52 protein-coding genes (1 of these 52 running past the window's edge) are annotated in these 56378 nt (G+C 69.8%); 23 read left to right on the top strand and 29 right to left on the bottom strand.

The genetic code is table 11. The features are described from left to right. Positions 1-75: 75 nt before the first annotated feature. Entirely contained in the window at positions 76-2169 is a 2094-nt protein-coding gene (locus ACQP0P_RS45430; RefSeq protein ID WP_433368725.1) for an MMPL family transporter, read from the bottom strand. A gap of 75 nt (positions 2170-2244) precedes the next feature. On the opposite strand from ACQP0P_RS45430, the gene ACQP0P_RS45425 reads away from it, so the two are divergent. Further along, on the top strand, positions 2245-2715 hold the full coding sequence (locus tag ACQP0P_RS45425; RefSeq protein WP_433368722.1) for a MarR family winged helix-turn-helix transcriptional regulator: 471 nt from the start codon (positions 2245-2247) through the stop codon (positions 2713-2715). Positions 2716-2915: 200 nt separating this feature from the next. Here the strand turns inward: ACQP0P_RS45425 and ACQP0P_RS45420 are convergent, their stop codons facing one another. From ACQP0P_RS45420 to ACQP0P_RS45395, 6 genes are all read right to left on the bottom strand, one after another. Continuing rightward, positions 2916-3281 (bottom strand): GntR family transcriptional regulator, encoded by a 366-nt coding sequence (locus tag ACQP0P_RS45420; RefSeq protein WP_355630729.1) that lies wholly within the window; start codon positions 3279-3281, stop codon positions 2916-2918. Continuing rightward, entirely contained in the window at positions 3281-4291 is a 1011-nt protein-coding gene (locus ACQP0P_RS45415) for a hypothetical protein (RefSeq protein ID WP_433368719.1), read from the bottom strand. The genes ACQP0P_RS45420 and ACQP0P_RS45415 overlap by 1 nt, the downstream gene beginning before the upstream one ends. 335 nt (positions 4292-4626) lie before the next feature. Further along, positions 4627-5517 carry a MurR/RpiR family transcriptional regulator gene (locus ACQP0P_RS45410; protein ID WP_433368716.1) on the bottom strand — a complete coding sequence of 297 codons (891 nt, stop codon included), beginning with the start codon at positions 5515-5517 and terminating at the stop codon, positions 4627-4629. 160 nt (positions 5518-5677) lie between these two features. After that, complete coding sequence (locus ACQP0P_RS45405) at positions 5678-7081, bottom strand: M14 family zinc carboxypeptidase (RefSeq protein WP_433368713.1); 1404 nt, start codon at positions 7079-7081, stop codon at positions 5678-5680. Between the two features lie 505 nt (positions 7082-7586). Continuing rightward, positions 7587-8795, bottom strand: coding sequence for an ROK family transcriptional regulator (locus ACQP0P_RS45400; RefSeq protein WP_433368710.1), 1209 nt, complete (start codon positions 8793-8795; stop codon positions 7587-7589). Between the two features lie 216 nt (positions 8796-9011). Further along, positions 9012-9896 (bottom strand): ricin-type beta-trefoil lectin domain protein, encoded by an 885-nt coding sequence (locus ACQP0P_RS45395; protein WP_433368707.1) that lies wholly within the window; start codon positions 9894-9896, stop codon positions 9012-9014. Between the two features lie 45 nt (positions 9897-9941). On the opposite strand from ACQP0P_RS45395, the gene recD2 reads away from it, so the two are divergent. The 5 genes from recD2 to ACQP0P_RS45370 all read left to right on the top strand — a co-directional run bounded on the left by recD2 (position 9942) and on the right by ACQP0P_RS45370 (position 15590). Next, complete coding sequence (gene recD2 / locus ACQP0P_RS45390) at positions 9942-12089, top strand: SF1B family DNA helicase RecD2 (RefSeq protein WP_433368704.1); 2148 nt, start codon at positions 9942-9944, stop codon at positions 12087-12089. A 248-nt stretch (positions 12090-12337) separates the two neighbouring features. Continuing rightward, positions 12338-12745: a TOBE domain-containing protein gene (locus tag ACQP0P_RS45385; protein WP_364212906.1), complete on the top strand. Its 408-nt coding sequence runs from the start codon at positions 12338-12340 to the stop codon at positions 12743-12745. A 125-nt stretch (positions 12746-12870) separates the two neighbouring features. Then, a complete protein-coding gene (modB, locus tag ACQP0P_RS45380) occupies positions 12871-13605 on the top strand; it encodes a molybdate ABC transporter permease subunit (RefSeq protein WP_433382431.1) in 735 nt (244 codons plus the stop codon). After that, positions 13602-14633 carry an ABC transporter ATP-binding protein gene (locus ACQP0P_RS45375; protein ID WP_433368701.1) on the top strand — a complete coding sequence of 344 codons (1032 nt, stop codon included), beginning with the start codon at positions 13602-13604 and terminating at the stop codon, positions 14631-14633. Before modB ends, ACQP0P_RS45375 begins: the two co-directional genes overlap by 4 nt. A gap of 90 nt (positions 14634-14723) precedes the next feature. Beyond that, complete coding sequence (locus tag ACQP0P_RS45370) at positions 14724-15590, top strand: NAD(P)-dependent oxidoreductase (protein WP_433368698.1); 867 nt, start codon at positions 14724-14726, stop codon at positions 15588-15590. A gap of 28 nt (positions 15591-15618) precedes the next feature. On the opposite strand, the gene ACQP0P_RS45365 is transcribed toward ACQP0P_RS45370, so the two are convergent. Together ACQP0P_RS45365 and ACQP0P_RS45360 are read right to left on the bottom strand one after the other, a co-directional pair. Then, positions 15619-16746 (bottom strand): serine hydrolase domain-containing protein, encoded by a 1128-nt coding sequence (locus ACQP0P_RS45365; RefSeq protein ID WP_433368695.1) that lies wholly within the window; start codon positions 16744-16746, stop codon positions 15619-15621. A 190-nt stretch (positions 16747-16936) separates the two neighbouring features. Then, positions 16937-17452 carry a DUF1772 domain-containing protein gene (locus ACQP0P_RS45360; protein WP_433368692.1) on the bottom strand — a complete coding sequence of 172 codons (516 nt, stop codon included), beginning with the start codon at positions 17450-17452 and terminating at the stop codon, positions 16937-16939. Between the two features lie 186 nt (positions 17453-17638). Here ACQP0P_RS45360 and ACQP0P_RS45355 point away from each other — a divergent pair, with 186 nt between their 5' ends. From ACQP0P_RS45355 to ACQP0P_RS45345, 3 genes are all read left to right on the top strand, one after another. Then, positions 17639-18574: an AraC family transcriptional regulator gene (locus tag ACQP0P_RS45355; protein WP_433368689.1), complete on the top strand. Its 936-nt coding sequence runs from the start codon at positions 17639-17641 to the stop codon at positions 18572-18574. 94 nt (positions 18575-18668) lie between these two features. Beyond that, positions 18669-19043 (top strand): DUF2267 domain-containing protein, encoded by a 375-nt coding sequence (locus ACQP0P_RS45350; protein WP_433368686.1) that lies wholly within the window; start codon positions 18669-18671, stop codon positions 19041-19043. Between the two features lie 132 nt (positions 19044-19175). After that, a complete protein-coding gene (locus ACQP0P_RS45345) occupies positions 19176-21077 on the top strand; it encodes a glycoside hydrolase family 15 protein (protein ID WP_433368683.1) in 1902 nt (633 codons plus the stop codon). A gap of 237 nt (positions 21078-21314) precedes the next feature. On the opposite strand, the gene ACQP0P_RS45340 is transcribed toward ACQP0P_RS45345, so the two are convergent. From ACQP0P_RS45340 to ACQP0P_RS45315, 6 genes are all read right to left on the bottom strand, one after another. Then, on the bottom strand, positions 21315-21542 hold the full coding sequence (locus tag ACQP0P_RS45340) for a hypothetical protein (protein ID WP_433368680.1): 228 nt from the start codon (positions 21540-21542) through the stop codon (positions 21315-21317). A gap of 223 nt (positions 21543-21765) precedes the next feature. Next, positions 21766-22467, bottom strand: a complete 702-nt coding sequence (locus ACQP0P_RS45335; RefSeq protein ID WP_433368677.1) for a phosphatase PAP2 family protein — start codon at positions 22465-22467, stop codon at positions 21766-21768. Positions 22468-22522: 55 nt separating this feature from the next. Then, on the bottom strand, positions 22523-23287 hold the full coding sequence (locus ACQP0P_RS45330; RefSeq protein ID WP_433368674.1) for a phosphatase PAP2 family protein: 765 nt from the start codon (positions 23285-23287) through the stop codon (positions 22523-22525). Positions 23288-23340: 53 nt separating this feature from the next. Then, a complete protein-coding gene (locus ACQP0P_RS45325) occupies positions 23341-23724 on the bottom strand; it encodes a hypothetical protein (protein WP_433368671.1) in 384 nt (127 codons plus the stop codon). Between the two features lie 294 nt (positions 23725-24018). Continuing rightward, positions 24019-24708 carry an ABC transporter ATP-binding protein gene (locus ACQP0P_RS45320; protein ID WP_433368668.1) on the bottom strand — a complete coding sequence of 230 codons (690 nt, stop codon included), beginning with the start codon at positions 24706-24708 and terminating at the stop codon, positions 24019-24021. Beyond that, positions 24705-25727, bottom strand: coding sequence for an ABC transporter permease (locus ACQP0P_RS45315; protein WP_433368665.1), 1023 nt, complete (start codon positions 25725-25727; stop codon positions 24705-24707). Before ACQP0P_RS45315 ends, ACQP0P_RS45320 begins: the two co-directional genes overlap by 4 nt. Before the next feature lie 224 nt (positions 25728-25951). Here ACQP0P_RS45315 and ACQP0P_RS45310 point away from each other — a divergent pair, with 224 nt between their 5' ends. The 7 genes from ACQP0P_RS45310 (at position 25952) to ACQP0P_RS45280 (ending at position 32091) form a co-directional block, all read left to right on the top strand. Then, positions 25952-27154 carry a histidine kinase gene (locus ACQP0P_RS45310; protein ID WP_433368662.1) on the top strand — a complete coding sequence of 401 codons (1203 nt, stop codon included), beginning with the start codon at positions 25952-25954 and terminating at the stop codon, positions 27152-27154. Beyond that, positions 27151-27783 (top strand): response regulator, encoded by a 633-nt coding sequence (locus tag ACQP0P_RS45305; protein WP_433368659.1) that lies wholly within the window; start codon positions 27151-27153, stop codon positions 27781-27783. The genes ACQP0P_RS45310 and ACQP0P_RS45305 overlap by 4 nt, the downstream gene beginning before the upstream one ends. 741 nt (positions 27784-28524) lie before the next feature. Then, positions 28525-29082 (top strand): RNA polymerase sigma factor, encoded by a 558-nt coding sequence (locus ACQP0P_RS45300; protein WP_433368656.1) that lies wholly within the window; start codon positions 28525-28527, stop codon positions 29080-29082. Further along, the gene (locus ACQP0P_RS45295; RefSeq protein ID WP_433368653.1) at positions 29079-29900 is read left to right on the top strand and encodes a hypothetical protein; all 822 of its coding nucleotides are present in this window, start codon (positions 29079-29081) and stop codon (positions 29898-29900) included. Before ACQP0P_RS45300 ends, ACQP0P_RS45295 begins: the two co-directional genes overlap by 4 nt. Before the next feature lie 389 nt (positions 29901-30289). Then, positions 30290-30640: a GAF domain-containing protein gene (locus ACQP0P_RS45290; RefSeq protein WP_433368650.1), complete on the top strand. Its 351-nt coding sequence runs from the start codon at positions 30290-30292 to the stop codon at positions 30638-30640. A 12-nt stretch (positions 30641-30652) separates the two neighbouring features. Next, a complete protein-coding gene (locus ACQP0P_RS45285; protein WP_433368647.1) occupies positions 30653-30898 on the top strand; it encodes an ANTAR domain-containing protein in 246 nt (81 codons plus the stop codon). Between the two features lie 107 nt (positions 30899-31005). Then, complete coding sequence (locus tag ACQP0P_RS45280; protein ID WP_350929744.1) at positions 31006-32091, top strand: quinone-dependent dihydroorotate dehydrogenase; 1086 nt, start codon at positions 31006-31008, stop codon at positions 32089-32091. A 388-nt stretch (positions 32092-32479) separates the two neighbouring features. On the opposite strand, the gene ACQP0P_RS45275 is transcribed toward ACQP0P_RS45280, so the two are convergent. Beyond that, a complete protein-coding gene (locus ACQP0P_RS45275) occupies positions 32480-34117 on the bottom strand; it encodes a beta-N-acetylhexosaminidase (RefSeq protein ID WP_433368643.1) in 1638 nt (545 codons plus the stop codon). Positions 34118-34236: 119 nt separating this feature from the next. On the opposite strand from ACQP0P_RS45275, the gene ACQP0P_RS45270 reads away from it, so the two are divergent. Next, complete coding sequence (locus ACQP0P_RS45270) at positions 34237-35775, top strand: N,N-dimethylformamidase beta subunit family domain-containing protein (RefSeq protein WP_433382428.1); 1539 nt, start codon at positions 34237-34239, stop codon at positions 35773-35775. Positions 35776-35782: 7 nt separating this feature from the next. Here the strand turns inward: ACQP0P_RS45270 and ACQP0P_RS45265 are convergent, their stop codons facing one another. The 3 genes from ACQP0P_RS45265 to ACQP0P_RS45255 form a co-directional block, all read right to left on the bottom strand. Next, positions 35783-36655 carry an N-acetylmuramoyl-L-alanine amidase gene (locus tag ACQP0P_RS45265; RefSeq protein ID WP_433368640.1) on the bottom strand — a complete coding sequence of 291 codons (873 nt, stop codon included), beginning with the start codon at positions 36653-36655 and terminating at the stop codon, positions 35783-35785. Between the two features lie 92 nt (positions 36656-36747). Beyond that, a complete protein-coding gene (locus ACQP0P_RS45260) occupies positions 36748-36996 on the bottom strand; it encodes a hypothetical protein (RefSeq protein ID WP_030917491.1) in 249 nt (82 codons plus the stop codon). Between the two features lie 123 nt (positions 36997-37119). Beyond that, the gene (locus tag ACQP0P_RS45255; protein ID WP_030917489.1) at positions 37120-38205 is read right to left on the bottom strand and encodes a LacI family DNA-binding transcriptional regulator; all 1086 of its coding nucleotides are present in this window, start codon (positions 38203-38205) and stop codon (positions 37120-37122) included. A gap of 135 nt (positions 38206-38340) precedes the next feature. On the opposite strand from ACQP0P_RS45255, the gene ACQP0P_RS45250 reads away from it, so the two are divergent. After that, positions 38341-39030, top strand: coding sequence for a TetR/AcrR family transcriptional regulator (locus tag ACQP0P_RS45250; protein ID WP_433368636.1), 690 nt, complete (start codon positions 38341-38343; stop codon positions 39028-39030). Positions 39031-39193: 163 nt separating this feature from the next. Here the strand turns inward: ACQP0P_RS45250 and bldC are convergent, their stop codons facing one another. After that, positions 39194-39397, bottom strand: coding sequence for a developmental transcriptional regulator BldC (gene bldC / locus ACQP0P_RS45245; protein ID WP_013133571.1), 204 nt, complete (start codon positions 39395-39397; stop codon positions 39194-39196). Positions 39398-39715: 318 nt separating this feature from the next. After that, positions 39716-40573, bottom strand: coding sequence for a hypothetical protein (locus ACQP0P_RS45240; RefSeq protein WP_433368633.1), 858 nt, complete (start codon positions 40571-40573; stop codon positions 39716-39718). Between the two features lie 254 nt (positions 40574-40827). Here ACQP0P_RS45240 and ACQP0P_RS45235 point away from each other — a divergent pair, with 254 nt between their 5' ends. Continuing rightward, complete coding sequence (locus ACQP0P_RS45235; RefSeq protein ID WP_433368630.1) at positions 40828-41931, top strand: Glu/Leu/Phe/Val family dehydrogenase; 1104 nt, start codon at positions 40828-40830, stop codon at positions 41929-41931. A 150-nt stretch (positions 41932-42081) separates the two neighbouring features. Continuing rightward, on the top strand, positions 42082-42315 hold the full coding sequence (locus ACQP0P_RS45230) for a DUF3073 domain-containing protein (protein WP_030917477.1): 234 nt from the start codon (positions 42082-42084) through the stop codon (positions 42313-42315). A gap of 177 nt (positions 42316-42492) precedes the next feature. On the opposite strand, the gene purM is transcribed toward ACQP0P_RS45230, so the two are convergent. Continuing rightward, positions 42493-43518, bottom strand: a complete 1026-nt coding sequence (gene purM, locus ACQP0P_RS45225; protein ID WP_433368627.1) for a phosphoribosylformylglycinamidine cyclo-ligase — start codon at positions 43516-43518, stop codon at positions 42493-42495. 43 nt (positions 43519-43561) lie between these two features. Continuing rightward, a complete protein-coding gene (gene purF / locus ACQP0P_RS45220; protein ID WP_433368624.1) occupies positions 43562-45007 on the bottom strand; it encodes an amidophosphoribosyltransferase in 1446 nt (481 codons plus the stop codon). Between the two features lie 160 nt (positions 45008-45167). Between purF and ACQP0P_RS45215 the strand changes: the two genes are divergently transcribed. Then, entirely contained in the window at positions 45168-46169 is a 1002-nt protein-coding gene (locus ACQP0P_RS45215; protein WP_433368621.1) for a hypothetical protein, read from the top strand. A 67-nt stretch (positions 46170-46236) separates the two neighbouring features. Here ACQP0P_RS45215 and ACQP0P_RS45210 read toward each other — a convergent pair whose 3' ends face one another. Next, complete coding sequence (locus ACQP0P_RS45210; RefSeq protein WP_433382426.1) at positions 46237-46692, bottom strand: sterol carrier family protein; 456 nt, start codon at positions 46690-46692, stop codon at positions 46237-46239. Positions 46693-46870: 178 nt separating this feature from the next. Between ACQP0P_RS45210 and ACQP0P_RS45205 the strand changes: the two genes are divergently transcribed. Beyond that, a complete protein-coding gene (locus ACQP0P_RS45205) occupies positions 46871-48934 on the top strand; it encodes a PhoX family protein (protein ID WP_433368618.1) in 2064 nt (687 codons plus the stop codon). A gap of 166 nt (positions 48935-49100) precedes the next feature. Here the strand turns inward: ACQP0P_RS45205 and ACQP0P_RS45200 are convergent, their stop codons facing one another. After that, positions 49101-49739 carry a hypothetical protein gene (locus tag ACQP0P_RS45200; protein WP_433368615.1) on the bottom strand — a complete coding sequence of 213 codons (639 nt, stop codon included), beginning with the start codon at positions 49737-49739 and terminating at the stop codon, positions 49101-49103. A 229-nt stretch (positions 49740-49968) separates the two neighbouring features. Then, the gene (locus ACQP0P_RS45195) at positions 49969-51405 is read right to left on the bottom strand and encodes an MFS transporter (RefSeq protein WP_433368612.1); all 1437 of its coding nucleotides are present in this window, start codon (positions 51403-51405) and stop codon (positions 49969-49971) included. 82 nt (positions 51406-51487) lie between these two features. Between ACQP0P_RS45195 and ACQP0P_RS45190 the strand changes: the two genes are divergently transcribed. After that, positions 51488-52162, top strand: coding sequence for a TetR/AcrR family transcriptional regulator (locus ACQP0P_RS45190; protein ID WP_355548645.1), 675 nt, complete (start codon positions 51488-51490; stop codon positions 52160-52162). 3 nt (positions 52163-52165) lie between these two features. Here ACQP0P_RS45190 and ACQP0P_RS45185 read toward each other — a convergent pair whose 3' ends face one another. From ACQP0P_RS45185 to ACQP0P_RS45175, 3 genes are all read right to left on the bottom strand, one after another. Continuing rightward, entirely contained in the window at positions 52166-53629 is a 1464-nt protein-coding gene (locus tag ACQP0P_RS45185; protein WP_433368610.1) for an MFS transporter, read from the bottom strand. Between the two features lie 250 nt (positions 53630-53879). Continuing rightward, positions 53880-54548 (bottom strand): Crp/Fnr family transcriptional regulator, encoded by a 669-nt coding sequence (locus tag ACQP0P_RS45180; RefSeq protein ID WP_433368607.1) that lies wholly within the window; start codon positions 54546-54548, stop codon positions 53880-53882. Positions 54549-54605: 57 nt separating this feature from the next. Then, positions 54606-56378 carry the 3' portion of an adenylate/guanylate cyclase domain-containing protein gene (locus ACQP0P_RS45175; RefSeq protein WP_433368601.1) on the bottom strand. The gene runs 276 nt beyond the window's last position, so 1773 of the gene's 2049 nt are visible here — the last part of the coding sequence; its start codon lies beyond the right edge, outside the window; the stop codon is at positions 54606-54608.

The following is a 56378-nucleotide window of genomic DNA, read 5'->3' as shown; positions in this document are numbered from 1 at the left end:
CCCCAGAGCTCCGACCACGCCGAAGAGCTGTGCCGGGGGCAGGCGTCCGGCTTCTTCCGCCGCCTGGGCCGGGTATCACCTCGACGCCCTGGTCGGTTCCGGGGAGGGCTGCCGTACCCCGGCACGGCCCAGCTGGCTGGGCCACCAAGCCCGCGTGTCCAGATTCCGTACCAGCGCCGGGACCAGTAGGGAGCGCACCACCAGGGTGTCGAGCAGGACGCCGAAGGCGACGATGAAGGCTGTCTGGACGAGGAAGGCCAGGGGGATCACCACCAGCGCGGCGAAGGTGGCGGCGAGCACGACGCCCGCCGAGGTGATCACCCCGCCGGTGGTGACCAGCCCGCGCAGCACACCCTCTCGCGCCCCGTGGTGCGCGGTTTCCTCGCGCACCCTGGACATCAGGAAGATGTTGTAGTCCACCCCCAGCGCGACCAGGAAGACGAAGCCGTACAGCGGTACGGACGCGTCACTGCCGGTGAATCCGAACACGTGGGTGAAGACCAGCGCGGAGACGCCGAGGGTGGCCAGGAAGTTCAGTGCCACGGTGAGCACCAGGAGCACGGGCGCCACCAGCGAGCGCAGCAGGACGATCAGGATGAGCAGGATGATCGCCAGGACGACCGGGACGATGAGCAGCGTGTCGTTCTTCGCGGTCTCCGTCGTGTCGTATCGCTGGGCGCTGTACCCGCCGACCATGACACCGTTCTCGGCGGCGAGCGCGGCACGCAGGCGCTTGACCGTGTCCTGGGCGGCGTCGCCGTCCGGCGCGTCGTTCAACGTCGCCTCCACCAGCACGAGTCCATCGACGATCCTGGGGGTGTCACCCGGCCGTCCGCTCCGGGTCACCGCCGCGGTGTCGGACACGCCCTCGACGCCACGGGCCGTCTTCTCCACGGCCGCGGCACGCCCGGCGGGGACGACGATGACCGCGGGCTGCCCCGAGCCTCCGGGGAAGTGCTCGCTCAGCGTCGCCTGTGCCGCCACCGACGGCGCGTCGTTCACGAAGGTCTCGTCCAGCGGCACACCTCTGGCGTTCAGTTGCGGCGCGAAGAGGGCGAGGCCGATGAGCGGAAGGACGGTGGCGATCCAGAGGCGGCGTGGATGGCGGTCGACCAGGGTGGCCACCCGGCCCCAGATCCCGCGGGCCTCGGCGCCTGCCGGACGCGGCTTCGCCGGCCACAGGGCGGCGCGGCCCAGCAGGACGAGAGCCGCGGGCAGGAAGGTGAGTGCGCTGAGGGCGGCGCACACGATGCCGATGGCGCCCACCGGGCCGAGCGCGCGGTTGTTGGTCAGGCTGCTGAGCAGCAGCGCGAGCAGAGCCAGGGCCACCGTGGCGGCACTGGCGACGATCGGCTCGAACGAACGCCGCAGCGCGACGCGGCCTGCGGCGAAGCGGTCGCCGGTCGCGGCCAGCTCCTCCTGGAAACGGGCGGTCAGCAGCAACGCGTAGTCGGTGGCCGCGCCGATGACCAGGATGAACAGGATGCCCTGCACCTGGCCGTCGACCCGGACGATGCCGCGGTCGGCCAGGAGGTAGACCACGGCGCATGCCAGGCCCAGTGCGAAGACCGAGCCCATGACGATGACGAGAGGCAGCAGCACGCTTCGGTACACCACCAGCAGGATGATCAACACGGTGATCAGCGCCACCCCGAGAAGCAGGCCGTCGATCCCGGCGAAAGCGCCGGACAGGTCGGCTCGGGTGGCCGCCGGTCCCGCGAGCTGAGCCCGCAGGCCGTCGACCGCCACCGCCGAGCCGATCCGGTCCAGGAACTCCCCGAGCGAGCCTTCAAGGTCGGGGCTGAGCTGGACCACGCCCTGCAGCGCCTGGCCGTCGTCCGATCCGATGGCGGGCGTGGGTGTCCCGACGATGCCCTCGGTGCCGCGTAGCGAGGCGAGCGCCCGGGTCGCCGCGGCGCTCTGCTCGGGAGTGATGTCCTTCCCGTCCGCGGTCCACACCACGATGAGTGGCTGTGTCTCACCCTGGCGGAACCCCTCCCGCACTTCCAGTACGCGCGTCGACTCCGCACTCTGCGGCAGGAACGCGGCCTGGTCGTTGGTGGACACCTCGGTGAGCTTGCCGGCGAACGGCCCCAGCCCTCCGCCGACGGCCAGCCAGACCAGCACCAGCAGTGCCGGAACAAGCCAGCGGATCGGTCGCCGCGCCATGAGATCACCTTTCCGTGATATCATGTAACTCTAGCATTGAGATACTTGACTGTTGAGTTAATGTAGCATGACGGCATGAACGGCGATAGCGAGGCAGGCGTCGACCTGCAGTCCTTCGCGGTACGACTGCGCCGGATGACCGCCGAGTTCAACCGCTTCGCCCATGAGTTCGCCCACGAGCAGGGGCTGCACCCCACGGATGTCCAGGCCCTCATCAAGATCTTCGACGCTCCGTCGCCGATCACTCCAGGTCGGTTGCGGGAGGAGTTGAACCTCACCTCGGGTGCCGTCACCGCGTGTCTCGACCGGCTGGAGCGGGCCGGGCACATCCGCCGGGTTCGCGACGCGCACGACCGGCGCGTGGTCCACCTGCACTACCTCGACGCGGCGAAGGAACTCGCCGCGGCCTTCTTCGGTCCGCTCGGGCGTGGCACGGACAACGCCCTGCGGCGTTTCGGCCCGGAGGAGTTGCGCACCGTGGCGGCCTTTCTCGACGCTATGAACGGGGAACTTGGCGTGTTGCGAGCCGAGTCGGGTTCTTCCTGACCTTGTCTTCGAGTGCGCGGGCCGAACGGTTGCGTTGAGGTGCCGGGGGCTACCGGGGATCGACCGAGCGGAAAACGGAAACGCCTCGGAGACCATGCCCCGAGGCGTGCCGATTGAGATCTTTGTCAGCCGAAGGCGTCCCTGATTCGCGCGATCGGTCTGCGGCGGTCCGCCTCAGCGGAACCGCGGGTCGTTTCCGGTCAGGCTCGCATGGCGAGCAACGCCTTCCGGGCTGCGACGAGTGCTTCCTCTTCGGAGGCTCCGGTGTGCAGAGCGACCCTGGCGAACTCCTCGGCCGCCGCGGCGAGTCGGAGGCGGAACCGGTCGGCCGTGTCGGTGATGACAGCCGCTCGGCCACGACGTAGTTCCACCAGTCCCTCGTCGCGCAACTGCTGGTAGCCCCGTAGCACGGTGTGCAGGTTGATGCCGAGGGTGGTGGCCACGTTGCGCGCCGAAGGGAGCCGGTCTCCGGGGGCCGCCGTGCCATTGGCCAGCGCGGCGCGTACGGAGGCCGCCACCTGGTCGGCGAGCGACTGTGCCGATGAGGGGTCAACTGTGATCAGCACTACGCCGTCTCCGCCCGTCGTTGCCTGCTCAGCCATCCGTTGACCAGCGCGGCCGCCGTCTCCGCTTCGCGCGTGGAGTAGACGAACCGCCGGTCGTCACTCAACGACAGGACGAGCACCGGCCCCTTCCCGCCGACGACACCCCAGCCCGCATCACTGTCGTCCAGCTTGTACCGCCCGTCGGGAGCTTCGCTCCTGGCCTCGGCGAATCGTATCCTCGGGTACGGCACCGTCCGGCGTAGGGCGGGTAGCCAGGGGGCCTTCACCGTGACCCCCGAGCCGTCGATCTGCAGACGGGTACGCGCCTGTGCCATTTCAAAGACCGTCCACAGCGCCAGCACCGTCGTGCCCTGCCATGCACCGGAGCCCTCGGACACGGTCCATGCGGTGACCGCGGCCAGCACCGCGGCGACCAGCAGCCTCCGGGCCGACCAGGCGGAGGTCACGAACATGGCACGCTGCCACGGGCCGAGCGTCATGGTGGGCGCATGCGGCGGCGGTGCGGCGGTGGTCTCGGGCTCCGGCGGCAGCGGACCCGCCGCCGCCCAGCCCAGGGCGAGCGCCCCCGCGGCGGCGGCGATCTCCACCATCAGGAGCCAGGCGGGCCGGGCCACGGGACCCGGGGCGTCGACCAGCATCAGCAGCCACAGCGCGCCGGACACCGGAGTGGCCACGCCGATGAGGAAGCTTCCGGCCACCAGGGCCCGCTGGACCTGAGGCAGGCGCCAGTGGTACAGGAACGAGACGATGAGCAGCGCTTCGAGCCACACCATCGCCCCCCAGAGGGGTTGTGAGACCCAACCCTGCCAGGTGGGTTCGTGGCCGGTGTCGATGGCCCAGTTCTGGAGGTAGACGCGGTCGGGAAGGCGCTCCCCGTACAGGGTGACCAGGGCCATGGGCACGATCAGCAGGAGTAGCGGGCCGGCGGCCGTCAGGATCAGGCGGCGGACCCTGCCTGGCGCGGCGTGATCGGGGTGGTAAAGGGACGCGGAGGGGATGGGGATGAACATGGCTCAACCTCCAACTGTTTGCTATTGAATATAACAGTGCAAACAGTTCCTGAACGGTGACAGGAGGCTTCCCGCTCCTACCTGGCGAAGGCCGGACGAGGTTCGAGGGCCGGCGGCCGACCTGCTCCTGCTGGCGACCGGACGAGCCGCCGGACTCGCGGGCCTGTCCGGGCCGGGCGTCGAGCGGATCGCGGCCAGGCTGTAGGCATTCATGTCGAGGGATGCCCAACTCGCATCTTCGCCAAGCTGGGGGCCGGCAACCGTGTCCAGGTCGCGATGAAGGTGCGCGACGCCGGTCTCCGCTGAACGCGAGTGAGCGACCCCGTTCGGTGCCTTCAGTAGGGGAGGAAGATCTGGCGTTCCGTCGCGCTGTCGTCGAAGGACTCCAGCCGGGTCTGTCCTTCGGCGGCCAGGGTGTCCAGCATGGTGTGGAGCAGCGCGGTGCACAGAACCGTGGGACCGGCGTGGGAGTCGAAGGCGAAATCAGAGCTCACCGGTGCGAGCAGGACCTCGTCCGCGAGCTCGGTGAGCCGGCCCACCGGCTGGTCGGTGATGAGGGCGACCTTCAGCCCGACCCGACGTGCCCAGGTGAGCCCCTGTTCCAGCTCGCGCGGGTAGCGCGGCAACCCGATGGCGAGCACCCATTCGGCTCCGGAGTCCGCCGCCCGGCTCAGCCGGTCCTCCGCGATCGAGCCCGCGATGTCCAGCACCCGTACGTCGGGGAGCACCTTCTCCGCGAGATGGCCGAACAGGTGCGCCAGCGGTGCGGAGATCCGAAGTCCCATCACGAGGAGAGGACGCGACCTGGCCAGCTGACCCGCCACCTCCCGGAGCTGACTCAGGTCCCGGAGGCTGTCCCGCAGTCGTTCAAGGTCGCGGATCTCGGAGGTGACCAGTTCCTGGATCTCGTTGAGGTCCTCCGCGGGCGGCGCCGGCTGTGCGCCGCCGAACACCGATGAGCGGAGCGCGTCCCGGAACTCGGGGAACCCTCTGAAGCCGAGCGCGGCGGCGAAGCGGGTGACCGACGGCTGGCTGACGCCCACCCGCTCGGCGATGTCGGCACTGGTGAAGAAGACGGCTTCCTGCGCGTGCTCAAGCAGGTAGCGCGCGATCCGGCGCTGTGAGGGGGAGAGCCGGTGGTCGTCGAAGAGCCCGCGCAGGTTCGCGGCGATCCGCGACGCGTCCGGCACGGCGAGCGGCTGGCCGGTCTCTCTGGCGTGCCCCATTCTTGAACTTCCCTTCCCCGTGAAGTGACGGACCCAGCGATGATTCTCACCGCCCGGCGGGCAAGGTGATCGGGTTTTGGCCGCATGACGTCAAGAATGTGGGGCGAAAGCGGCGCCGGGCGGCCCCCCACAGGGGACCGCCCGGCTTATCGGGGCGCGCTCAGTGCTTCGGGCCGTTGCCGTTGAAGCGGGTCTTGCACTCCTGCAGCCGCACATCGACCTGCTCGCCCCTGTCGACGGTGACCTTCACCGTCTCAAGGACCTCGCCGTTCGGACGGGCACAGGTGAGCGTCCAGCTCTCCTGGAGGAAGTTGCCCGGGCCGGTGGCGACGACACCGTTCTCGGTGTAGGCCGGGACCGGCCGCACCGACGGGTTGACGTGCCAGGTGAACTTGCCGTTGGTCGGGGCGACCAGGCTGGACTCCAGGTGGGTGGGGACGGCCTGGGGCGGGTCGAGGACGGTGCTCGTCTGCCGGATCGGCGCGGTCCACAGGTCGAAGTCCTTCGTGATCGTCAGCACCGCGCCCTTCGGCGCCTTGCCGGTGATCACGGAGTGCCCCGCGGGGTCCGCCGCGTACTCCAGGGCCACCATGAACGCCTCACGGTTCGACTTGCCCTCGTAGCGACCGGTGCCGAGGTAGTCCTCGATCACCTCGGGGTAGGTGTTGTTGGTCGACTGGGTCTTCATGATCTCGTACGTGAAACCGAGGCCGCGGGTGGCGTAGTACGACCAGTCCGGGGTCTCGCCGGTCGTCTCGTAGTCGAAGCCCGACTTCATGCCCACGTAGCCGTTCTTGGCGGCCATCGCGTCGGTCAGGGCGGCGTAGACGGCCTCGTCCGGGGTGTCGCCCGCGCGCTTCTCCAGCGGCGGACGGAGCAGGGTGTGACCGGAGGTGTGGTTCGTGATCAGGACGGTGACCTGGTTGTTCGTGGTCAGGTCCATGATGTTCCGCACCTCGGGCTCGGAGGCCGGCGCCGGGCCGCGGTTCGTCACGTTGGAACCCGCGTTGCTGCCCCAGCCGAAGGGGTAGTTGCGGTTGATGTCGACTCCGCCGCTGCTGGCGCACGTCGGGGAGAGGCCGCAGCTGGTACGCCGGTTGATGACGAACCCGTCCACGTTGACGACCGGGACGAAGATGACCCGTGCCCGGTCGAGCAGGCTCTTGACCTTCGGGTCCGTGGTGGAGTTGTTCACCAGGTCGTAGGCGAACTCCAGGGTGTGCTCACCCGAGGGCCACTCGTTCCCGTGGTGCATCCCCATCATGAACAGGACGGGCTTGCCGTCGGAGGCGTTGACGTCGCGGGTCACCTCGATGCCGTACACCTCGCGGCCCTGGCGGGTCTTGTGCGGCAAGGTGATGTGCTTGACGAGGTCGGGGTGCTGACTGCTCAGCGCGAGCATCTCGGCGTTGTAGTCGGTGATCGTCCGGTAGGTGGTCCGGCCGCTGGGCAGCGTCGCTGACTGCGCCGCCAGCAGCTGGGCGGTCGCTGCGATGTCGGTGGACTCGGCGAAGGTGGTGGTGGCCGCCGGAATGCTGAGACTTCCCAGAAGTCCGACGCTCAACGCAAGCGTCAAAACGCGTTTCTTGGCGCTCCAGGTCGCGGGGGACTGCGAGTCTCTTGAAGACATGCTGAAAGGACCTTTCTAGCCACGGACGAATTGGCATCAGAAACGCGCGTTTCTTCCCGCTCTGTTCTTTCGGGAGCGCCCTTGGATAACCGACTATCGACCGTTGATTGCAAACTTTCAGTTAGTCTTAGCTATGAATGTATGGTTGTCAACCAGCTGTGCCGATGGTATTTCCGCACATGTGTGGAATGTCGGAGGTGAGGGATGTCTTCGAAACGCGGCCGGAGCGGGCGGGGCGTCGCCGGGCGGGTGAGCCTCGCCTCGGATCGGGTGGGGGGCGTGCGGGTGCTCAGGTGCGGTGGTGGGTCGTTGGGTGCCACGTTAATCGGGACATGGGCCATATGGTGGTTAAGGGTCTGTTACAAAATGGGGCCGACTGGTTCCCGGGGACGTCGCGGGCAGCGGCTCGATCGGTACGACGGTCAGGGAGAACACCTGGTCATGACGTCGTACGGGCGAGCACTTCCAGGGGGCTGGCCAGTATTTCGGAGAAGGCGAGTTCGGCCGCGCCGATCAGGGTGACGTCGTTCCCGAGAGCCGAGGTGCGGAGCTGTACCTTCTCCCGGGAGATCACCAGCCCATTGGCCGCCACCCGGCGATGGACCTGGGCCGCCGAGCCCCGGTAGATGTCACGCAGCATCCCGCCGAAGATCACTAATCCGGGGTTGAAGAGGTTGATCAGGTTCGCCACCCCGATGCCGAGCCAGTCGCCGATCCGGTCCAGCGCGTTCTGGGCCGCGAGGTCGCCGCGGTCGGCGGCGTCCACCACGGCCCGGATGCCGTCGTGGCCGACCAGTTCGGAGGCCCGGCCGGCGGCGTCGAGCAGGGCCTGCTCGCCGACCTCCGCCTCAAGGCAGCCTCGCGAGCCGCATCCGCAGGGCCGCCCGTTGTACGGGTTCACTATCATGTGCCCGAGCTCGCAGCCGTACCCGCCGTCGCCGTCCAGCAGCTTGCCGCCGACGATGATCCCGCCCCCCACGCCGACATCCCCGTGCAGGTAGACCAGGTTCGCGAAGCCGATGCCCACCCCGCGTTCGTGCTCGGCCAGCGCGCCCAGGTGGGCCTCGTTGCCCACCGAGACCGGCAGCCCGAGCCCCAGCCTGAGACCGAGTTCGGCACCGAAGGCCTGGTCCACCCAGCCCATGTTCGGCCCGAAACGCACCATCCCGTCACCGGGCCGGATCATGCCGCAGTAGGCCGCGCCGACTCCGACGCAGACCGAGTCCGGAGCCGCCTCGCGGTGTATCCGGCGGGCCAACCCGGCGAGCACCTCGACCACGTCGTCGAGGTCGGCCCCGGCGCGCGCCCGGACTGCCTCCCTGCGGTCCAGGATCTTCCCGCCCAGCCCGACCCTGGCGGCGACCAGCCGGTCCACGGCGACGTCAAACGCCAGCACGTACACCCGGTCGGACTCCGGCCGGACCACCAGCGACGGCCGGCCCGCCCTGCCGGTCTCCTTGGGGAGTTCCTCGCGGACCAGGCCCGCCGAGGTGAGCTCCGAGGTCAACGCCATGATCGTGCTGCGGTTCAGCCCCATCCGATCGGCCAGCACCGTGCGGGAGACCGGGCCGCCGAGGTGAACATGCCGGAGCAGGGTGCCCAGATTGTGCTGGCGGATCTCCTCCTGGGACGGACCGGCTTTCAGCATCGTGGGGATCCTGACGACTCGGGGCTGTCGCCGTTGTGCTTGACGACAATGGTGATTCTAGATTCTTAGCGCACTCCGCGGAATCGTCAGGTCGTTCATGGGCGCGGATCCGGTCGACAGGGCGTCGGCCGCCTGCTCGCACCGCACCGACGAGCCGGCGGAAAAGACCGCGGACGTGCCCCGTCATCTGGACGGGGCACGTCCGCGACACTCAGGTCAGGAGAGCGTCCACTTCTGGTTCGCGCCGCCGCCGCAGTCCCACAGCTGGAGGCGGGTGCCGTCGGCGCTGGTGTTACCGGTGACGTCCACGCACCTGTTCGTCGCGGGGTTCACCAGGTCCCTGGTCGTCGGGTTGTAGGCCCACTGCTGGTTGGGACCGCCGAAACAGGTCCACAACTGGAGCCGGCTGCCGTTGGCCGTGCCGTTGTCGACGACGTCCAGGCACTTGCCGAGCGCGCGGAGCGTGCCGTCGCCGGGGCGGGTCCACTGCTGGGCGGCGGTGCCGTTGCAGGTGTAGAGCTGGACGGCGGCGCCGTCGGCGCTGCTGCCGCCCGCGACGTCCACGCATTTGCCGCCCAGGCCGGTGATGGTGCCGCCGGTGCCCGCCGAGGTACCGGCCCAGCTGAAGGTGGCGGTGGTACGGGCGGGCAGAGAGTAGACGAAGGACTGGTTGCCCCAGTTGACCCGGACGGACTGGGCGGAGGTGCCGCCGTTGTGCGCGATCAGGGCCTTGGAGCCGTCGGGGTTGCGCCAGGCGACGTTCTGGATCGTGCCGTTGGCGGTGGAGTCGATCCGGTGGGCCCCGGGCCTGACGAACTTGGTGAGGTGGCCGGTCGTGTAGTACTCGATGGTGTAGTCGACCTGGCCGGCGCGGGAGCCGCCCTCCTGGACGGTGATCAGGCCGGTGCAGGTGCCGCAGCCGCCGTTGTGCGGTCCCATGCTCTGGTTGAGCGCGAGGCTCCACTTGACCAGGCTGCCGCTCCAGTTGCGGGCGTAGCTGACGATGTCGGAGAGATCCTCGTTGTGCTGGTTGCCGATCCAGGTGCCGCCCGAGTGCTCGGTGCTGAACTGGCGTGACGCCTTGCGGGGATACCGGGTCACCTAGTCTGATGCGCGAAGGGCGAAGAGGAGGGTTGGCTCTCTGTCGTGGAGGCGTCTGTCGAGCAGTTGGTGTACGTCCGGGAGGACGAGTACACGATCGCGCGGATGAGCGCCGAGGGCATGCCCGGCTTCGTCGCCTCCGGCCGGGCTCTGGGCGGGGTCCAGCCGGGGGAGACGCTCCGGCTCGTCGGCGCGTGGGGCGAGCATCCGCGGCACGGCAGGCGTTTCGAGGTCACGGCGTGCGAGCGGCTGGTCCCGGCCACGGTCAGGGCCATCCGGATCTATCTGGGCTCCGGTCTGATCCGGGGTATCGGGCCGAGGCTCGCCCACGCCATCGTCAGCCACTTCGGTGACACGACGCTGACCGTCATCGACACCGAACCCGAACGGCTCACCGAGGTCGTCAACATCGGCCCCGCGCGGCAGGCCCAGATCGCCGACGCGTGGCAGGAACAGAAGGCGATCGCCGAGCTGATGGTGACCCTGCAGGGGTTCGGGATCAGCCCGCTGCTCGCGGCCAAGATCTACCAGGTGTTCGGAGCCGAGTCGGGAGACATCCTCACCTCCGATCCGTACCGGCTCATCGGCAAGGTCAGGGGCATCGCGTTCACCACGGCCGACAGGATCGCCCTGCGCTCCGGGGTCTCCGAGAGCAGCCCGCAGCGGATCAAGGCGGCGATCCTGGACAGGCTGGAGACGGCGGCCAGCCGCGACGGGCACTGCTACGTACGGCTGATCGCCCTGGTCACCCGGTCCGCGGAACTGGTCGAGCAGGACCACGACCTCGTCCGCCGGATGCTCGACGCCCTCGTCGCCGACCGCAGGGTGGTCGTCGAGGTGTCGCCCGACGAGGCGGGGCAGGCCGTGGTGTACCTGAAGGAGACCCACAGCCGCGAACTCACCCTGACCGCCCAGCTGACCAGGCTCGTCCAGGCCACTTCGACGCTGCCGATGCGCGCCTTCCAGGAGGATCCCGGGCTGGACGAGGATCAGCGGGCGGCGGTGAACATGGCGCTGACCAGCACCGTGTCCATCATCACCGGCGGTCCAGGCTGCGGGAAGAGCCATACCGTCAGGACCATCGCGGCGACCGCGAAGGCGATGGGCGGCTCGGTGACCCTTACCGCGCCGACCGGCAAGGCGGCCAAGCGCCTGTCGGAGCTCACCGGCATGCCCGCGATGACCGTGCACCGGATGCTGGCCCACCAGCCGGACCTCGACAGCGGTGCGCTGTTCGAGCAGACACCCGCGCAGGCCGACCTGATCGTGGTCGACGAGGCCTCCATGCTGGACCTGCACCTGGCCACCCGGCTCACCGCGGTCATCCCGGTGGGCAGTCACCTGCTGATCGTGGGCGACAGTGACCAGCTGCCCAGCATCGCCCCCGGCAGCGTGCTGGCCGACCTGCTGCGGGTCGAGGAGATCGCGCGGATCCGGCTGACCCGCGTCTTCCGCCAGGCCGAGGGGAGCGGGATCATCAGGGCCGCCCACCGGGTCCGGACCGGAGAGGTGCCTCCGATCCCCGGTGGCGGGGGCTTCTGGTTCGAGGAGGTCGACGACCCCGAGCAGGTCGCCGAGCGGGTGACGCACCTGGCGACGGTGGCGATCCCGCGCAAGCAGGGGGTGAGTCCGGACCAGGTCCAGGTGCTGTGCCCGATGCGCAGGGGCCTGACCGGGACCGCCGAGATCGGCCGGATGATCCAGGAGCGGCTCAACCCGGCTCGCGAGGGAGTCGCGGAGCACTGGTCGGGCGCCTCGGTCTTCCGGGTCGGCGACCGGGTCATGCCGATCCGCAACAACTACGACAAGGGTGTCTTCAACGGAGACACCGGCACGGTCACCGCCATCACCCCTGAGGAGAGGCTCGTCGAGATCCGCACCGACGACGGGCAGATCGTGAAGTACGGCTTCGGCGAGCTCGACGAGCTGACCCACACGTACGCCATCAGCATCCACCGCTCCCAGGGCAGTGAGTATCCCTTCGTGGTCGCGCCGCTGGTCACCGAGTCCGGCGGCGTCATGCTCCGCCGCAAGCTGCTCTACACCCTGATCACCCGGGCACGGTCCTGGGTGGTCGTCGTCGGCGAGCGCAAGGCTCTGGAGTCGGCCGTCCAGCGGCTCGGCCACCGCCGCAACACCGGGCTCGCCCGCCGGCTCGCGCTGAGCCTCGGCACCGTTCTGACCGATGACTGACGAGGACCTCCGGCCGGGGCAGGCGCCGGCCAGGCCCTGGCCGTTTCGAACACCGGAACCATGCCGGGTGAGCCCGGCAGGGAATCGCCGAACATGACGACGGGTGAGCGGGAGGGCTCAACCGGGTCGTCCGGCTCCCTCGGAGGGCGAAGATGAGGTGCCAGATCATGGTGCGCCCGTCCTGGAGTGCGCGTCTGCCATGAGATACGGGGATAAAGACCTGCATATGCAAAGGTATGGTGATTGTTGTGACGACGTTTCGGATCAGTGAGGCCGCCGCGCTGCTGGGGGTGAGTCCCGACACCGTCCGCCGTTGGGTGGACGCCGGGCGGCTCGCGGCCCGGCGGGACGAGCACGGTCACCGGATGGTGGCGGGTGCGGATCTGGCGGCGTTCGCGCGTGCCCAGATCGAGTCCGAGAACGGCTCGGGGCTCTCCTCGGCGCGGAACCGTTTCCGCGGGATCGTGACCGAGGTGATCAAGGATGCGGTGATGGCCCAGGTGGAGATCGCCGCAGGTCCTTACCGGGTGGTGTCGCTGATGAGCCGCCAGGCCGCCGACGAGCTGGGCCTGGAGGTGGGGGTGATGGCGGTCGCCGTGATCAAGTCCACCAACGTCGTCGTGGAGATTCCCGACCACGCCCGTACGGCGAGCTGACAGCCAAGGTGAGCGGCGGGGCACGTGGCGGGGCGGGCGGTCCGCCCAGCGGTACGGCGGGTGCCCCTTCCGGTGGGGTGGCGGGTCGCCTGCCCTGGGTGCTGGTGCTGCCCGCGGTGGCCGGCATGGTCTTCCTGACGCTGCCGCCGGCCGGGCTGCTGGTGCGCGCCCCCTGGTCCACCCTGGTCGAGAGGCTGGGCGAGCCCCATGTGCTGGAGGCGCTGCGCCTGTCGCTGGTGACCGCGACCCTGGCCACGCTGGTATGCCTGCTCCTCGGCGTGCCGCTGGCCTGGCTGCTGGCCCGGGTCGCCTTCCCCGGCCGCCGCCTGGTGCGGGCGCTGATCACGGTTCCCCTCGTGCTGCCCCCGGTGGTCGGCGGGGTCGCCCTGCTGCTCGTGCTGGGGCGGCGCGGCCTGATCGGCCAGTGGCTGGACGCCACCTTCGGCATCACCCTGCCGTTCACCACGGCGGGAGTCGTCGTCGCCGAGGCGTTCGTCGCCATGCCGTTCCTGGTCATCAGCGTCGAGGGCGCGCTGCGCGCGGCCGACCTGCGCTTCGAGGAGGCCGCCGCGACGCTGGGAGCGTCCCGCTGGATCATCTTCCGCCGGGTCACCCTGCCCCTGATCGCCCCCGGCATCGTCGCCGGAGCCGTGCTGTGCTGGGCCCGCGCGCTCGGCGAGTTCGGCGCCACCATCACCTTCGCCGGCAACTTCCCCGGCCGGACCCAGACCATGCCGCTGGCCGTCTACCTCGCCCTGGAGACCGAACCCGAGGCCGCGATCGTGCTCAGCCTCGTCCTGCTCGCCGTCTCGGTGATCATCCTGGCCGGCCTGCGCGAGCGGTGGGTGAGTGTTCCGTGACCCTGAGTGCCCGTCTTGTCGTCACCAGACCCCGCTTCCACCTGGACATCGAGCTGGAGGTCGCCGCGGGACAGGTCGTCGCCCTGCTCGGCCCCAACGGCGCGGGCAAGACCACGGCGCTGCGCGCGCTGGCCGGGCTCACCGCCCTGTCCGGCGGGCAGATCAGCCTGGACGGCGAGGCGCTGCACACCCTGGCGGCCGAACGACGCCCGATCGGTGTGGTCTTCCAGGACTACCTGCTCTTCCCGCACCTGTCCGCGCTGGACAACGTCGCCTTCGGGCCCCGCTGCCGTGGCGCCTCCAGGGCGGAGGCGCGGCGCGGTGCCGCGGTCTGGCTGGAGCGCGTCGGCCTGGCCGGGCACGCCACGATGAGGCCCCGGCAGCTCTCCGGCGGTCAGGCCCAGCGCGTCGCGCTGGCCCGCGCCCTCGCGGTGGAGCCTCGCCTGCTGCTGATGGATGAGCCGCTGGCGGCCCTGGACGCCCACACCCGCCTGGAGATCCGCTCCCAGCTCCGCCGCCACCTGGCCGACTTCGGCGGCGCGACGGTCCTGGTCACCCACGATCCGCTGGACGCCATGGTGCTCGCCGACCGCCTGGTCGTCATCGAGAACGGCGCCGTCGTGCAGCAGGGCACCCCCGCCGAGATCGCCCGGCGCCCGCGTACCGACTACGTCGCCCGCCTGGTCGGCCTCAACCTCTACCGGGGCACCGCCGCCGGACAGCAGGTCTCCGTCGGAGAGGTGCTCTTCAGCGTCGCCGAGCAGCTGGAGGGCCCCGCGTTCGTCGCCTTCCCGCCCAGCGCGGTCGCGCTGTACCGGACCCGCCCCGACGGCAGCCCGCGCAACCTCTGGCAGGCCACGATCGAGGGGATCGAACGGCACGGCGACAGCGTCCGCATCCACCTGGCCGGGCCGATCGCCGCCGCGGCCGACGTCACCCCCGCCGCCGTCGCCGACCTCGACCTCACCCCCGGACAGCGGATCTGGGCGTCGGTCAAGGCCACCGAGACCCACGTCTACCCGTTCTGACGCCGTGGTCGGCGGGACGGACGGCGATCCGCGTGGCGGCACGGCCGCCGGAACCCCGGTGCGCATAATGACGTGGAGGGGGGATGACCTATGCGCGTTGCCGTGCTCGGGATGGGCATGATGGGGCGGGCACTGGCCCGGCGGCTGCTGGGGCTCGGTTTCCAGGTCACGGTGTGGAACCGCACGCCGGGCCGGGCGGACGAGCCGGTCAGCCTCGGCGCCGTCGAGGTGGCCTCGCTTGGAGAGGCGGCGCGGGCGGCCGATGCGGTGCTGCTGTCGCTCGCCGACGGCCGGGCGGTCCGCGAGGTGATGGCCCAGCTCGTCCAGGCCGGCCCGATCGAGTCGACCAGGCCGGTCGTGGCCGACCTGAGCACCGTCGCCCCGGCCACGGCCCGCGAGATGCGGGACCTGGTGCCGGGAGGCCGATTCGTGGCGGCCCCTGTGCTCGGCGGTCCCTCGGCCGTCGCCGAGGGGAAGGCCACGGTCCTGGTGGGTGGCGAGCGCGACCTCGTCGACGAGCTGAAGCCGGTGTGGACGAAGGCCTTCGCCTCCTACTCCTACTGCGGTGCCGATCCCGGCGCCGCACTCGCCTTCAAGCTGCTGAACAACTACCTGCTCATGTCCGGAATCGCGGCGCTCGCCGAGGTGACGGTCACGAGCCGGGCCGCCGGCCTCGACAACGTGCTGCTGCGCGACTTCCTCTTCCAGTGGCCCACCGTCGCGCCCGCCCTGCACAACCGGATCGACGACGTGCTGGCCGGCGACCACCAGGGGTGGTTCACGACGCGGCTCGCCGCCAAGGACGTGCGGCTCGCCGCAGAGCTGGCCGAGTCGAGCGGTCTTGAGCTGCCCATCGCCCGGCTGGTCGAGCGGCGCTACGAGGAGGCGGCCGAGCGCGGCTGGGGCGACGCCGACATCGGCGCGATCGTCGAGCTGCTGCGCGGCGGATCACGCTAGGGCATGTCCTCTCGCGGCCGGCCCGGCGTCAGCGGGTTCTCGCCACCTCGGCGGCCACGGCGCGGAACGCGGCCAGCGTCTCCTCCTGGTTCTGGGCCGAGTTGGAGCGGGCCGACTTGACGACGACCACCCCGTGCCTGGGTGAGACGTAGATGTACTGCCCGCCGAATCCGGCGGCCATGAAGTCGCCCTGGCCACCACCGCCGAGCCACCAGTGCAGCCCGTAGCCGGGGTTGGAGGAGGAAGAGGGCGTGGTCGACTTCCTGATCCAGGAGCGCGGCACCACCTGGCGCCCTCCGGCCTTCCCCTCGTAGAGGTAGAGCAGGCCGAACCGGGCGAAGTCGCGGTCGGTGGCGTGGTAGCAGCAGTAGCCGAGGCTGTCGCCGGCTGAGTCGCTGTCGACGCGTGCCGTGGACGCCATGCCGGCGGGCTTCCAGATCTTCTTCTCCACGTACCGGTGGTACGGCGTGCCCGTGGCGCGGCTGACGAGCTTGGCGAGCACGAAGGAGTTCATGCTCGTGTACTCGAACCTGCTGCCGGGCTCCCAGCCGCGTACCTGCCGCGCCGCCAGTTTCGTGACCGACCGGCCCCGGATGACATTCTTGTGCAGGTCCGGTACGTCGGAGCGCTCGTCCCAGTCGATTCCCGACGACATCCGCAGCAGGTCGCGGATGGACACCCCGTTGTAGCCCGAGCCGCGTAGTTCGGGCAGGTAGCCGGTCACCGGTTCGTCGATCGAGCGGATGTGCCCCTCGTGCAGGGCGATGCCGACCGCGGCCGACGTGAAGGACTTCGCCATGGACCAGGACTGGAACCGGGTATCGGGATCGGCCTGGACGTAGCGCTCGTTCACGATCTTCTGGCCGTCCAGGACGACGAAGCCGTTGGTCTTCGTCCGGGCGAGAAAGCTGTCAAGGGTGTGCACGCGTCCCTTGTAGGTGTAGGTCACGGAGAGCCGTCTGGGGGCGCTCCGCAGTTCGACCGGATGTGCCGACGGCCACATGAGGTCGAAGGAGTTCGCCGCGGTGCCGGCCGGTGTGGAGGAGACCGGTGCCGTCTGGGAGAGGGCGGGAGTCGCCCCGGCGGTCAGGGTGAGCGCGGCGATCGTCGCGACGGCCGGTCCTCGCAGGCGGCGGCTGATGTCGGCCCTTCTCATGTTCCCTCCGGTGAGTTCGGCGGCGGGGGAGCCGCTCGGGTACGGCGGGGATCGTGGCACGTTTTTCTGGCAGATCTCTGGCAGGAACCGGGTGGTTCCCCATACGGTAACCGCTCGGAGTCCTCCGGGGGAGGTCTCCCCGGCGAGGGCTCCCGGTGGCAGGCGCGGGCGGGCGGGCAGCCCGCCCGGGTCACGAGCCGCCCGATGGCCCGATGCGCCCGTACAGCACGAGGGCCCAGGCAAGGCAGCCGAAGGCGGCGACGCACGCCACGGTGCGGGCGAGGTTCCAGCGAACCCACATCGCCTCGAACCGCTCGCGCACCGCCGCGAGGTCGGCGACGGCGCCGGGCTCCCCGGCCGCGTCGAGCGCGTTGTTGAGCGGCACGTTGACCCGCATGGTGATGACGAGCACCACCACGTACAGGACGAGCGCGGCCACGATCCAGGGCAGCACGGGCCGTCCCTCCCGGTGGAGGTGGAGCACCGCGGCCAGGACGGTCAGCACCAGCGCGCCGCCGAAGCAGACGGCGAACCAGCCGTTGAGGATCGCCACGTTGATCCGCCGCATCGCGCCGACGAAGGTCCGGTCGTCCGTCTGGCCCAGGCCGGGCATGACGGAGCAGGTGTAGGCGTAGAAGAGGCCCGCCATGAGCCCCACGGTGATCGTCGCCGCGACCAGCGCGACGCCTCGGAACAGCATCAACATCACGTCCTCCATGACTGTCGTCGAAACTCCGACCGCGGATCGGACACGCTCGCCGCCGTCCCGCCCCGGATGCCGGTGGCGGCGTCTCGTGCGTGTTTTCCGGCACACCGCCAGTGAACCGGGAAACGGTGAGACGATCCATGGTTGAGAAGCGCAATTCCATGTTCCAGCGTCTAGAGTGAGTCCGTGGACGCACTCACCGACCTCCTGGACGGGCCGAGAGCCCGGGGAGCGTTCCTGCTCCGCTCGATCCTGAGCCCGCCCTGGTCCCTCCGCATTCAGGATCGGGCGCCGCTCGCCCTGGCGGCCATGGTGCGGGGCGAGGCGTGGGTGGTCCCCGACGGCGGTGACGCGGTGCGCCTGGGCCCCGGGGACGTCGCGATCATCCGCGGTCCCGATCCCTACACCGTCGCCGACGACCCGGCCACGCCTCCTCAGGTGGTGATCCACCCCGGGCAGCACTGCACCACCCTCGACGGGCGGGACCTGGCCCAGGCGATGGATCTGGGCGTCCGCACCTGGGGCAACAGCCCGGACGGGTCGACGGTGATCCTCACCGGCGCCTACCAGATGCGCGGGGAGATCAGCCGGCGTCTACTGGAGGCGCTGCCCACGCTGCTGGTCCTGCCGGAAGGTGCCTGGAGTTGCCCCATCATCCCGCTGCTCGCCAACGAGATCGTCAAGGACGAGCCGGGGCAGGAGGCCGTTCTCGACCGGCTGCTCGACCTGCTGCTCATCGCCGTCCTGCGGGCCTGGTTCTCCCGTCCCGAGGCCGGGGCCCCCGCCTGGTACCGGGCCCACAGCGATCCCGTGGTGGGCAAGGCCCTGCGCATGCTGCACAACAACCCCGCCCACCCCTGGACCGTGGCCGCCCTGGCCGCCGGGGCCGGCGTCTCCCGCGCGGCCCTGGCCCGCCGTTTCACCGAGCTGGTCGGCGAGTCCCCGATGGCCTTCCTCACCGGCTGGCGGCTGGCCATGGCCGCCGACCTGCTGCGTGAGACCGACGCCACGGTCGGCGCGGTGGCCGCTCAGGTCGGGTACGGCAGCTCGTTCGCGCTCAGCACGGCCTTCAAGCGGGTACGCGGGATCAGCCCGCAGGAGCACCGTGCCGGGGCGAGGTAGACAGCTCCCCGAGCAGGAAGTCCTCGACACAGGTCGTGACCTGGGTGTTCATTCTCGTACCGACCGGGAAGGCTAGCCGGTCGAGGGGGACGACATGGAATACAAGGACTTCATTCGCGCCGTGGCGGAGCGCGCGGCCCTGTCGCGCCAGGAGGCGGAGGACCTCGCTCGCGCGACCGTGGAGATGCTGGGAGATCGGCTGAGCGCGGGGGAGGCCAAGCGTCTCGCGACATCACTGCCGGAACCCCTGCGGGGTTCGCTTCACGTACGGGACAGGATCGAGGACTTCGGGCTGTCCGACTTCGTCACCCGGGTCAGCGAGCGCACCGGCCTGACCGAGAAGGAGGCCACCGCCGGGGTGCGGGCCGTTCTGGTCACGGTGCGCGAGATGGTCGACGACGAAGTTTTCGATCATGTTCTGGCACAGCTTCCCGGGGAATTCCAGGAGATGGTGGAGACCACCACCTGACCCGGGGGGCCGGCGGGCGGGGGGCCTGGCGAAGCGGACAGCCTGGTTCCCCGCCGCGGGCCGGAAATCCCGGACCGGTGGGCGTGACGACAGGTGTTCCCGAGCAGGGCGACCCGGGGGAGGAAAGGGCTCATGACAACGGATCCACCCGTGAGCGTGCTGCACGGTTCCTCGCCTTTCCCGCCCATCGCCGACTACGCGTTCCTGTCCGACTGCGAGGTCACCGCGCTGGTCGCGCCGAGTGGGAACGTCGAGTGGCTCTGCCTGCCCAGGATGGACTCCCCCAGCGTCTTCGCCGCCATCCTCGATCGGGGCGCGGGGGGCTTCAGGTTCGGTCCCGCGGACCTGAGGGTGCCCGCCGCGCGCCGCTACCTGCCCGGCACCATGATCCTGGAGACGAGCTGGGGCACGCCCACCGGCTGGATCATCGTGCGCGACCTGCTCCTGGTGGGGCCCTGGCACCACCACGAGGAGCTCTCCCACACGCACCGGAGGGCACCGACCGACTACGACGCCTCCCACGTGCTGCTCCGCACGGCGCGCTGTGTCAGCGGGGAGGCGCAGGTAATGATCGGCTGCGAGCCGATGTTCGACTACGGTCGCATCCCCGCCTGCTGGTCGTACACCGACAGGGGTTACCACCAGGGGGTCGCGCGGGCGCCGGGGCAGAGCCTGGAACTCAAGCTCACCACGGACCTGCGGCTGGGGTTCGAGGCCGGGCGAGCGACGGCGCGCACTCTTCTCAAGGAGGGGGACACGCGCTTCTGCGCGCTGTCGTGGACCGTGCACGAGCCGCCGTACACCTTCGAGGAGGCCTACGAGCGGCTGGTGTGGACCGCCCACCACTGGCAGCACTGGCTCGCCAGGGGAAACTTTCCCGACCACCACTGGCGGAGCTACCTGGAGCGCAGCGCCCTCACCCTGAAGGGCCTGACCTTCGCCCCGACGGGCGCGCTCATCGCGGCGGCGACCACCTCGCTGCCCGAGAGCCCGGGCGGCAGCCGCAACTGGGACTACCGCTACTCCTGGATCAGGGACTCGACCCTCGCTCTCTGGGGCCTCTACACGCTGGGCTTCGACTGGGAGGCCGACGACTTCTTCTGGTTCATCGCCGACGTCGCGGAGCGGGACGAGGAGCTCCAGGTCATGTACGGCATCGACGGCGAGCGCGAGCTGGAAGAGCGCATCCTCGATCATCTTCACGGGTACGAGGGCGCCAGGCCCGTCCGGATCGGCAACGACGCCTACCAGCACCGCCAGAACGACGTCTGGGGCGCCGTCCTCGACTCCTTCTACATCCACACCCGGTCGCGGGACCGCCTGGACGAGCGGATCTGGCCCATCCTGAAGCGACAGGTCGAGTCGGCCATCAGACACTGGCAGGAGCCCGACCGGGGCATATGGGAGGTGCGCGGAGAGCCACGGCACTTCACCTCCTCGAAGGTCATGTGCTGGGTGGCGATCGACAGGGGCACCCGGCTCGCCCTGCTCAGGGAGGAGTTCGAGCTGGCCGCGCGCTGGCAGGCGATCGCCGACGAGATCCACGCCGACGTGTGCGCCAACGGCGTCAGCGAGCGAGGCGTGTTCAAGCAGCACTACGACACCGACGCGCTCGACGCGTCACTCCTGCTCATCCCGCTGGTGCACTTCCTGCCGGCCAGTGATCCCCGGGTCCGTGCCACCGTTCTGGCCATCGCCGACGAACTGACGGCCGACGACCTGGTCCTGCGCTACAGGACGGAGTACACGGACGACGGCATGTCGGGCGAGGAGGGCACCTTCACGATCTGCTCGTTCTGGCTCGTCTCGGCGTTGATCGATGTCGGGGAGTACACCCGGGCCCGCAGGCTCTGCGAGAGGGTCCTCTCCTTCGCCAGCGCCCTCGGACTCTACGCCGAGGAGATCGACCCGGTGACCGGGCGTCATCTCGGCAACTTTCCCCAGGCGTTCACCCACCTGGCACTCATCAACGCGGTGATCCACATCATCCGCGCGGAGCGGGAGCAGTTCATCCCGACCGCCTGGCCGATGTAGACGTAGGAGTGGTCATGACCGCACGCGGACGTGCGGGAGCACCCGAACGGCCTGGCTAGGCTTTCGGGTATGAACCGTCGGGTGATTGCGATAGTGGTGCTCGTCGGCCTGCTCGCGACGAGCGGTCTGTCGGTGGTGCTGGCCTGGGGACTCAGCGGCTGAGCAGATGGGGCCGCTGAGTGGCCGAGCCGTCGCGCACGCCCCCCGACGCCGCGACCGCTCCCTTCGCGGATGTCGCTAGGCGACCACCATCGAGTTCTGGCCTGCGGGCTGCGCGTTCTGCTGAGGGGTGTGCGCGGGCTGGGGCTGCTGCTCGGTGACCGGCTCGGCAGGGGCCTGCGCGGCAGGGCAGCTGCAGTAGCCGTTGGTCAGGATCAGGCGACCTCGCTGTGCCGTGTAGGTGCGGGAGTCGGTGGCGAGGAGAACGCCCGTACATTTGACGCAGACGACGGACTGATGATCCATGGCCGGCTTCCTTCCTTGAGGGTGGCCGTCGAACGTCTCTCTGTCCGGCCGGCTGGCTGCTCGTGCCCCGCCGGAGAGAGGTGAATCTCCCTATTGGGGTTTCTATCTTACTTCGTAGCGCAGGGCGATCATTGAGCGACCCCAAGTGACAGATGTGAGACTTGGTGACGCTGCTTCATAACGGTCTCATGTGAAGCGATCCCGCGGGTGGGGAATGTCGCTCTCACCCCTCGGCTGATTCTCGGTACGACCGGGCGGCTCCCCACGGTCTCGGGGCCTTCTCCCGCTCCCGCACCACCGGCCGGAACAGCAGTGCGTTGGCCGCCACCGCGACGCAGACCAGGCCGAGCAGGAAGCCCCAGCTCACGTCGCTCAGGTGGTGCATGCCGCGATACATGCGCGAGTAGCCGATGCCGAGGGGGACGCCCAGGCCGACCAGCCACCACAGCACGTTCAGGATCTTGTAACGGTGGGTGTGGACGGTCAGCACCAGGGTGACGCCGCAGTAGAAGGCGGCAGCGGCACTGGTGTGGCCCGAAGGGAAGCTGGAGGTGGGCGGGGCGGGGTCGAGATGCTCGACGGCGGGTCGTTCGCGCTGGGCGAAGACGGTGGCCAGCAGGAAGATCGCCGACTGGGAGAACACCGCCAGCGCGAGGAAGATCGATTCGTTCCAGCGCCTGAAGACCAGCCGGAAGCCGATGACGAGCAACGCGGTCGCAGTGATGATCACCGGGGTGTCGGACAGGCCCGACACCACGTCGGTGATCGAACTCCAGTAGGCGGTGCGGCCCTGGGCCAGTTGCTCGTTGACCCCCTGGTCGTTCGCCACGAGGGTCGTCGTCTGCAGGACCTTGGTGATGAGGAGTCCGACACCGATCGTCAGGGCGGCCATGATGGCCAGCGGCACCAGGATGAGGCGCGTCACGCCTTTGAAATCCACCGACATTTTTGACATGGCGTGCCGGCTACCCCGAATGGCCTCACCGGAACGCCTCGGGTTCGACGCCCTCCATGGGCGGCCCGACGGGTTTGCGGCCCTCTCCCCGGCGCCAGGCCTCGAAGCCCACGGCCGTCCCCACCACGACCACCACGCCCAGCGCGACCCCGGCGACGACGTCACTGGTCCAGTGGACGCCGAGCGCCACCCGGCTGTAGGCGGCGAACACCACGACGACCGCCGCGACGATCCAGGCGGCGATCCGGGAGGCCGGAGTCCGCAGGAAGGGCAGCAGGATGAGCACGAGGATGCACGCGCCCAGCGCGGCGCCCATCGCGTGGCCGGAGGGGAAGGAGGCGCCGGGCGCCGAGGCCACCGGATCGGGCAGGTCGGGCCGGGCGCGGTCGACGATCCCCTTGACCGCGAGGTTCAGCAGGCCGCCGAAGGTGATCGTGGCGACCGCCCAGACGGCCAGGCGCGGCGCGCCCCGGTACCAGAGCCAGGCGGCGGTCAGCAGCACCAGCCCACGCCATGTCCAGGGGCCGAACACCTCGGTCGCCACATTGAGGAAGGCCGTGTAGCCGGGGTGCTCCAGTGCCTGGGCGTGCAACTGGAGGGTGATGCTCTCGTCGAAGCTCCTGAGCGGTGAGGAGGAGGTCTTCACGAGCACGAGCAGGACCACGAACGGCACCGTGAAGATCGCCACCGCCACCACCGCAAGCGTCAGGCGTATGCCCAGGCGCAGGTCGGCGGAGTTGTCATCGGGATTCCCTGGCGGTGGTGGCTCACCTTGGACAGTTCGGACCATCGTTCATGGCTACCCGATTTCCGGTGAATATTCTTTCCACTCCAGGTAAAGCCTCAGGCCGCGGGCCGGGATTCGCGCCGGGTGGTCCAGCGCAGGACGTCGCAGTGCCGCCGCTCGGCCTCGGCGAGTGCCACCTCGTCCGTGTAGGCGTCGAGGACGGCCCGTAGCTGCGGCATCTGCGCCGCGACGTCGTCCCACGCCTGGGACGGGTCGTCGACGCCGAGCTCGATCAGCGCGTCCAGATGTGCGGCGTAGGCGGTCCACCACTGCCGGCTCAGCTCGGCCAGAAACCCGCCGAGTCCGTCGAACTCCCGCTGGATCTCCTCCTCCCACCAGACAGGGACTGTGACATCACCGGTTTCCGCGAGGTCGCGAAGCACGATGTGCGCCAGGGTGCGCCGCCGCCGGGCGATGGCCGAACGTGACAGGGTGTTCATGTATCCACCCTGCCGATCTCTGTTTGCCGAACGCTTAACGATGTGTTGACGGCGATATGTGGCCAGGGAGAGGAACCGCTCGGCAAGTCACAGGGCCGGGTGTCACAGCGACTCGTACTGCTCAAGCTCATCCCGGAACCGCGGCAGGCGATCACCAACGGAACCCTGAGGATCGAGGACGCACGGGAGATCGGGAAACCACCCCCACAAGAACAGGCTTTGACCGTTGTACCGGCACCTGCTCCGGAACTCGACCTCGCACAGCGTGTGTGGCCGGCGTGGGTCGGGATCGTGTCAGCAGAGGTGGGCGGCGGCTCCTGCGGTGAGGTTGCCGTCGGTCATGGTCAGCACGCTGTCCACCATGGCGAGCGTGGCCAGGTCGTGGGTGACCATGATGGTGGCCACGCCGTTCTGCTTGGTCAGGCCGGCCAGCAGAGAGACGATCTGCTCGCCGCGCTGATGGTCGAGGGCACTGGTGGGCTCGTCGACCAGTAGTACCTCGGGTTCGTTCATCAGCGCGCGGGCGATGTTCACCCGCTGCCGCTCGCCGCCGGAGAGTTGGTGCGGCCTCTTGTCCTGCTTGCCCGCCATGTCTACGGCTGTCAGCAGTTCGCGCGCCCGCTTAACGGCCTGCCGTGTCGAGCGGCCGGCCAGGTCGGCCATGACCAGGAGCTGGTCCAGGACGGTGAGCGAGGCCAGCAGGTTGGACTGCTGGAACACGATGCCGATGTGGTCGCGCCGGATGCGGGTCCGGTCGGCCGGGCTCGCGCCGGACACGTCGTACCCGGCCACGGTCACGGTGCCGGACTCGGGGGTGAGGAGGGTGGCGGCGACGGCGAGCAGGCTGGACTTGCCGGATCCGGACGGGCCGACGACGGCGGTGAACTCGCCGGGGGCCACCGAGAGGCTGACGTGGTCGAGCGCGGTGAGCGTGCGGTCGCCGTCGGGGTAGGTCAGGACGATGTCGGTGAGTTTGAGGGTCATCGGGAGGCTCCCAGCGCGGTCAGCGGGTCGACAGAGGTGATCTTGCGGATGGCCAGTGCCGCGCCCAGCGCGCCGAGCAGGATCATCACGGCGACGGGAACGACGGTGGTGGCCGCCGACAGGACGAACGGGACGGTGCCCTCGGCCAGCGAGCCGAGCCCGGCACTGAGAACGCCGCCGAGCCCCGCGCCGAGCAGCAGTACGATCACGGCCTGGGCGAGGGCGTCGCGTAGCAGGTAGCCGGTGCTCGCGCCGAGCGCCTTGAGCACGGCGACGTCACCGGCCCGCTGGATCGTCCACACCGTGAAGAACGCGCCGATGACCAGTGCCGAGATGGCGAACAGGAAACCGCGCATGAGCTGCAGCGAGCCGTTCTCGGAGGAGAAGGAACCGATCGCGGCCGGCGCGTCGGCCAGCGAAACGGTGGTGGTGTTCAGGCGCTCGTCGGTCGTGGAGAAGTCCGGCTCTCCGGTGGTGCGCAGGGCCAGGACGGTGGCGACCGTGTCGGCGCCGCCCTGGCGGCCCATCCACTCCCAGTCGCTGATGCTGATCCACGCGACCGGCACGTGGCTGTAGGCGGCCGCGGCCGCGGTGCCGGCGACGGTGAAGTCGCGGCCGAAGATCTGCACCTTGTCCCCGGCGGCCAGCCCGCTGTCGTCGGCCAGGCCAGAGGAGAGCACGACCTTGCCTGCGTCGAGGGCGCCACCCAACGGCCCGGCCAGGTCGCCGCCGGGCTCGACACCGAACACTGCGGCGCCTGTGCTGTCCTGCCCGGAGGTGATCCTCCCCATCGTGATCCCGAGCCGCTCGGCGGTGGCGACGCCGTCCGCCTTGCGCCACTCCTGCCAGGTCTTCTCCGTGATCCGGCTGTCAGAGAAGGACGGCTTCTCGGCGCGGGAGAAGACGATCCGGTCGGCGCGAAGTCCGCTGACGGCCGAGATATTGTCTTGGGCCAGCCCGGCGGTCAGGCCGGACAGCATGGTCACCAAGAGCGTGATGAGCAGGACGACGGTACCCATCAGGGCGAACCGTCCTTTGGCGAAACGCAGGTCTCTGAGCGCCACGAACACGGCGCATCCCCCCGTTGGATGTGGGTCGATCTGGATGCCTTCCAGGCTCCGGGAACGGGCGTTTCCGGCACATCGTGAAAACGGGCGGCGCGGACCCCTTCTTTTGGTCGGCCAAAAATCAACCTTTTGAAGGATGCGTCCCATCGGACCTCCTCACCTACCCTGGGGGAGAAATGATGGATTTTCCGTTCCCGCCGACGCTCAAGCTGCTCAGGTGGGCCATTCACGGCACCTTCGCGGTCCTACTGGTGATCGCTGTCGCCGGGGCCGCACACGAGGGCCGCGCCGCCGTCGCGACCTGCGGTGTCCTGCTCGGCGTGCTGTACGCGGCAGGAATCGTCATCGAGGGACGGCTCCCGCGCTTCGGCGGCCCCGCGCATCTGCTGCTGGGACGCATCTGGCTGCTGATCGTCACGCTCAGCTGGGTCGCGCTGGCCCTGAACTCACAGCTTTTCGTATGGCTGGCCTTCCCGCTCTTCTTCGCGTACCTGCACGTGCTGCCCCTGATGGTCGCGCTGCCCGGCGTTGCGGTGCTCAGCGTCGCGGCGATCGCCACAGCCAGCTGGCATGCGGGCGGGGTGAGCGCGCCCCAGGTGATCGGGCCGTCCATCGGCGCGGCGGTGGCCACGCTCATGGGACTGGTCTACAAGGCGCTCTACAGCGAGAGCGAGCAGCGCCGCCTGCTGATCGACGACCTGGTCCGCACCAGAGGCATGCTCATGCAGGCGGAGGCCGACACGGCCCGCCTGGCCGAGCGGGAACGCCTTGCCAGGGAGATCCACGACACCCTTGCCCAGGGCATGTCCAGCATCATCCTGCTGCTGCGCGCAGCCCGCCGCGACCTTGCCATCCGGCCCGGGGACGCCGAGCAGCGGATCGCCGAGGCCGAGCACGCTGCCCAGGACAACCTGGAGGAGGCGCGCAACTTCGTCCGTGCCCTGGCACCCCCCGCGCTGCAGCACTCCTCGCTGACCGCCGCCCTGCGCAGGATCAGCGCCTCAGCCGCCGCGGGCACCCCCACCCGGGTCGGATTCGAGATGTCGGGCACGCCGGTGCCGCTATCCGCCGACTACGACCTGGCGCTGCTGCGCATCGCCCAGGGGGCGCTGGGCAACGTCAGCCGCCACGCGCAGGCCGCGCATGCCACAGTGACGCTCACCTACCTGGACGACATGATCGTGCTGGACATCGTCGACGACGGCTGCGGCTTCGTCCCGGCGCAGGCCCCCGCCGAGATCGCGAGCACCGGCTACGGTCTGCGTGCCATGCACGACCGGGCAAGGGCGTTGGGCGGCAGCCTCACCGTCGAGTCCGCCCCGGGAGAGGGCACCGCGGTCGCCGCCACACTGCCGCTGCCCGAAGGGGCGGGCCGGTGACAGCGCCGATCAGGATCCTGCTGGTGGACGATCACCCCGTAGTGCGCTCGGGCATCCGTGCCATGCTCGCCGACCAGCCCGACTTCGAGCTGGTCGGGGAGGCGGCCACGGGCGAGGACGGCGTGGAGGCGGCACGTGTCCTCGCACCCGACGTCGTCTTGATGGACCTCCAGTTCGGGACAGGCATCCACGGCAGCGAAGCGACCCGGCGAATCGTCGCGCTCGGTGGTCCCCGCGTCCTGGTGCTCACCACCTTCGACACCGACGCCGACATCGTGGCGGCCGTCGAGGCGGGCGCCACCGGCTATCTGCTCAAGGACGCCCCCTCCGACGACCTGCACGCCGCGATCCGCTCGTCCGCCACAGGTACCAGCGCGCTGGCCCCCAGCGTCGCCTCGCGGCTGCTGGGCCGGGTCCGCACCCCGGCCACCACGCTCAGCCCAAGAGAACTGGAGGTGCTCGGCTACGTCGCGGTCGGCCTGTCAAACCGGCAGATCGGCAAGCAGATGTTCCTGAGCGAGACCACTGTCAAGACCCACCTCGTGCACATCTACGCCAAGCTCGGCGTCGACTCCCGCACTTCGGCGGTGGCCGCCGCCACCAGAAAGGGGCTCATCCGCCCAGCGTGATCTCACCGTCCCACGCCGCTTGGCCGTCGGCGCAAGCGCCCCGGCGCCCGGCCGGGAACGGGTCCGCCGCTCCCGTAGGCGGCGGACCGAGCAGGCGCGGCCGGGCACTGCGGATGGCGCCGATTCGACCTCCAGCGGCCCCGGAATCGACACGCGCACATGACCATGCCGCCACCGGATTCACCCTGTCCGGTTCCAGAACCGACGCAGAGGCACCGACCTGGTCTCCAGGCTCGGCTACAGCCCGTCTCCTGCCAGGTCCGCGACGCGAGCCAGGGTCCGGCGCTGGTCCTCGGTGTAGCCGTGCCAGGCCGGTCCCCGCTCCAGTTCGGCTTTCAACCGGTCCAGGCGATACCTCTCTCCGCCGGGACCTTTGGAGGCCAGGCCCGGTACCAGCGGTTGGCCGATATCCGGGTCACCCTGAACCGGCGGGCCACCTCCGGGGGCGCAACCGGCTTCGGGGTCGGCCCGGTTGACGGATAAGCGCGATCAATAGATCGGACTGGAGCGGGATACCTCCGGCGGCTGGGCCCACAGCGGGGGCGGCTCCCCGTGTTCGGCGCGTTGACCGGCCTGCCGGCGGGCTGTACCCGGCCCGGCTGGAGCCGACCGATGTCCTGCGCGGTATCGGCTGAGCCGCCGGGCACCCATTACTGAAATCTTTCGAGGTGTGCAGGACATGTGTGAAGTGTCAGATCAGACCGCATGTCCCGCCGAGGGGTTTTGAGAGAGGGTGGGTTCTTGCGACCTCCCGATGAGAGACGTCGTCGTTTCGATGAGTTGTACGCGGCCAACAACGACCCAGTCCTCGCGTACGTGGTGCGGCGTACGACGAACGGCCACGATGCGGCGGATGTCTTCGCCGAGATCTTCCTGATCGTGTGGCGGAGACTGGAGGACGTGCCACCGGGCGACCGGGCACGGCCGTGGTTGTTCGGTATTGCGCGGCGGGTGCTCGCAAATCACCATCGGGGCGAACGACGGCGCACGGCGTTGACCGCCCGGTTGAGCACCGAACTGAGCGATGTCCACCACGACCGGGACGACACGACGGACATGAGCGCGATAGCCGAGGCGTTCGAGAAGCTGCCCGAGCGCTACCGGGAGGTGTTGTCGCTGTCCGATTGGGAGGGCTTGAACGCCGGTGAGATCGCCGGCGTACTGGGCTGCTCGCTCAACGCGGTACGGATCCGCCTGTACCGGGCCCGCCGCCACCTCGCCCGTGCGCTGGAGAGCCGGTCGGCTCCGGTGGAGCAACGCGCGACCCGTGTGCGAGTCGAGGAAGGAGACCCCGCGTGAACAAAATCTCGATCAGTCAACTCAACCCCATTACCGACGATGAGGTGGCCGCGACGGTGAGCCGGCAGACCAAGAACGAACTTGCCGAGTACATCACCATGACCTCGCCGGAGAGCGCTCCGGAGGCCGGCCGGTCTCCGTGGCGGCGGCGCCTGCTCGTGGGCCTTCCCCTCGCGGCTGCCGTGACGGCCACGGCGGTGGTCGTGTTGTCGTCTGGCGGCGTCGGTCCGCAGCGGGCCGAGGCCGCCGCGCTCTCCTTCCAGCATGAGGGCGACTACCTCGTCGTCAAGGTAAAGGACCCGGTCGCCGACCCGGCGCGTTACCGGAAGGAGTTCGCCGACCGCGGGTTGGACATCGACCTCCAACTGCAGGCCGCCAATCCGAACAAGGCGGGCGCGGTGCTCTTTTTGGAGGACGGGGACGACCCGGCCGGACGGATCGAGACGGTCGAGGGCCCGTGCGGCACCGTCGTGTGCGGTATCGCCGTCAAGGTACCGGTGAACTACAAACTGCACGCCAGGATTGTCTTCGGCCGTACCGCCAAGCCAGGGGAGATGTACGAGACCGGAGAAGGCGACAAGCCGGGCGAGGGCATCGGCCTGCCGAACATCCATGGCCGTCAGGTGTCGGAGGTGGTCGCCATTCTGAAGGCCCGGAACGTCAAGATCGAGTATCGGTACGAGTACCGGGGTACCGACAAGCCGTACCCCAACGGCATCCCGGCCGACAGGGTGCAGCCCAACTGGTACGTCCACAACGGAGTGCCCGGTACGGAGGGGCAGATCATCCTGTTCGTCGGCCCGGAGCCCAGGGGCTGACAGAACTCGTGGCAAGTGGACGGGCCCTTTCCGGCGAAAGCCGGGCGAGATCCGTCTGGATCGTTGACCCACGCAGGCCGGGAGTCAGGGGGCTTATGCGGAGGGGGTATGTGCGATTTCTGATCTCATCTCACCCTGACAGCTCTGCACGCCAAGGAGTACGCCGACCTGGCGGAGCGATCATGGTGACAACAAGGCTGGGAAGTCCTCGCAGGTGACAGTTACCGCTGGGAACGAGTCTCCGAGCGCCGGCACAGGCCCTCCGGCCAGTGACGGTTATCGCTGAAAGTCACAGCTTGGCCGGAGTCATCGGGCAGCACTAGGCTCTGATCCGCAGATCATTCCGCCCTGTGTCCGCGGAGCTACCTCGACGTGGAGGAAGCCCGCCCATGACACAGGTTCTCGAACTCTCCCGGCTCATCGATCGCACCCTCGGTGCTCTCGCCGACGTTCTCGGCGCCGACGGCGCGGCGCTCATGCTGATAGACGACCACGACCGGTTGCGAGCGATCGGCGGTTCCGACGACCACGGCCGGCGCCTGGAGTTGATCCAGGAGCAGATCGGTTCCGGGCCGGCCATCGAGAGCCTGGCCCGAGGGGCAGACGTCACGGTCGACGACCTGCGGGCGGCCAGCCCCCTCGGGTTCCCCGGTGTGGCCGCGCGGGTCTCGGAGGTCCGTGCGGTGCTCTCGGTGCCGTTGCGAACCGAGGAACGGCTGATCGGCACCCTGAATTTCTAAGGCTACGCGGACGTGATCGAGCAACTGCTCGCCGCCGCGATGGCCGCCGAGGAGAAGAGCGCGCTGGCCGAGCAGCTCCAGTACGCCCTCGACTACCGCGTGGTCATCGAGCGGGCGATCGGCTACCTGATGGGAAAACACGACCTGACCGCCACCCAGGCCTTCACCGGCCTGCGCAAGCAGGCCAGGGACAGTCGCCGTCGCGTCGCCGACCTCGCAGCCGAGCTGCTCGGTGAGGGAGCCGGAGAAATGCGGTGATCCTGCTCACGTCACGGGGCTGAGCCCGATGGATGCCCGCTGATCAGGAACTCCGGCGACCTGGCCGGCGCGAGCCTTACCCCGTCGGGGCACTAACCTGATCGGTGATGTACAGATTCGTCTTCTCGCAGGTCCTCAGCCGCCTCGACGCGGAGGACGCGCACCATCTGACGGTGCGCGCGCTCCGTGCCCTCTCGGTCATGCCCGTGGTCAAGAGGCTGCTCCACCGCAGCCTCGCGCCGCGCGATCCCGCACTGCGCGTGCAGGCCTTCGGCGTGCACTTCCCCGGCCCGTTCGGGCTGGCGGCCGGCTTCGACAAGGACGCCGGCTGCGTGGAGGCCATGTCCGCGCTCGGCTTCAGCCATGTCGAGGTCGGCACGATCACCGCCCATGCGCAGCCGGGCAACGCCCGGCCCCGGCTGTTCCGCCTCGTGGGAAACCGGGCGATCATCAACAGGATGGGTTTCAACAACGCCGGAGCCTCCGCGGCGGCCCGGCTGCTGAGCAGGCCCAGGGGCGTTCCGGCGATCGTCGGCGTCAACATCGGCAAGACCAAGGTGGTGCCCGAGTCGGGAGCCGTCGACGACTACGTGACCAGCGCCAGAAAGCTTGCTCCACTGGCCGACTACCTGGTCGTCAACGTCAGCTCGCCCAACACCCCCGGGCTGCGCGACCTCCAGGCCGTGGAGCTGCTCGGCCCGCTGCTGCGGGCGGTGAAGGAGATCGCCGACGCCACCCCCAAGCGCACCCCGCTGCTGGTCAAGATAGCGCCCGACCTGGCGGACGACGATGTGGACGCGGTCGCCGACCTGGCCCTGGAGCTCGGTCTCGACGGCATCATCGCCACCAACACCACGATCAGCAGGCAGGCGCTGACCGGCGCGGAGCGTGACCGGGCTCAGCAGAGCGGCGGCCTGTCCGGCAGGCCGTTGAAGGCAAGGTCCCTGGAAGTGCTGCGCAGACTGCGCGCGAGGGTGGGCGACCGCCTGGTGCTTGTCTCCGTAGGCGGCGTCGAGGACGTGGACGACGTCTGGGAGCGCCTGCTCGCCGGGGCCACGCTCGTTCAGGGCTACAGTGCGCTGATCTACGAGGGGCCCTTCTGGGCGCATCGCGTCAACCGCGAGCTCGCCCGCAGGCTCCGCCGTCACGGCGTGGTGGACCTCCGCCAGATAATCGGCCGCACCGCGGCCTGATCCGCCTCACCCAGGGAGGCGATCAGAATCGTCCGTAGTGCTCCGGCGTTTACGCCGGGGGTGAAGCGGACTCTCCCGCGTGGCGGGGCGGGAAAAGCTGTTTCGCCGCCACGGCGGAACAGCGGGTAGTACGGTGGTCGCCGTCAGGTACCGCCGGGCGGGTGGGAAGGCGGGCCGGAAGGCTCGAAAGCCGGTGGAGACCCGGTAAGACCACTTCGGTGGCACAGGTCGGTGAAGCAGGAAGCCGCAGAAGTGCCGCATCGGCGGCACAGGCTGAATCTTCGGCGTTCATGCCGAAGAGCGCGTCAACAGGTGGCGGGCTGATCCGCCGCCGGTCCTTTCCGGCCGACCGGAGCGGTCAGGGGTCTTCCGCCCCGGTCGGCCGGGGTCAGAGGCTGGGCCGGGTCGAGTCGGCGTCGTGGGTCTTCTCCTCCAGATGCCTCATGGCCTCGTCCACCCTGACGACCCCCGGCCGGTGCCGCCGGTGGCCGGTACCGCCCAGCTGCCAGGGGCGCGGGCCGGCCGGTGGCCGGTACTCGACGCCGAGCGCGTCGAGGCGGCCCAGATGCGTCTCCAGCCGGGCGTCGAACCCGGCCCCGGCCGAGCCCGACCAGGTGACCTCGGCCAGCGCGCACCCCCGGGGCCAGGCTCGGTAGTCCACCGCGCGCCCGTCGGGCAGCCGCTCGCTCCACAGCTGGAACTGCGCCCCGAGCACGCGCTCCCGCTCCCCGGCCGTCCACTCCTGTGGCGCCGGGGCGAAGGCCGCGACGTCCGAGACGGTGGTCGTGTCGCCGATCGCCACCGGCTCCAGCTCGGACGCGGCCTCGGCGTAGTCGAAGTACAGCGGGAAGACCGGAGTCTGCACCACGTCGTGCCCGGCCGCGGCGGCGCGCCTGGCCACCCCGGGGCCGCGCCAGGGCATCACGATCGTGTCGGGCCTGAGCATGCCACTGACGAACGCCTCGTCCCACACCACGGCCCGGCTGCCACGTGTCGCCAGCGCGTCCGCCAGCCGGCGCAGGAACCAGGCGTGCAGGTCGGCGAGGCTTCCCAGCCCCAGCTCCGCCTGGAAGGCGACGATCTCGGGGGAGGCGGCCCAGTCGTCGAGCACGCATTCGTCCCCGCCGATATGGACGTACGGGGTCTCGCCCAGCGCCGCTAGGATCTCGTCGAACACGTCGGTCAGGAAGTCGACGGTGCCGGGCAGCGGGGACAGGATCGCGGGGGAGATGCCCCAGCGCTCCAGCACCCGGAAGGGCTCGGGCCGCCGGCCGCCGGTGGCGCGGGCGTCCAGCTCGGGATAGGCGGCGAGGATCGCCGAGGCGTGTCCCGGCACGTCGATCTCGGGAACGACGGTCACGGCGCGGGCCCGCGCGTAGGCGCCGATCTCGGCGAGGTCGTCCAGCGTGTAGTAGCCGCCGTGCGGCACGTCGTCGAAGGTGAGGTCCTCCCGGTAGTAGCTGGTGACCGTGCGCGGGCGGTGCGAGCCCACCTCGTGCAGCCGCGGGTGCCTGCGGCTCTCGACCCGCCAGCCCTGGTCGTCCACCAGGTGCAGGTGGAGGCGGTTCAGCTTGTGCGCCGCCATGAGGTCGACCATCCTGAGCACCTCGCGCTTGGGCATGAAGTGCCGCGCCACGTCCAGGTGCACCCCGCGCCAGGAGAACCGGGGCGCGTCCCGCACCCGGCCGAGGGGGACGCTCCAGCCCGTCCCCGCCACCGTGCGGAACGCCGCGGCGGGGAGCAGCTGCCGGAGCGTCTGGCCGGCGTAGAAGGCCCCGGCGCGGTCTCCGGCCGCGATCCGCACGCCCTGGGCCGTCACGTCCAGGGTGTACGACTCGGCGCCGAGCGACGCGTCGGCTTCCACCCTGATCACACCTGCCTCGTCGGGACGCGGGTCGAGTACGGCGAGTGCGAGCCGTACCGCGTCGACCAGCCCGGCGGGGCCCAGGATGCCGACTCCGGGAGAGAGCCCAAGGGAGCCGTCCACAGATGTGTACGCGGCAGGAAGCGGAAGGAGGTCAGTCATGGTTCGCATCATGCCAAACCCATCGGCGGATAAGCCTTTTACTTTGCCGATCCGGATCATGAGGCCAAGAACCACCCAAGACCGGCGAGGGAGGGCCGCGGAGGATCTTCCAGGTGGACATGCTGCTGCTCATGTTCCAAACGTCCTGGCATTCGGCCCGTACACCGCTGCTGACCCTGATGGCGATACTGCTGGTCGCCGGATGTAGCGCCACCGTCGAGCGGCCCGCGGAGCCGCCCTCGCCCACTCCCTCGACGTCGGCGTCCGCGGTGCGGAGCGCCGGGGCGGCGGACGCCACCGCGATCGAGAACGCCAGGCCGGGTACTCCTGACTGGCGAGTGCGCCACCGCGGTGCCGAGCACGAGATCGAGGGCTTCGCCGACCGGGTGAGCGTGCCGCCGGGAGAGAGCTTCCGGCTGTACGTCTCGACCACCGCCGACCGCTACACCGCCAGGGCCTTCCGGATGGGCTGGTACGGCGGAGCCGGGGCCAGGCAGGTCTGGCGGACGAGCGGGCTGCCCGGCATGAGGCAGGCTCCGGCCAGGACGATCGCCGCCACCCGCACGGTGACCGCCGCCCACTGGAGGCCGGGCCCCGAGGTGGACACCTCCGGCTGGCCGGAGGGCTCCTACCTGATCAGGCTGGACGCCGCCAGCGGAGGCGGTCGCTACGTGCCGCTCACCGTCAGGTCCACCTCCACCAGGGGACGCCTGGTCGTGGTCAACGCGGTCACCACCTGGCAGGCGTACAACGACTGGGGTGGCCGCAGCCTCTACAAAGGGCCCGGCGGTTTCACCGACAGGTCCCGCGCGGTCAGCTTCGACCGCCCCTACGACACATCGGGAGCGCGGCTCTTCCTGGACATGGAACGCGACGCCATAGAGGTCGCCGAGCGCGGCGGTGTCCCGCTCGCCTATGTCACGAGCGCGGATCTCGACCGCGACCCGCACCTTCTCGACGGGGCAAGGGGCCTGGTCTCCCTGGGCCATGACGAGTACTGGTCGGCGCGGATGCGCCGCACCGTCGAGGCGGCCCGTGACCACGGCACCAACCTCGCCTTCCTCGGAGCCAACGCCGTCTACTGGCGGATCCGCTTCGCCGCGACGCCTCTGGGCCGCCGCCGCCTGGTCGTCTGCCACAAGGACGCCGCCGAGGACGCCCACACGGTCCTGTGGCGCGCGACCGGCAGGCCGGAGAGTTCGCTGACCGGCCCGATGTACGACTGCTTCCCCTCCGAGTCCGCCTACGTGGTCTGGCGTCCCGACAACTGGATCTTCAAGGGCACCGGGGTGCGGCGCGGCACCACCTTCCCCGGTATGGCAGGGGTGGAGACCGACCGGGTCGGTGCGGGCGTGCCCCGCCCGATGGAGGTCCTGTCCGTCTCCCCGGTCGACTGCGGCGGACGCTCCACGGTCGCGCACAGTGCCTACTACACGGTGCCGAGCGGCGCCGCCGTGTTCTCCTCGGGCACGATGCGCTGGGTGTGCGCGATGCGGGGAGCCCGCTGCGGCCACGGCGTCACGGAACGGGCCGCCTCCTTCGTCCGCAGGGCCACCGGGAACATCCTGCGGGCCTTCGCGGCCGGTCCGGCCGCGCGCCGCCACCCTGCCGAGGACAACCTCAGCTCTCTGGGCCTGGCCGGTCCGGCGAGAGGCTGAGCGGGCCTCAGTGGGTCAGGTACTGCTGCAGCCCGTTGGCCAGGGAGAGCGCGATCTTCTGCCGGAACGCCGCCTGCTGGAACTTGGCCGCCTCGGCCGGGTTCTTCATGTTGCCGCACTCGACGAGGATCTTGGGAACCGTGGAGAGGTTCAGTCCGCCGAGGTCGTTCCGGTAGTCCAGGCCCGACTCGCCGATGTAGGTGGAGTACGGCAGGCCGGTGCCCTTCCTCAGGGCGTCGCGCACGTCGATGCCGAGCCTCTCGGAGTCCCTGACCACCGGGTCGACCGGGCCCTTGATCTTCTTCGGGATGATCACGTGGAAGCCGTGGTTGGCGGGGCTCGCCCCGTCGGCGTGGATCGAGATCGCCGCGTTCGCCCTGGCCCTGTTACCGATCTTGGCCCGGTCGGTGATGCACGGCCCCCAGCCATCGTTGTCCTGGCGGGTCAGCACCACCTTCGCGCCCCGGCTCTTGAGGATCTTGTCCAGGCGCTGGGAGACGTCCCAGGTGAAGGCGGCCTCGCTGTAGCCGTTCGCGGTGGCGGTGCCGGTGGTGTCGCAGGGCTTCCACTGGGTCAGCACGTTGACCTTCTTGTTGATCTCCGCGGGGTGGCGGTAGTTCTGCCCGTTGTGGCCGGGGTCGATGGCCACGACCTTGCCGCTCAGCGGTTTCCCGGCCGCGGTGGGACCGGCGGTGGGACTCGCCGCGGGAGCGGTCGGGGGGGTGGCCGTGTCGCCGGTCACGGGGCGGCCGGTCGTGGCGGCCGCCGGTGGGACTCCCACACGATCTCGCGCGAGGTCCGCGGTGCCGCCGCCGCAGGCGGCGGCGCTCAGGCCGCACATGACAAGGGCCGTCGCGAGTGCTCTGCCGGTCACGCTCATCGCCCCCAAGTAGGTCGCCGGCCACCCAACTTACGCGGCGCGACGACATGGCTAGGCTGTTGTCGCGATATGTACCCGGCTGTCACCTGCTGTTACCAGGCGTGCTCGCCGACCTCCTGCTTCTGCAGGAGCGAGGCGAGTTCCCTGGCGTCCTCGGCGTCCAGCCCGAGGACCACGCGCGGACGCCCCCACGGGTGGTCGATCGAATGGGCCACGTAACTGGCGACGGACTCGGCTCCGGCGTCTCCGCTGCGGCCCCGGGCGGCCCGCCAGTGCGCCCACGCCCGCTCAAGCTCGGCGGCGGCCCGCTGGGCGCATGACACCAGTTCTGGATCACGCATTGTTACCCCCCTCGTCTCGGCCAGAGTCAACACCGGCGGCACACCGGCGTTCGCGATGTTGACCTGATTTTGGGGAGTTGATGAAGCCTGCCTGGGCGTCCTGTAACGCTCCAGGCAGGCGCTTCAGCGCTCGGTGGAACTCGTGCTGTTCCGTACGACCAGCTGCGGCGCGACCTGGCGCAGGCGTGAGGCCTTGCCGGGGTCGCCGATCCGGTCGTTCAGCAGCGCGGCGGCGGAACGGCCCATGGCACGGCGGGGCTGGTCCACGGTGGTCAGCGAGATCGGCTGGGTCCCGGCACGGTGGATGTTGTCGTACCCGACCACCGACAGGTCCTCGGGAACCCGCAGGCCCAGCTCGGCGGCCGCGGAGAGCACGCCCATGGCCACCAGGTCGTTGGCGGCGAAGATCGCTGTGGGCCGGGGGTCGCGGGTGAGCAGGCTGTGCGCGGCCCGCGCGCCGCCCTCCTCGCTGGAGGCCCCCTCCTCGACCATGATGTACGGGGCCAGGGAGTGCCTGCGCATCGCGACCAGGTAACCCTCGCATCGGAAGCGCCCGGAGGAGATGCCCGAGGCCTCTATGTGGGCGATTCGGCGGTGGCCGAGCTCCACGAGGTGGTCGACGGCCAGGCGGGCGCCGAGTTGGTCGTCGTCGACGACGATGTCCACGCCGCCGAGGTCGATGTCGCGCTCGCCCACCACGACCGTGGGCGTGTAGCCGGTGGCCTCGATGAGCGTCCCGCTGGTGGGCGCGATGCCGAGCAGGACGAGCCCGTCGACGCGCAGTTCGAGGAACGCCTCGACCGCCTCGTCCTCGAAGGCGGGGTCCCACTGGCTGTTGCCGATGAGGAGCCTCAGCCCGTCGCCGTGCAGGCTCTCCTGCAGGCCGTCCAGGAACTCGGCGTAGAACGGGTTGTGCAGGTCGGCGACGAGCGCCCCGACCAGGTGGGTACGGCCCTCGACCAGGCTGCGCGCGACCGCGTTGGGCCGGTAGCCGAGGTCTCTGGCCGCCTGGAGCACGGCCTGCCTGCGATGCTCGCTGACGTGTGGCGATCCGCGCAGGACGAGCGAGACCAGTGATTTGGAGACACCGGCCCGTTCGGCCACATTGCGGATCGTGGGTCTCGGGCGTGGTCCGCACCCGTCGGATAAGACGGGCTCGGCGAACCCGCGGGCTCGGGTGACGGTGGTGTTGACCGGCGGTCCTGACATGGCTCTCCCCCGCGATGGTGGATGGGCACCTGTCACTCAAAACGATCGAGTTCCGAATGGGGTACGGCCTCCGGGGTAGGGAACTCCGATCTTGACCTCAACGCCGTGCGTACCGACTCCGATAGTCTTCACGGTGTGGGTTCGACATCCGGAGCCGCCGAACAGGCGAAACCTGCGGCGGGTGACGCGCGACCGGCGCGGCGCAGGCTCAGCGTGGACCGGCGCCGTGAGGAGCTCATGGCGGCGGCCCTGGAGTTGTTCAGCAGGCGGGACGCGGAAGACGTGTCGATCGATGACGTGGCCTCCGCGGCCGGCGCGTCGCGGGCTCTGGTCTACCACTACTTCGGTGGCAAGCAGGAGCTCTACGTCGCCGCGCTGAAAAGCGCCGCGGCCCAGTTGGAGGCGAGGCTCAAGCCCCACGAGGACGGCCGCCCGCTGGACGAGCTGGCCGGAGGGCTCACCCGGTACTTCGACTTCGTGGAGGAGCACGCGGCCGGTTTCGCCGCGCTGCTCAGGGGTGGTCCCGCCAACCGCAGCGGCGACATCGGGGAGATCGTCGACTCGGTCAGGAACCGGCTGTTCATACTGATCATGAAGCAGATGCGGGTCGAGCATCCCGGCCCCGCGCTCCGCATCACGCTGCGTTCCTGGATCGCCTCCGTCGAGACCGCGGGCCTCGACTGGCTGGAGCACCGTGACATCGAGCGGCCGGCTCTGGAACGCATGCTGGTCGACCACATGGTGGCGCTGCTCGGCGTGGCGGCCAGGCACGACTCACAGGTCGGCGAGTTGCTGGACAACCTGCTCCGGGACCAGACGAGCTGATCCACGGTCTGATCCACGCTCTGATCCACGGTCCGGGAAAGACCCCGGGCAGGTGGCTGGGGCGGCGCCGGGCGGGCGACGCCGCTCCCCATAAACCTGTGTGGCCTACGCGCTCACAGGGTGAGCGCGCACCAATCCCCCTAGGTCAGTGACGGCCCCCGTCTTACTCTGAGCGCTGCTGCGGAATCCCCGCGAGCAGCGCGCGAACCTCGGTCTCCCGGTACCGGCGGTGTCCACCCAGGGTGCGGATGGACGTCAACTTGCCCGCCTTCGCCCACCGGGTCACGGTCTTGGGATCGACGCGGAACATGGTTGCGACCTCCGCCGGGGTGAGCAGCGGCTCTGCCTCGGGTGTACGAGCTGACATTTGTGCGGCCTCTCCTCCATGTGGACCGGCGACAGCGATCCTGCGACTTGACGCTTGTCACGGATGTCCGCCTATGGCCATTGCGTGCGGCAGTTTGGGCCATATACGGCATCACCCGATGTGACCATACAGCCACGTAGAGCGATTGGCGAGTCTTTGAGTGACTCATCTCTCTTGTGCACGTGTTGTTGTCACGCTCGGTGATTCTAGCGACACGTTTCGTGGTATCGCAGTGAAAACGGCAAACTACTCAGTTCGTAGGTGCATCCCCGGTCATCGACGGACCTACTTACGCAGGTCGAAGGGATGATTTGCGAGTCAGTTTGCTGATTCGAGAAGTTGTATTGATCGCCAGCGGAGGATGACGCGCTGGTACATGGCGAACGCCAGTTCTTCCTCGCCTTTTTCCAGACCCGTCAGCGCCGCCGCGAGCTCCGCCACGGACTCGTCGGCCTGGAGCGTCTCGTCGTCCATGAGGTTGACGATGCCGCCGTAGTCGAGCTCGACCAGCGAATGCGGGTGGAACTCCTCCAGCCAGCGCGCCACGTCCTCGACCTCGGCGGTGATCGAGACCTCGCCGACCTGCCTCCTGATGATCTGCAGGGCACGGGCGCTGCGGCGCCTGGCATGGGCCATGGAGGTGACGTAGATCAGATTGCGCGTGGTGGTCGTGCCCCCCTGGCTCCCGTCGCCGTCGATGACCAGCCAGCGCTCGTTGCCGTCGAAGGGGACGAACCACGAGGTCGGAACGTGCCAGGTGGAGCCGCGGATGTGCGTGCGCAGCGCGGCCGAGTCGGTACGACGCTTGAACCGGTCGAAGTCGTCGGCGGTCTGCTCCGCGACGGCGGGTGGCACGAACCGCTCCATCAGCTTGGGCGGGGTCGCCCCACGGAAGCGTGAGAAGGCCAGCCACGACCTCAGCCTGCTCTGCCATGGGCAGACGTACAGGACCTCCTCCACGCGCCTCAGATAGGCGTTGGGGCTCTCCTGGGCGGGTGCCGGGGTCGGTGGGATCCCCAGGAGGCGCCGCACCGCCTCGCCGTGTTCGGCGTGCAGGGCGCCGGCTCGGCGCGGTCGGTCGGCCGCCTCGGCGTAGGCGGCCCACGAGACGCGCTCCGCGGGGGTGAACGCGACCAGTGGCTCGTAGACGCGGAGGTACGCGGCGTAGGGCAGCACGTCCGCATCGTGTCACGAACGACGGGCCGCTGTCCGTACCGGACCGGCTTTCGTGGCCGCCCTCCGGGCGACTCCTCCGTTCCTTCGAGGGCCTGACCGTTTCGAACGCGGGAAGCACGGCACGGACCCGCAGGCCCCCTCATCGAACGTGATGAGACCTTCGCGTGAGTCGTCCCACCGCGGGCTTGTGGTTACGCTGAAGGCGATCTCCGCCGCGACGGAGCGGCGGGAACGGACGACTGGGAGTCACCACAGTGACCGACGTCTTCGGGCTGTCCCACAAGGACGCGGGCCCGGTAACCGGCCAGAACAGGCATGAGCAGGTCGTTTTCTGCTCCGACGAGCGCAGTGGCCTGCGAGCCATCATCGCCATCCACAACACGGCCCTGGGCCCAGGCCTGGGCGGCACCAGGTTCTATCCCTACGAGAGCGAGCAGGCCGCGCTGGCGGACGTGCTCAATCTCTCACGGGCGATGGCCTACAAGAACGCCCTGGCGGGACTCGACCTCGGTGGCGGCAAGGCCGTCATCATCGGCGACCCGGCGAAGGACAAGAGCGAGGCGCTGCTGCGCGCCTACGGCCGGTTCGTCCAGTCGCTCGGGGGCCGCTACTACACCGCGTGTGACGTCGGCACCTACAGCGAGGACATGGACGTCGTGGCCCGCGAGAGCTCCTACGTGACCGGCCGCACGCTGGCCAACGGCGGAGCCGGGGACTCGTCGATCCTGACCGCCCACGGCGTTTTCCAGGGCATGCGCGCCGCCGCCGAGTACGCCTACGGCACGCCGGCGCTGCGCGGCAGGCGCGTCGGTGTCGAGGGCGTGGGCAAGGTCGGCCACCGCCTGGTCGACCACCTGGTCGAGGACGGCGCCGAGGTCGTGATCTGTGACGTGAGCGAGGCGGCCGTGGAGCGGCTGCTGCGGCGCCACCCGCGGGTGGAGGTGGTCGCCGACCGGCTGGAGCTCACCGGATCCGACATCGACGTCTACGCGCCGTGCTCCCTCGGCGGGGCGCTGGACGACGAGACGGTGGCCCGCCTGCGCGCCACGGTCGTCTGCGGCGGGGCCAACAACCAGCTGGCCCATCCCGGCGTGGAGAAGCAGCTCGCCGACCGGGGAATCCTCTACGCGCCCGACTACGTGGTCAACTCCGGCGGGGTGATCCAGGTCGCGGACGAGATCGCCGGGTTCAACATGGACCGGGCGCGGGCAAAGGCCACCCAGATCTACGACACGACTCTTAAGATCTTCTCCACTGCGGCGGAGGACGGCGTCCCTCCGGCTGTCGCAGCCGATAGGCTGGCTGAGCGAAGAATGTCGGAAGTCGGGCGAATTAGGGGCATTTGGCTGGGCCACTAGTCCCACACGCCCATACGACGTACCGAGCCGGGCGTAAAACGGGTACGGTTGTAGGCGAACGAGAGCTGGCGCCTCAAGTCAGGTGGCGTCAGTGCGTGGTGCGTTAGCGACGAGGGGTCGGGCACGACCCCACACGAGGGGGTCGAGCCAATGGGGCGCGGCCGAGCAAAGGCCAAGCAGGTCAAGGTTGCTCGCCAGCTGAAGTACAACAGCGGTGGCACTGATCTTGAGCGTCTTCGCGACGAGCTCGGAGTCAGAGACGACTCCAACCACAACGACGACTCCAACGACGCCTACGACGAGCTGGCGGATCGGTACGCCGATTACGCCGATGACTTCGGCTCCAAGGATGACCGCGACGACGGGACATCCGGGCGCCGCTAGGCGGGTTTCGGTTTGACGGTGAGCGGGGCACCCGGCGGTGAGCACATAGCGGCCGGGTGTCCTTCTCGCTGGGAGTCGACAATATGCGGCGCTCCGGTGGTCCGGGGCGCTTTTCGTGGTACTCGACTCACCCGGGATCTTCCCCGCCCCGGCCCGGGGCGGGGAAGATCCATCGGGTCATCGGAAACGTGCCTGGCCAGAGCCCTCGACGATCTCGCCGAGCACCCAGGCCGGAAGGTCACGCTCGCCGAGCAGCGCCAGGGCGGGCTGCACGGCCTCCGCGGCGACGATCGCGGTCATGCCCACGCCCAGGTTGAACGTGCGGTCCATGTCGGCCTGGGCCACCTGGCCGTGTCCGGCGAGCACCTCGAAGACGGCGGGCGGGGTCCATGACGAGCGGTCGAGCAGCGCGTCCAGCCCGTCGGGCAGCGAACGGGCCAGGTTGCTCGCCAGGCCGCCGCCCGTGATGTGCGCGTACGCGTGGACGTCGACCGTGCGGGCCAGTTCCAGGCAGTCGAGTGAGTAGATCCTGGTCGGCTCCAGCAGCTCCTCGCCCAGCGTCCGGCCCAGCTCGGGCAGTTCGGCCTCCAGCGACAGCCCGGCCCGGTCGATGATGTGCCGGACCAGCGAGTAGCCGTTGGAGTGCACGCCGGAGGAGGCCAGCGCGAGGACCACGTCGCCCTCGCGGACCCTGTCCCGGCCGAGCATCCGGTCGGCCTCCACCACACCGGTGGCGGCACCCGCGAGGTCGTACTCGTCGGCGCCCATGGCTCCGGGGTGCTCGGCGGTCTCCCCGCCGATGAGGGCGCAGCCCGCCAGGCGGCAGCCCTCGGCGACGCCGCCCACGATCTCGGCGATCCGCTCGGGAACGACCTTGCCGCAGGCGATGTAGTCGGTCATGAACAGCGGCTCGGCACCGCAGACCACCAGGTCGTCCACGACCATGCCGACCAGGTCGAGGCCGATCGTGTCGTGCTTGCCCAGCCGCTGGGCCAGCATGACCTTGGTGCCGACGCCGTCGGTCGACGTGGTGAGCAGCGGCCGCCGGTACGACAGCAGGGCCGAGGCGTCGAAGAGGCCGGCGAAGCCGCTGGCGTCGTCCACGACCTCGGGCCGCCGGGCCCGCGCGACCTTCGACCTCATCAGCTCGACGGCGCGCTCACCCGCGTCGATGTCCACTCCTGCGGCCGCGTAGCTGGTCATGGGGCCTCTCTCGTCGGCCGGGCGGTCTGACCACCTGACCTGCTCAATGCTTGGCCTCCAGCACGTATTTGCCCACGTTGTCCTGGTCGATCGGGATCGGGTAGTTACCGTCGAAGCAGGCGCGGCAGAGCCGGTCGGCGGGGATCGTGGTGGCCTTGGTCAGGCCCTCCAGTGAGATGTATCCGAGCGAGTCGGCGCCGAGCGAGGCGCGGATCTCCTCCACGCTGAGCGAACCGGCGATCAACTCGGCCCGGGTGGCGAAGTCGATGCCGTAGAAGCACGGCCAGCTGACCGGCGGGGAGGAGATCCGGACGTGCACCTCCCTGGCGCCCGCCTCGCGCAGCATCTTGACGATCGCCCGCTGGGTGTTGCCCCGGACGATCGAGTCGTCCACGACGACCAGGCGCTTGCCGGCGACGACCTCCTTCAGCGGGTTGAGCTTCAGGCGGATGCCCAGCTGGCGGATCGTCTGGGACGGCTGGATGAAGGTCCGGCCCACGTAGGAGTTCTTGACCAGGCCCTGGCCGTACGGGATCCCGCTCTCCTCGGCGTAGCCGACGGCGGCGGGGGTGCCCGACTCGGGCGTGGGGATGACCAGGTCGGCATCGACCGGGTGCTCGCGGGCCAGCATGCGGCCGACCTCGACGCGCGTGGTCTGCACACCGCGCCCGGCGATCGTGGTGTCCGGACGGGCCAGGTAGACGTACTCGAACAGGCAGCCCTTGGGTTCGGCGAGCGCGAACCTCCGCGAGCGCACGCCGCGCTCGTCGATGGTGATCAGCTCACCCGGTTCGATCTCGCGGACGAACGTGGCGCCCACGATGTCCAGGGCCGCGGTCTCGGAGGCGACCACCCAGCCGCGCTCCAGGCGCCCCAGGACCAGCGGGCGGACGCCCTGGGGGTCACGGGCCGCGTAAAGTGTCCGCTCGTCCATGAAGACGAGCGAGTAGGCGCCCCTGACCTGCGGAAGAAGCTCGGCGGCCGCGTCGTCGATGGACTGGCTGCGATCCTGGGCCAGCAGCGACGTCAGCACCTCGGTGTCGGTGGTCGCCCGGGTGGAACCCGGGGCCAGACGCCTGGCCAGCACCGGGGTGTTGATCAGGTTTCCGTTGTGGGCGAGTGCGAGCCCGCCGCCCTCGGTCGAGCTCAGCGTCGGCTGCGCGTTCTCCCAGACACTCGACCCGGTCGTCGAGTAGCGGCAGTGACCGATCGCCAGGTGACCGCGGAGGGTGCCGAGCACGGACTCGTCGAAGACCTGGGAGACCAGTCCCATGTCCTTGTAGACGAGGATCCTGCTGCCCTCGCTGACCGCGATGCCCGCGGACTCCTGACCGCGGTGCTGTAACGCGTACAGTCCGTAGTAGGTGAGTTTGGAGACTTCCTCCCCAGGAGCCCAGACCCCGAAGACGCCACATGCGTCCTTCGGAGGCCGGTCGTGGGGGTCAAGGTCATGGCTCAGATGGCCGTCGCCCTTCAACACATGCTTCATTCTAGGTCGGCTTCTTCCCTGCTCGCACCTAGGGTCCGTTCCGTGGCATGTCGCACCCTGACCGAACGATCATCAGTGTTTTGCCGTGTCAGCCTGTTTCGTCGGCAGGTGACAGGGGAGTGTGAGATATCCGGCATGCCCAAGCGTCGGGAGAATAGACGTGACAACACCTATGGACCCGAACCAGCCCGATCCGCGGCGGGAGCCGCGGAAGGAGCCGGATCCCGAGTCGCCCGTACCCGACCCCGGCGAGACGCCGAACCGGCCACCGCCCCCCGTTCCCGAAGAGCCGAGGGTGCCGCCGCATCCGGACACGCCGGCCGCGCCGGAGGTCCCCCAGCCTGACCAGGCCGGTGATCCGGACGCCCCGCAGGGGGACGAGACACCGGAGTCCGGTGGGCGGGAGCGGGGAGTCCCCTCGCCGGAGGAACGGCCGCCGCACCCCGTGCCCGGTGCCACGCCCGCCGCGTATCCCGGCTGGGAGAGCGCCTCGGAGGCTCCAGGCGGTCCTGACCACCCCGGCCCCACCCAGCCCTCGCGCTACGAACCGCCTGAGCCCTCCGAGGAACCCGCGGCCCAGCCTCGGCCCGCCGAGCCCACCGAGCCCGCTCCCGGCACTCCCCAGCCGGGCTATTCGGGCCGGCACGGTTACGGGGAGCAGCCGAGATACGGGGAGGCCCAGCAGGCCGGGCAGCCCTACGGAGGTCCCGGCCAGCCGCCGTCCGCGCCAGGCCCCTACCAGCCGCCGCAGGGCGCGCCAGGCCCCTACCAGCCGCCGCCGTACCCGCCGCCTGGCGCGCCCGCCTATCCGGGCGCCGCGCCCTACCCGGCGTATCCGGGTGAGGCGCGCAGGCAGAGCGACGGACTCGGCACCGCCGCGCTCGTGCTCGGGATCGTGGCCATCGTGTCGCTCATCGTCTGCGGCCTCGGTGTGCTGGTGGCGATCATCGGCCTGATCGTCGGCATCGTCGCGCTCGTCAAGAAGTCCGCCCCGGGCAGGGCCTGGGTGGGCATAGCGCTGAGCATCCTCACCCTGATCATCGCCGCGGCGTTCCTGAGCTGGCTCTACAGCAAGATCGGCGACTGCGCCAACCTGCCACCGGAGCTACAGCAGCGTTGCATCGAGGACAGGTTCGGCGTTCGGCTCCAACCCACCCTCTGAGGGGCGACGGGACGGCGAGCCTCCGGGGAGGCTCGCCGTCCCGCCATACGCCGGGGAACGGCGAGAGCTATCGCAGCGGCAGATGTTCCGACAGGTCGGCGCGGGCTCCGCTCGCCGCGACCTTACCGGCGGCCATCGCCGCAGACCAGGTCAGACGGCCGGTGGCCAGGTCCAGCCAGGTGCGCGCGTCGGTCTCCACCACGTTGGGCGGGGTGCCACGGGTGTGCCGGGGACCTGCCACGCACTGCACCGCCGCGTAGGGCGGGACCCGGACCTCGACGGTCCGGCCGGGAGCGGCCGTCGCCAGCCTGTCCAGCAGGTGCCGTACGGCGAAGCGGGTGATCTCCCGTTCCGGGTGGATCTCGCGCTCGAAGGCTCGCAGCACCACGCTCACGCAGGCGTCCAGCAGCGCCGTGATCCCGGTAGGACCGTCGTAGGGCGGCTCGTCGAGGGAGCTCAGCTGGGTGTCGAGAGCGGCGTGAACCTTGGCGGGGTCGGGCTTGTAAGGCGGCACGCCCTCCATGATGCCCGCCGGAGCGGGCCGTCCCGACGACAGGACGCCGCCGAGCCGCTCGATCCCGATGATCGCCGGGCCCGGTCCACCGAACGGTTCACCGTCCGGGCAAATGTCGTTCACCTCAGGTTCGGCCGGTGCACGTAGCGTCCGGGCGGTACGACTCCACCCCTTTTTGGAGGATCCTGTGGCGAACATGTCGCCGCGTCGCCTGCTGCCCCTGCTCATGAGCCCTCACAAGGGTGGCCGCAGCGCGCTCACCTGCCGGTTCCGTTGCGGTGACCAGTGCGCCCACGATGTGATGAACACCAGTGACAACACCTACTTCGGTGACGTGGTCGCCGAGGCGATGACCCGGCGCGGGGTGCTGCGCGCGGGCGCCCTGGGCGCCGTCGTCGCCGGGGTGGGGGTCGGCACGGCGCTCCCGGCCGTCGCCGACCCGGACCGGGGGGCGAAGGCCCCCGGCCGGAAGAGCGACCTGAGCTTCACCGCCATCGCGCCGAACACCGACGACAAGGTGACGGTCCCCGCGGGCTATCTGTCGGCGGTCGTGGTGGGCTGGGGCGACCCGGTGCTGCCCGGTGCTCCGGCGTTCGACTTCGAGAACCAGACGGCCGCCGCGCAGGCCGGGCAGTTCGGCTACAACTGCGACTACGTGACGCTCTTCCAGCTGGGGCAGCACCGCGGCCTGCTCTGGGTCAACCACGAGTACACCGACGAGAACCTGATGTTCCGCGGTTACACGGACGGCACCGCCGCGACGGAGGAGCAGATCAGGATCGCGATGGCCGCGCACGGCGGCTCGGTGGTCGAGGTCGAGCGGGTGCGTGCCTCCGGCCAGTGGCGGCTGGTGACCAAGGGCTCCCGCCGCTACAACCGTCGCATCACCGTGCAGACCCGGATGAGGTTCACCGGCCCGGCGGCCGGCAGCGACCTGCTGAAGACCGCGGCCGACCCGGGGGGCAGCACGCCGGTCGGCATGCTGAACAACTGCGCGGGCGGCACCACGCCGTGGGGCACGGTGCTCAGCGGCGAGGAGAACTTCAACCAGTACTTCGTCAACGGCAACGGCGTGCCCGAGGCGCAGAAGCCCTACCTCACCCGGTACGGGGTGAGCGTCACGACGGGCATCCCGAGCGGAAACCGCAGGTTCGACCGGGTCGAGGACCGGTTCGACCTGGCGAAACACCCGAACGAGATCAACCGTACCGGCTGGATCGTGGAGATCGACCCGTTCGATCCGGACTCCACCCCGATCAAGCGCACCGCCCTGGGCAGGCTGGCCCACGAGGGCGCCACCACCTCCCTGGCCGCCGACGGCCGGGTGGTGGCCTACATGGGGGACGACTCCCGGCTCGAGTACGTCTACAAGTTCGTCTCCAGGAAGCGCTACATTCCCGGCTTCGACCGGAACAACCGGGACCTGCTCGACGACGGCACGCTGTACGTGGCCAGATTCACCGGAGACAGTCCCGCCACCGAGATCGACGGCACCGGCAGGCTCCCGGCCGACGGGCAGTTCGACGGCTCGGGCGAGTGGATTCCGCTGGTCACCGGTGACGTCTCGCACGTGCCGGGGATGACGGCCGCGGAGGTGCTCGTCTACACCCGGGTGGCGGCCGACAAGGTCGGGGCGACCAAGATGGACCGCCCCGAGGACGTGGAGCGCAACCCCGTCACCGGCGGCGTCTACGTGGCGCTGACCAACAACACCAACCGGACTCCGGCCCAGGTGGACGAGGCCAATCCGCGCCCGGCCAACAAGCACGGCCACATCCTGGAGATCGTCGAGCGGCGGAACGACGCCGGGGCCACGACCTTCGCCTGGTCCCTGCCGCTGGTCTGCGGGGATCCGAACGACCCCGCGACCTACTTCGCCGGGTTCGACAAGACCAAGGTCTCGGCGATCTCCTGCCCGGACAACGTGGCCTTCGACGCCGACGGCAACCTGTGGATCGCCACGGACGGCAGTCAGCTCGGTGCCAACGACGGCCTGTTCGTCATGCCGGTCCGTGGTGCCGAGCGCGGCCACCTCAAGCAGTTCCTGAGCGTGCCGGTCGGTGCGGAGACCTGCGGCCCGCTGGTCAGCGCGGACCAGCGCAGCGTCTTCGTGGCCGTGCAACACCCCGGCGAGACCAACGGTGCCAACCCCGAGGCTCCCAGCAGCCACTGGCCGGACGGCGGCGCCTCCCAGCCCCGCCCGTCCGTCGTGGTCACCTGGCACGCGAGGGGCGGCAAGATCGGCTCCTGACCGCCGTCTCCGTTTCCGAAAAGCACGGGTCCTTGTCCTCGTGGCTCTCAGCTGAGCCACGAGGACAAGGACCTGTCGGCGACACCCGGTCGCCAGCAGGACAGTCGAGACGTCAGTCAGTCGGTGGGTCAGACCCGCCGCAGCGTCACCATGAACATCATCACTGTCAGTCGAAGAACTGCCAGATGCTGAACCTTCGGACGAAGAGCGGGGCAAAGGCCCGGCCGGTCACCCGGATCCGCCTGATGCGGGTCTGCTTGTTCATCGTGACCTTCACGCACCTCAGGCAGGCGCCGTGGGGTCCGGGCAGGGCGTAGTAGGAGATGGACGCGCTGCGGTGCATCAGCCCCCTGTCGGAGAGTCCTACCCCGATCTCCCGGTAGAGACGGTTCGACCCTTTCAGGTTGAACGCGGTGGAGCCGACGATCGCGTGGTTCGACGAGGGAGGGCAGTGCACGAATATCCGGACGTGGCTGGCCTGGCGGGGCCAGGGGGGAAGGATACGGAGCGACGGAACGTTCTTCAGCGCCTTGGGGATGGTGTTTCTGCCTCCTATGGGAGGAATTGACACCGTCTGATTGGTTTTGCTGGTGACGCTGGTTGTGGCGCCGGACGTGGATGTGGCGCTGGTCGTGACGGTGGGTGTGGCGGTGGGTGTGGGTGTGGTGCTGGTCGTGACGGTGGGTGTGGCGGTGGGTGTGGGTGTGGCGGTGGGGGTTGGCGTGGGGGCGGAACCCGGTTCGGTCAGGACACCCGAACCCATCATGAGCGCGGCGGCCACTCCCATCAGCGTGACGGAACGCATGTGCTCCTCCTGTCGGACGCCCAGGTGGCGACGTGCTCGCCGAGCGGCGTGACGTGGGTTTCGAGGGGGGAGCGGGACGACCCGGGGCAGGACACCAGGTGTCCGATCTGACCGGGCCGACCATCTCAATTATGTCGGCCACGCCGCATAAAGGAGGGAGCCGCGCTGTGACGAACGCGATCCGTACCGGCTCGGGCCCTCCCAGGAAGGGCGCGAGCCGGTCCCGGTTCTAGCCGATCGGTACCGCCGGGCGCTCGGCGGGTGTGACGGGCCGCTCCGGGGAGCGGGAAGTCCGCAGTGACAGCAGGCTGACCGGAACTCCCACCAGCACGATGAGCGCGGCGACGACCAGCGTGTACCGGTACGCGTCCAGGAAGGCGGTCAGCTGCCCGGCCCCCTCGGCCAGGAACGCGGCCTGGCGCGCGTTGAGGATCGCCCCCAGAATCGTGATCCCGAGCAGACCGAAGATCTCGCGTGAGACGTTCAGCACGCCCGAGGCGACCCCCGACCTGCCCGCGGGGAGCGTGCCCAGGATCGCCGTGGTGAGCGGCACCAGCATGCCGCCGCCCAGTCCGTAGACGAGAAACCAGGGCAGCAGGTCGCCGAACGACCCGTCCTGCCCGACGAAGGAGATTCCGAAGATCGCCACGGCCATCAGCAGGAGCCCGGCCGCCACGGTCCGCGCGGTTCCCAGGGTCCGGTCCAGTCTTGGGGCCACGGCGGCGGTGACGGCCATCAACAGTGCCATCGGCACGAACGCCGCCCCGGCCTCGATGGGCGAGAAGCCCAGGGCGTTCTGCAGGTACAGCGCGGTAAAGAAGTAGATCCCGAACACTCCGAACGACCACAGGCCCACTGACAGCGTGCCTCCGCTGAACACCCGCGACCGGAACAGCGACAGGTCGATCATCGGCTCCCGGCTCCTCAGTTCGATCGTCACGAAGGCAAGCGCGGACAGGGCCGCGATCCCGAACGCGCCCAGGATCTCCGGCGAGGTCCACCCGGCCCCCGCACCCTCGATGAGCGCGTAGGTCAGCGCGAACAGGGCCACGCTCGACGCCACCAGGCCCGGGACGTCGAGGCCGCGCCGTACCGGCTCGTCGGAGGGCATCCTGATCGCCCAGAGCCCGAGCCCGAGCGTCACGGCGCCGATCGGCACGTTGATGAGATAGATCCAGCCCCAGTGCCAGTGCTCGCTGATGAACCCGCCGGTCAGCGGCCCCAGGGCGAGGGCCAGCGCACCGACCGCGCTCCACAGGCCGACCGCCGTCGCGCGCTCCCTGGTGTCCGGGAAGACCGAGGTGAGCAGTGCCAGCGCCGTGGGAGTGAGGAAGGCCGCCCCCACGCCCTGCACCGCCCTGGTGGCGATCAGCGTGCCGCCGCCGGTGGCCATCCCGGCGGCGAACGACGCCGCGGTGAACACGACCAGGCCGATCAGGAAGATCCGCCGCCGCCCGAAGACATCGGCCAGGCGCCCGCCGACGAGCATCAACCCGGCGAACACCAGGATGTAGCCGCTCACGATCCATTCCAGCCCCGAGATGCTCAGCCCGAGGTCGCGCTGGATCGTCGGCAGTGCCACGTTCACCACGTTGTTGTCGAGATAGGTCATGAAGGTGGCCAGCGAGATCGCTCCCAGAGCCCACCACCTGCGACTGTCTGTCATTCCCCGCCCTCTACGTTGTACTTATACGTCGTACATGTACGGCGCACAGTTGAACCCGTACGGCGTATAGTTGTCAAGCGTGATGGGAAAACTGACCCGCGAGGCGGTCGTCGAGCAGGCGCTGGAGATCGGCGACGCCGAAGGGCTGCAGGCGGTGACCATCCGGCGGCTCGCCCAGGAGCTGGGCGTCACCCCGATGGCGCTCTACTGGCACTTCAAGAACAAGGAGCAGTTGACCGTCGGCATGGCCGACCACCTGGTCGAGGGCTTCGTGATCCGGGACGACGGGGGGGACTACGCGGGCCCGTGGCAGGAGCGGCTCCGCGGGCTCGTCGCCGGTCTGGTCAGGGTGCTCCGGCGCCACCCGTGCGCGGCGGGCGTGCTGAGCGAGGTCGACCACATGGAGGTGCCCGCCTTCCTGCGGGTGTGGGACATGGCCCTCGGCCTGGCCAAGCGCGGCGGATTCTCCTACGAGGAGAGCTGCCTGATCTCCCAGTTCCTGCTCCAGGGCGCGATCTCGCTGGCAGCCGGTCCGACGAAGCACTGTGTCCCCGGGCTCACCGAGCGGGAGGCGGCCGAGCGGACGAGGCTCAAGCGGGTCAGGCTCCAGTCACTACCACCGGACGTCTACCCGCACATCGTGGAGATGGCCGTCCCCCTCTCCGAGGACGGCCGTCCCGACCTCTATGACACCTTCGGCGTCGACCTCCTCATGGCGGGCATCGAAACGCTGTCCGCCCGCTCCGGCGAGCGCTGACCCTCAGGCCCGGCGGCGGGGACGGGCCAGCGAGGCCATCAGGGCGCCCGTCAGGGCAACGGCGAACAGCACGGTGTAGGTCCGCTGGAAGCCGGCCATCAGGTGGTCCACGGCGACGGGGGAGAGGCGCGACAGCGTGCCCGCGTACACCTGCCCGCGTAGCTCGGCGCTGACCGAGCCGGTCAGCACGCTGAGCGTGAGGGCGACACCCAGCACGACCCCGACATTCATGATCATAAGCCGGAAGCCGTTCACCACTCCCAGGCTCCCCGCCGGCAGAGCCGCCATGACCTGGGTGGTGTTGCCGGTCAGGAAGGTGCCGCTGCCGCAGCCACACAGGAACAGGCCAACCCCGATGATCCAGTACGGCGTGGTGGGAGCGGTGTTCAGGAGCAGGATGCCCAGCCCGGCCGCGCTCATCAGGGTGCCCCCCACCGACAGCGCGTACGGCCTGATCCGGCGGCCGAGGGCGCCGGTGACCGGGGAGGCCAGGGCCATGCCGATCGGGACGGGGAGCACGCCCAGGGCCGCGGTGACGGCGTCGACGCCCCTGGCGGCCTGGAAGTAGAGGGCGACCAGCAGGATCAGCGCCGAGCGCGCCAGCGCGTTGCAGAAGGAGGCGAGGTTGGCGAAGGCCAGCATGCGCTCGCCGAACAGGCGCACGTTGAGTACGGGATGTGACGCCCGGCGCTCCACCAGGACCAGCACCGGGACCAGCGCCACCGCGATCGCCATGCCGACGGTCACCACGGGGCTGGACAGGCCCCGGGACCCCGCCTCGGAGAGCGCGATCAGGGCCGCGGAGAGGGCGGCGAACACGATCAGGTTGCCGAGCGCGTCCACCGGCCTGCGCGCCCCCCGGGGCACCCGGCGCAGCGTGAGTGCTCCCCAGACCAGGGCGGCCAGCCCGGCCGGTACGTTCATCCAGAAGATCCACTGCCAGCCGGCGGTCTCGGCGATGAGGCCGCCCAGGGTGGGGCCGGCGAGCTGGGCGACCGAGAGGGTGCCGATGTAGACGCCCATGCCCTGGCTGAGCCTGTCCGGCGGGAAGGCGTCGGTGATGATCACGGTTCCGTTGGCGAGGACCATCGCGGCTCCGATCGCCTGCACGGCGCGCATCGCGATCAGGAACCAGACGCCGGGTGAGAGCCCGGCGAGCAGCGATCCGACGGTGAACAGGAGAAACCCCGTCAGATAGATCTCCCGCCGGCCGAGCAGGTCGGCCACCCGGCCGAAGAACACCAGCGTCGCGGTGTTGACGAGGAGGAAGGCCAGCAGGACCCAGCCGGCCGCGAACGCGTCCGCGTGAAAGTGCCTGACTACGGTGGGAAGTGCGACGTTCAGTGTGCTGCCGGAGATGCCGATCATGACCATGCCGAGGCTGGTGACCGAGCAGACCCGCCACGCGTAACGGAGTCTGGATAGGTATTCAGGGGATCCGGGCAGGTCTTGGGGGATTGCGACCATGAGTCACAGTCTGACGTACGTTGTACGTCGATCTTGATCCAGACCCGCCACAGAGCACGTCCAGCCCGCTCGCGCCTCGTGTCAGACCACACCCGGCGCGGCCGGCGGCCGGGTGGCGGGGCACGGCGCGCCCGTCCGGATCGCGTCCCGGGTCAGGCCGGAGGCGGTGATCGTGGTGCTCGTCACCGCCGGGGCGGCGCCTGCCCTCTCGCGGGTAGGCGCGCCCCCGCGCCGGTCGTCCGGCGCGCCCTCAGCGTGCCCGTCTACGCAGGCCCTCCAAATCGTGGATGATCACGCGGCGGCGGCCCGTCTCGATCAGCCCGCGGTCGCGCAGGGAGCGCAACGCCTTGCTGACCGCCTCGCGGGAGGCCCCGGTCCAACCGGCCAGCTCGTCCTGGGAGAGCGGCAACGTCACCCGGACCCCGCCGTTGGTGGGCTCGCCGTACCGCTCGGCCAGCTCGACCAGCCGGGTGGCCACCCGGCCTGTGGTGTCGAACGCGCCGTACTCGATCCGCTTGCGGTCGGAGTCGCGCATCTTGCCGATCACCATCCGCATGAGCAGCACCGCGACTCTCCCGTGGTCCCGCAGGTAGGCGGGAAAGTCGCGGACCGTGACTCCTTCGACGGGTTCGAGGGCGGTGATCGTGGCGGACCTGGGCAGCCCGTCGATCGCCGCGAACTCGCCGAGCAGCGCCCCGGGTCCCCGGATCGCCAGGACCACCTCGCTGCCGATCGCGGTGTGCGAGGACACCTTGACCCGACCGGATGTCAGGATGACCACCCAGTCGTTCACGTCGCCTTCGGTGAACATCGTCGCGCCCCTGTCCCAGCGCCGGGGACGCCCGGCGGAGTACAGAGCCGCTACCTCATCGTTCGTGAGCAATGTGATGAACTCACCCGGTTCGGGGGAAGAAGTCATAACCACCTCATGGTGATCTCGATCGTGTCCGTACGACTCCCGGGGCGAGAGGCGCTGTTACGAGAGCCCGGACAGCACGTGGGCATGGACGGGTTGTTCCCTGCCCTTGAGGCTGAGCGGGCCCAGGGAACGAGTCTGGGCCCGGGGGCCGATCAGGTCGAGGGTGCTCTGGCCGATCACGACGCTGCCGGGGTCGGCGATTCCCTCAAGTCTGGCGGCCACGTTGACGCAGTCGCCCATCGCGTTGAAACCGCGAAGCTCGGGGCTGCCGATGTTTCCGACAAGCGCCTCACCGGTATTGATCCCAATCCTGAAGCGGGGATAGCCGGGCATCCCCGCCGCGATCTCCTCGGCGGCCTCCTGCATCGCCAGGCCCGCCCGCACCGCGGCGAGGGCGTGGTCGGACTGCCGGGCGGGGGCGTTGAACAGCGCGAGCAGCGCGTCACCCACGAACTGCACGATCGTGCCGCCGTTGCCGAGCACGATGGGCACGGCCGCGGTGTGGTAGCGGTTCAGCATCTCGACGATCTCGCCGGGCGCCACCCGCTCGGAGAAGCTCGTGAAGCCCTTCAGATCGGCGAAGAGCGCGGTCAGTTCCACCAGCTCGCCGCCGAGCGCCGCGGTCTGCGGGTCGGCCAGCAGTGACTGGGCCACGTCCGGCGACATGTACTGCCGAAAGAGGGTCTCCAGCTCGCTGTAGAGGCGGACGTTCTCCAGGGAGATGGACAGCTGACCGGACAGCATGGCGGCGAGCGCCTCGTCCTGCGGGGTTCTGCCGGTCGGCACCTCCAACGCCCCGGCGAGCCTGCCCTGCACGGTCAGGGGGTGGACGACCTTCCCCGCCAGCCGGATCGGCTGGTCGCCGGGGAAGTCCTTCGGGCCGTACTCCCTGGAGTTCACGGTGACCCGGCCGTTGTCGACCAGTTTGATCCGGACGTCTCCGTACGCCTGCCGCACGCGGTCGAGGCTCTGCGCCAGCAGTTCGCGCTCCGGCAGGCCCACGCGGACCTGCCTGCCCACCTCGACCAGCGCGGCGAGCCTGTCGGTCAGCTCCCGCTCGTTGGCCAGTGCCGCACCCGCCCGATCGAGCACCGCCACCTGGGACTCGGTGAGCCCGAACTTGCCCGCCAGCCTGTTCGCGATCGGAACCCTGCTCTCCTCCCCGCGCCGCAGGTGGCCGACGAGTTCCTCCAGGGCGGCCTCGTAGTCGGCTCTGATCCTGCGGACCGTCGCCGACAGCGCCACCGAGTCGAACAGCCCGGCGCTCGTGCCCTCCCGCCGGAACTGCAGGTAGGCGCTGTAGGCGACGAAGAGGAACGCCGTGGTCAGCAGTACGTGCCAGAGCCACCACGACAGGTGCCAGTTGTGGTGGGACAATCCCGCGACCAGGGACTCGGCGAGCAGCGCGTACGCGGTGACCAGGCTGATCAGCACGACCGCGGGGCGGCCACGGTGCAGCTGGAACATCATCGCGGCCGCCACCACGTACAGGGCCACCCCGATCCACTCCAGGCCGCCCAGGCCGGTGCCCCCTGGGGGCGAGTCGCTCAGCGGGGTCAGGCCCGGCACCAGGCAGGCGATCCCCCACCCGGTGATCAGGGCGGCCAGACCGCCGCGCAGCCACATCTGGTGCCTCAGGACGGTCTCGGCCGCTCGGCCCCCCAGAGGCAGCGCCGATGTGAACGCGAACACCGAGGCGATGAGGAGGCCCACCGGGTGGGACAGGTCGAACCCGTAGCTCGGGGTGCCCAGGATGATCCCCGGGGTGCCCAGCCCGTGCACCAGGAAGGATCCGGCGCAGCTCAGGAAGACCAGCGAGACCAGGAGCAG

This window comes from Streptosporangium sp. CA-115845 (assembly GCF_050943795.1).
In the GTDB taxonomy this organism is placed as follows: Bacteria; Actinomycetota; Actinomycetes; order Streptosporangiales; family Streptosporangiaceae; genus Streptosporangium.
Note: the sequence above shows the minus strand (reverse complement) of the source record. Positions and strands in the feature narration are given on the sequence as shown.

What these genes read in the sequence shown, in the direction of transcription:
- ACQP0P_RS45430 (WP_433368725.1), bottom strand. Translation starts at nt 2,169, where the DNA reads ATGGCGCGGCGACCGATCCGCTGGCTTGTTCCGGCACTGCTGGTGCTG.
- ACQP0P_RS45425 (WP_433368722.1), top strand. Translation starts at nt 2,245, where the DNA reads ATGAACGGCGATAGCGAGGCAGGCGTCGACCTGCAGTCCTTCGCGGTA.
- ACQP0P_RS45415 (WP_433368719.1), bottom strand. Translation starts at nt 4,291, where the DNA reads ATGTTCATCCCCATCCCCTCCGCGTCCCTTTACCACCCCGATCACGCC.
- ACQP0P_RS45410 (WP_433368716.1), bottom strand. Translation starts at nt 5,517, where the DNA reads ATGGGGCACGCCAGAGAGACCGGCCAGCCGCTCGCCGTGCCGGACGCG.
- ACQP0P_RS45400 (WP_433368710.1), bottom strand. Translation starts at nt 8,795, where the DNA reads ATGCTGAAAGCCGGTCCGTCCCAGGAGGAGATCCGCCAGCACAATCTG.
- modB (WP_433382431.1), top strand. Translation starts at nt 12,871, where the DNA reads ATGGTCTTCCTGACGCTGCCGCCGGCCGGGCTGCTGGTGCGCGCCCCC.
- ACQP0P_RS45370 (WP_433368698.1), top strand. Translation starts at nt 14,724, where the DNA reads ATGCGCGTTGCCGTGCTCGGGATGGGCATGATGGGGCGGGCACTGGCC.
- ACQP0P_RS45365 (WP_433368695.1), bottom strand. Translation starts at nt 16,746, where the DNA reads ATGAGAAGGGCCGACATCAGCCGCCGCCTGCGAGGACCGGCCGTCGCG.
- ACQP0P_RS45360 (WP_433368692.1), bottom strand. Translation starts at nt 17,452, where the DNA reads ATGTTGATGCTGTTCCGAGGCGTCGCGCTGGTCGCGGCGACGATCACC.
- ACQP0P_RS45350 (WP_433368686.1), top strand. Translation starts at nt 18,669, where the DNA reads ATGGAATACAAGGACTTCATTCGCGCCGTGGCGGAGCGCGCGGCCCTG.
- ACQP0P_RS45345 (WP_433368683.1), top strand. Translation starts at nt 19,176, where the DNA reads ATGACAACGGATCCACCCGTGAGCGTGCTGCACGGTTCCTCGCCTTTC.
- ACQP0P_RS45340 (WP_433368680.1), bottom strand. Translation starts at nt 21,542, where the DNA reads ATGGATCATCAGTCCGTCGTCTGCGTCAAATGTACGGGCGTTCTCCTC.
- ACQP0P_RS45330 (WP_433368674.1), bottom strand. Translation starts at nt 23,287, where the DNA reads ATGGTCCGAACTGTCCAAGGTGAGCCACCACCGCCAGGGAATCCCGAT.
- ACQP0P_RS45325 (WP_433368671.1), bottom strand. Translation starts at nt 23,724, where the DNA reads ATGAACACCCTGTCACGTTCGGCCATCGCCCGGCGGCGGCGCACCCTG.
- ACQP0P_RS45320 (WP_433368668.1), bottom strand. Translation starts at nt 24,708, where the DNA reads ATGACCCTCAAACTCACCGACATCGTCCTGACCTACCCCGACGGCGAC.
- ACQP0P_RS45315 (WP_433368665.1), bottom strand. Translation starts at nt 25,727, where the DNA reads ATGGGTACCGTCGTCCTGCTCATCACGCTCTTGGTGACCATGCTGTCC.
- ACQP0P_RS45310 (WP_433368662.1), top strand. Translation starts at nt 25,952, where the DNA reads ATGATGGATTTTCCGTTCCCGCCGACGCTCAAGCTGCTCAGGTGGGCC.
- ACQP0P_RS45290 (WP_433368650.1), top strand. Translation starts at nt 30,290, where the DNA reads ATGACACAGGTTCTCGAACTCTCCCGGCTCATCGATCGCACCCTCGGT.
- ACQP0P_RS45280 (WP_350929744.1), top strand. Translation starts at nt 31,006, where the DNA reads ATGTACAGATTCGTCTTCTCGCAGGTCCTCAGCCGCCTCGACGCGGAG.
- ACQP0P_RS45275 (WP_433368643.1), bottom strand. Translation starts at nt 34,117, where the DNA reads ATGACTGACCTCCTTCCGCTTCCTGCCGCGTACACATCTGTGGACGGC.
- ACQP0P_RS45270 (WP_433382428.1), top strand. Translation starts at nt 34,237, where the DNA reads ATGCTGCTGCTCATGTTCCAAACGTCCTGGCATTCGGCCCGTACACCG.
- ACQP0P_RS45265 (WP_433368640.1), bottom strand. Translation starts at nt 36,655, where the DNA reads ATGAGCGTGACCGGCAGAGCACTCGCGACGGCCCTTGTCATGTGCGGC.
- ACQP0P_RS45260 (WP_030917491.1), bottom strand. Translation starts at nt 36,996, where the DNA reads ATGCGTGATCCAGAACTGGTGTCATGCGCCCAGCGGGCCGCCGCCGAG.
- ACQP0P_RS45255 (WP_030917489.1), bottom strand. Translation starts at nt 38,205, where the DNA reads ATGTCAGGACCGCCGGTCAACACCACCGTCACCCGAGCCCGCGGGTTC.
- bldC (WP_013133571.1), bottom strand. Translation starts at nt 39,397, where the DNA reads ATGTCAGCTCGTACACCCGAGGCAGAGCCGCTGCTCACCCCGGCGGAG.
- ACQP0P_RS45230 (WP_030917477.1), top strand. Translation starts at nt 42,082, where the DNA reads ATGGGGCGCGGCCGAGCAAAGGCCAAGCAGGTCAAGGTTGCTCGCCAG.
- purM (WP_433368627.1), bottom strand. Translation starts at nt 43,518, where the DNA reads ATGACCAGCTACGCGGCCGCAGGAGTGGACATCGACGCGGGTGAGCGC.
- purF (WP_433368624.1), bottom strand. Translation starts at nt 45,007, where the DNA reads ATGAAGCATGTGTTGAAGGGCGACGGCCATCTGAGCCATGACCTTGAC.
- ACQP0P_RS45210 (WP_433382426.1), bottom strand. Translation starts at nt 46,692, where the DNA reads ATGGAGGGCGTGCCGCCTTACAAGCCCGACCCCGCCAAGGTTCACGCC.
- ACQP0P_RS45200 (WP_433368615.1), bottom strand. Translation starts at nt 49,739, where the DNA reads ATGCGTTCCGTCACGCTGATGGGAGTGGCCGCCGCGCTCATGATGGGT.
- ACQP0P_RS45195 (WP_433368612.1), bottom strand. Translation starts at nt 51,405, where the DNA reads ATGACAGACAGTCGCAGGTGGTGGGCTCTGGGAGCGATCTCGCTGGCC.
- ACQP0P_RS45190 (WP_355548645.1), top strand. Translation starts at nt 51,488, where the DNA reads ATGGGAAAACTGACCCGCGAGGCGGTCGTCGAGCAGGCGCTGGAGATC.
- ACQP0P_RS45185 (WP_433368610.1), bottom strand. Translation starts at nt 53,629, where the DNA reads ATGGTCGCAATCCCCCAAGACCTGCCCGGATCCCCTGAATACCTATCC.
- ACQP0P_RS45180 (WP_433368607.1), bottom strand. Translation starts at nt 54,548, where the DNA reads ATGACTTCTTCCCCCGAACCGGGTGAGTTCATCACATTGCTCACGAAC.